Below are 57,671 nucleotides of genomic sequence, written 5' to 3' on the forward strand. Positions count from 1 at the left end.
TCAGGTGCGACAACAACACAAACGGCAGGATTGGCTTCTGGGGCAGCTTTCCCAGTTGGAATCACGACCAATACGTTTGAAGTAACGGCATCAAACGGCCAAAAGACAAGTTGTTCATTCACCGTAACGGTCACCGACGCAGAAGCACCTAAGATTACCTGTCCTGCCAACATCAGTGTCAGTAACGACGCGGGTCAATGCTCCGCGGTGGTAACCTACACGGCCCCCGTAGGCAGTGACAACTGTTCAGGTGCGACAACGGCACAAACGGCAGGCTTGGCTTCTGGGGTAGCTTTCCCAGTTGGAATCACGACCAATACGTTTGAAGTAACGGCAGCAAACGGCCAAAAGACAAGTTGTTCATTCACCGTAACGGTCACCGACGCAGAAGCACCTAAGATTACTTGTCCCGCCAACATCAGTGTCAGTAACGACGCGGGTCAATGCTCCGCGGTGGTAACCTACACTGCCCCCGTAGGCAGCGACAATTGTTCAGGTGCGACAACGGCACAAACGGGAGGATTGGCTTCTGGGGCAGCTTTCCCCGTAGGAATCACGACAAATACGTTTGAAGTAACGGCGGCAAATGGACAAAAGACAAGTTGTTCATTCACCGTAACGGTCACCGACGCGGAAGCACCTAAGATTACCTGTCCCGCCAACATCAGTGTCAGTAACGACGCGGGTCAATGTTCCGCGGTGGTAACCTACACGGCCCCCGTAGGCAGTGATAACTGTTCAGGTGCGACAACGGCACAAACGGCAGGCTTGGCTTCTGGTGTAGCTTTCCCAGTTGGAATCACGACCAATACGTTTGAAGTAACGGCAGTAAACGGCCAAAAGACAAGTTGTTCATTCACCGTAACGGTCACCGACGCAGAAGCACCTAAGATTACTTGTCCTGCGAATATTAGTGTCAGCAACGACGCGGGTCAATGCTCCGCGGTGGTAACCTACACCGCCCCCGTAGGCAGTGACAACTGTTCAGGTGCGACAACGGCACAAACGGCAGGCTTGGCTTCTGGGGCAGCTTTCCCCGTAGGAATCACGACCAATACGTTTGAAGTAACGGCGGCGAACGGCCAAAAGACAAGTTGTTCATTCACCGTAACGGTCACCGACGCAGAAGCACCTAAGATTACCTGTCCTGCCAACATCAGCGTTAGCAATGATGCAGGTCAATGCTCCGCGGTGGTAACATACACGGCCCCCGTAGGCAGCGACAACTGTTCAGGGGCGACAACAGCACAAACGGCAGGCTTGGCTTCAGGCGCAGCTTTCCCCGTAGGCACAACGACAAATACGTTTGAAGTAACGGCGGCGAATGGCCAAAAGACAAGTTGTTCATTCACCGTAACGGTCACTGATGCAGAAGCACCTAAGATTACTTGTCCTGCGAATATTAGTGTCAGCAACGACGCGGGTCAATGCTCCGCGGTGGTAACATATACCGCCCCCGTAGGCAGTGACAACTGTTTAGGTGCGACAACAGCACAAACGGCAGGCTTGGCTTCTGGCGCAGCTTTCCCAGTTGGAATCACGACCAATACGTTTGAAGTAACGGCGGCGAACGGCCAAAAGACAAGTTGTTCATTCACCGTAACGGTTACTGATGCAGAAGCACCTAAGATTACTTGTCCTGCGAATATTAGTGTCAGCAACGACGCGGGTCAATGCTCCGCGGTGGTAACATATACCGCCCCCGTAGGCAGTGACAACTGTTCAGGTGCGACAACAGCACAAACGGCAGGCTTGGCTTCTGGCGCAGCTTTCCCAGTTGGAATCACGACCAATACGTTTGAAGTAACGGCGGCGAACGGCCAAAAGACAAGTTGTTCATTCACCGTAACGGTTACCGATACGGAAGCCCCTAAAATTACTTGTCCCGCCAACATCAGCGTTAGCAACGACGCGGGTCAATGCTCCGCGGTGGTGACATACACCGCACCCGTAGGCAGCGATAACTGTTCAGGTGCGACAACAACACAAACGGCAGGCTTGGCTTCTGGCGCGGCTTTCCCCGTAGGAACAACGACAAATACGTTTGAAGTAACGGCGTCAAACGGCCAAAAGACAAGTTGTTCATTCACCGTAACGGTCACCGATGCAGAAGCGCCCAAGATTACTTGTCCCGCGAATAGTGTAGTCTATGAAGGTATGCTCGTGACGTACGTCGCACCCGTGGGCACCGACAATTGTGCAGGTGCCGTAACGACCCAGACGTCAGGTCTTGGAACGGGAGTGCTATATCCCGTAGGCGTGACGACCAATACCTTCAAAGTGACGGCGGCGAATGGCCAAACGACGGAGTGTTCGTTTACGGTAACGGTGATAAGCAAACCTACGATTACGTTGACGACATTACAACAAACCTTAAACGAAGGTAACGCTCAAACTTTCTGCGATACGGATGCGAATCCAGTTAATAGTTTGCAGTTTACGGTTTCGAGTGGATGCGTAGTAGGTACTCCTGTATGGCGCAGCCAAGTGGGAAGCAATGCGTGGAGTGCATGGTCACCCAATGCCCCAGTTTCCCAATTGTCCAATAACCAACCCCATCGCTATCAAGCGGCCTGTGATGCCAATCATTCAGTAACTTACACGAATCCGATTGAATTGACGATTAATTACCGTTCGACTGTCCCACAAAATGTGTCTCTGCTAGTGGACGGTGTGAGTGTAGCAGTGGGCGAGACCAAGGAAGTGTGCAGTTTGGTGAATATCCCACTTAGTTTTACTGCCAATTGTGGGGCAAATGAAGTGACAATTTATTCAGTAGATGGTGGCGAGTATAGCGCGGGTGTGCCCGTTGGCTTGGTGGATAATCAGTACCACAATTACCGCGTACGTTGTCGTCAATCAGGTGGAACGGCTTCTTGCGTGGAAAGTGAATCAGGCGTAATGCGGTTAAAATTGGTCGTAATTCCATCGGCACCAACGGTATCGTTATCATCGACGGGCAGTTGCAACAGTGGCTCAAGTTTCAGTGGCCAATCGTCCTGCGGAAGTCTGCGGACGGTTTGGTACAATGCCAGCACAAATGTAGCCTTGTCAAGTTTGCCTGCGAGCTTACCTCTGGAAACAATCTCCTACTACGCCCGTTGTCAGACCGAAAATGGTTGTGTGAGTGAGAAGAGCAATATAGTGACATTTACAGTGACGCCAATTCACGTCGCGCCAACGATTACGGTGAGTCAAGAAATAGTTTGCACGGGCACGACGGTGAAAATTTCGGCGAATTGCCCCGCAGGTAGCCAAACGTTTTGGAATACAGGTGTAACGTCCTCCAGTTTTGAAGTAGCTTTCAGCAATGTGACGAAGCAGACGTATTGGGCAAAGTGTCTTTTTGAAGGCGGTTGTCAGAGCGCCGAAAGTATTCGCAAAGATGTGTACTGGAATGCGTTTGTGGTGACGTTAATCAACATTGGTGAATCTAAATCGGCGATAAAAACCAACGACCGTTCGGCGTGGTCGAGTCAATTCATCACCCGTGATGGCGGCCCTGAATTGGAACAAAGCACGCAAGTAAATCCGACATTATATTATGTAGAAAATGCCAACAAACAAGCGCCTCGTTACTGGACCATCAACGTAGAAGCGTGTGGATTAAATACCGAAGGTTCGCTGACGTTTGATATGTTGGCGACGCCTGAAATGGGCATAATTCGTTCTTTCAACACGCATGAAAACAACGCGCCTTACTTCATGTACGCCAACCGAGAGGGCTGGACGGAATTGTATGCCCAAAATCATCCCGCCTACGGCTTTTACCAAGACAACGGTGCAGGTGGAAATTCCTACGATGCAGGTTTACCGAAAGGGTTGTACAAGTTAGGGATTCGTTACTGGGATCAAAAGGGCTGGGGTAGCATCTATCCATCAACTCGTAAACCGCAAGGCAACGTGTTAGCCTACCAAGAATATTGGTTCAGAATCCAGTCGAAAGACGGCGTAGGCGTGGGAGCAGCGAGAGAAGGGGCAACTGGCAGTGGGCAAGTTGCAAAGGGCAAGTGGCAATGGGCGGATAACGGAAAACAGATAACTGATAACGGAGCATTCGCCAATGTAATGCCCAACCCTGTCACCAATATCCTCCGCCTTCAAATCCAAAATAGCAAAGGGCAAGTGGTACAAGCGGCATTGAGCGATGCCGCAGGCCGTGAAGTTTTGAGCCGACAATTTGTACCCGAAACCAACACCCACCAAGAGGAATTTGGCGTAAATGCGTTACCGACGGGGATGTATTTCTTGAAGGTTTCGACGGCTAACCAGCAAGCAACGCTGAAGGTGGTGAAGGTGGAGTAAGAGAACGTAAGTAGATAATATACCAAAAGTCCTGTGAAAATATCGTCACAGGACTTTTTTATAGGTGTCTGTTCTTACATTTGCGTGTAGATAAATTGGAAGTTGTTAACAATGAAAAAACTCGTGTACCTGTTATTCGTTCTACTGTCGTTCAATGGCTTGGGACAACTGAATTATAACTACCTATTACACAAGACCTATGCCCAACGGTTTCCGACCATGTTTGACTTGGATAACGGAACCCCCAATAGCCTTTCAGTCGAAAAATACAAAGCCTACGTTGGAAACATCAAAAAAATAGCCGAAAAAGCAGGCGACGAGGAATTAACCGTAGAAACGGATATTTTAATCCATAGAGATTATTTCTATCATTCAGAATTTACTAAGGAATCGTTGGGTTTTATTGATAGTGTGTATCAGCTCAATACAGAAAAAAAGTGGCGATGGCTGGAAATCAAACTGGAATATTTATACGGGATTACTTATTTCAATGCTGTGCGTAATTACGAACAGGCGTTTATCCACTTTGAAAAACTAGCGGAGCTGTTGGCCAATACTCCCGACATCGAAATTCCCGATAAGTTGTTGTATTACTACAAAATCGGAGAAGCGTATTATTTTTTTTCGGACTATCTGACTACGATCAAGTACCTTGAGTTGGCCTTGACGGTGCCACCCTATACGCAGGATTGTAAAAGGCAATTAACGCACACGGCTAACACGCTTGGGTTGTGTTATCAAAAGTTGAAGCAATACGACAAAGCCAATTATTATTTTCAAAAAGCGTACGAGTTTTACGAGCCAAGTTGCTATGAAAAAGGGGTATGGAAGGCAATTGCGAGCGGAAATATTGGGTATAGTTATTACCTGACGAAGCAGTATCAAAAAGCGAAACCCTTGTTGGAGTTGGATGCGCAATCAGCGATTGAGGTTCTCAAAGACTACGGATTGGCGGTTGGGTCGCTTACTCCTTTGGGGGCGATTGCCTTGGATGAGGGGGATGTGGCTTTAGCTGAAAAATACTTGAGCAAGGCTAAAAAATGTGCCATTTTGTCGGGGCAATACAAGCGTTTTGAGCTGCTTTACCCGCAGCTGGCTCGTTTGGAATCGGCTAAGGGTAACAATAAATTAGCTTCGGTGTATCTGGACTCGGCCTTGATCATCAGAGATAGCCTTTCGCGTCAATTCAATGCGCTTCAAATCATGCGGGCCAAACAAAAGACGGACTTTGAAATCCACAAAGCAGAGGTTTTAAAACTCGAACATGAGAAAAGTGTGAGTCTTTTTATCCGCAATTCGCTGATTGTAATGGTGATTTTACTGATGATAGCGGCGGTGTGGGTGTATCGTTGGCAATCTCACAAAGCGAAGCAAAAAGAAGCAGCTTTGCAACAAGCGCAAAAAGAGCTGGACGAAGCCACTGTTGAACTAAACGGCTTTGCGAAGAAATTGATGGATAACAATCAACTGGTTGAAACCTTAGCCCAAAAGACGGGTGAAGAAAACGCGGAAATCATCAATCAATTGCAGAGAGTTACACTGCTCAGGGAAGAGGAATGGGATAGATTTCGGCGACTTTTTGATAAAGTGCATACCGATTATTTGCTTCGCTTAAAAACCAAATACCCAGAATTGAGTCCAGCCGAAATTCGATTTGTGGTGTTATCAAAACTGAAGTTTTCCAACAACGAGATGGCTACGGCTTTGGGCGTTGGGTCGGATACCATCCGTCAATACAAGAGTAGGTTGCGAAAAAAGCTCCAACTTTCTGAGCAAACGAGTTTGGAAGAGTTGATAGAAAGTATTTAGCCTTTTAAGGCGAAGGTGATTGAGTTGTTTTATAAACCCCTGCCACACAGGGGTTTATTTTTTGTAGCTATTTTGTCACAGGCTTGTCACGCTTTTGTCACGCCCCAAAATTGGGAAGATGAACAAATTCATGGAGCATTGCACTGCTTATTTCAGACGTCCATGAATAAACTGACTCCAACCAAATCAATTCTGTGGCTAATTGCCATTCTGTTGCTGCTTCTCCTGGGCTTGCTTTTTATATGGCTATGGTACGATGCCAAAATACAGGACATCAATCGCCAAACCCGACAACTGCAATCAAGCTATCAACAATACCCTACTCAATTTTTCAACCCATTTACCAAGTAAGTTATGAAACAAACTCTTCAACTTTTTTTATTGATGTTGTGCGGGGTGCTTTGCCTGCGCAGCCAAGCCCAAACCTGCCCAGGCGAAGTGCTGAATATTTCTGCGCCTGACCCTAGTACGAGTGGTACGAAACAATCGTGGCAAGTGCCAGCGGGGGGCATTTATAAGGTAAGAATCACGGCCCGGGGAGCGGCTGGGGGAAGTAAGCTCTTGTCCTTGGCCAAAGAGGCAGGTAAAGGTGCGTTGATGAGTGGTGATTTTTTTGTGGCCTCGGGGCAAGTTCTTGAGGCCATTGCAGGGGCACGCGGCCAATCAGCCAATCAGGCTGGCGGAGGTGGTGGTGGCTCGGGCGTACAAATCCAATCGTCGGGTTTGGTGTTGGTACTGGCAGGTGGCGGCGGCGGCGCAGGTGCTGATTTTAGCAGCGGTGCGGGGGGAGGTGCGCCCATTACCAACTCAGGTACCAACGGCGGCAGTGCCAGCAACGGCGGTGGTGGCGGTGGCGGTTTGGGCGGAAATGGCCAAAACGGCACCAGCAGTTTAGCGGGTGGCGGCGGCTACGATGGTATTGGCGGCTCTGCCCCAATGAACAGTAGTGATGTTGGATTTGGTGGCGGCGGATTTGGGGCTGGTGGTAGTGGTGGCAGCAGCGGCGGTGGCGGCGGTGGCGGCTACAGCGGTGGCAATGCGGGCACCAGCAGCGGCAGTGGTGGCAGCGGAGGCGGGTCTTATAATATTGGAACCAATCAAAGTAACTTTCTTAACACTAACGCCAATGCCTTAAATGGTCAAGTGATTATTCAGTGCCTCGGTACGGCGGCGTTTTCGGCCATCGTTACGCCGACGTTGCCCAATTGTGGTTCTAACCAAGGAAGCATAAACATTGATTTAACGGGCGACCTCAACGGTTTTTCCAACGACGTTGTGGAATACGCCATTGTTTCGGGAACCAGCTTTTCAGGGAATCCAACCTTTACGAGTATTGCCGCTGAACCCTTTGACGTGACGACTGGCACAGGTACGACACCAGGAACCTATACCGTGCGGATTCGACTCAAATATAACCCCGATCTTTTTACGGATCAAACTTATACCCTCGATGCTTCGGGACCGATGCTTTATGTCAAGGCCAATGCGACGGGCGCTAATAACGGTCGTTCTTGGGCCAATGCGTTTACGGATTTAGAAGCAGCACTTAATGCTGCTCGTGCCAATCCTTCGTGTGTATCTCAAATCTGGGTCGCGGCGGGGACGTATCAGCCCGCGGTTAATGCCAGTTTTAGTATGCTTCCTGGAGTAGCTATCTTGGGGGGCTTTCCCAATACGGGCAACCCGACGCTTGCGGAACGCAATTGGAGTGCGAATCCCACTATTTTGCGAGGGAATGGCAACCGAGTTATAAATAATTTTCAGAACGGCTTAACAAATACGGCGATATTAGATGGCTTTACGGTTACGGGGGGAGGAGTTCCCACAGGCGATAGTGGTGCTGGTATTTTCAATAGCGGTGTTTCACCTCAATACCGCAATTGTATCATTTCGGGGAATACTTCAGACGGGAATGGTGGTGGTATGAGCATTAATGGAAGTTCACCTACGTTGATTAATTGTGTTTTTATAGGTAACACCGCTCCGCAAGGAGGTGGGCTTCATATTGCTTTTAACGGTACTACTTCACCAACGATTACCAATTGTAGTTTTTCAGGTAATAAGGCCTCACTAAAGGGGGGAGGAGTATATTGTGGTGCTAGCCCTATTTTTAATAATTGCCTTGTTTGGGGAAATGAGGGTGAGTTTTATGATAACCCTGGTATTAGTCTTAGACCAACGATTACTAATACGGTCATCAAAGGCCAAAACTTAGGGGCGGGCATATTCAATGGCAGCATTGATCCTCTGTTTGTAAGCCAGCCGACGGTTGGCTTAGGTACGGCAGGAGATTTGAGGCTACAATCCTGTTCGCCCGCCATCAATGCAGGTGACCCTGCTACTACTTCGGCTACAGTGGGGAGTTTAGATTTGGGAGGAAATTCACGTTTTTATAACAATGGTAGAATTGATATAGGTGCCTACGAGTATCAATCTACCTATGATGTGTGCGCTTGTATCAGTAATAATGGCATTGTCTATGTCAATGCGTCGGCCTCTGGGGGCAACAGCGGCCGTTCGTGGGCAAATGCTTATACGGATTTAGAAGCAGCACTTAATGCCGCTCGTGCCAATCCTTCGTGTGTATCTCAGATTTGGGTAGCGGCGGGGACGTACAAGCCGACGGCTGATGCTTCGGGCAATACGTCTCCCGCCGATGCCCGTATGAAAAGCTTTGTGATGGTTAACGGAGTGGCGATTTACGGCGGCTTCAACGGTACGGAGACGCAGCTTACCGCCCGAAATTGGCGCAGTAATCCCACGATTTTGAGTGGGAATATTGGTGATACTGGAATAGACACCGACAACAGCTACCGAGTGATTAACAATAACTTTACCTCGGGTTCACCGTTGGGAAATACGGCCATTTTGGATGGAGTTATTGTTGAAAAAGGGTATGCTACTGGCGATTTTCCGTTCAATTTGGGGGGCGGCATGTGGAATGCGTATGCTTCACCAAAAGTACAAAACTGCGTGTTTCGTAACAATTATGCGGAATCTGGAGGTGCTATGTTCAACGATAACTCCTCATCAAACATTACGAACTGTTTGTTTTTCAACAACACGGCAACGACTGCAGGGTCAGCGTTGTCCAACGGCGGTGGAACTAACCAAGCAAAAGTGGTGAATTGTACGTTTTATGGCAATACAGGCTCGACAATCACAATTAATAACCAAAGCAGTGCTGCCATTACCAATTGTATCGTATGGGGAAACGGCGGCGGCATTTCTGGTGGTACGGTGACGTACTCGAACGTACAAGGAGGCGTGAGTGGAACGGGGAATGTCAATAGTGACCCGCGTTTTGAGAATGCGGTTGGAGGAGATTTTCGCTTGCAACAATGTTCGCCCGCGATAGATGCAGGCACTGCTACGAATGTTCCAATAACAGACTTTGAGGGTAACAATCGTGTGGACGCCGTTACTGTGGGTGGAGTGGTGGACATGGGGGCGTATGAGTACCAAGGTACATATGATATTTGCTCGGCTTGTGCCAATACCACTGGAGTTATTGTTTATGTGAATGCCTCGGCTTCGGGGAACAACAGTGGTCGTTCGTGGGCGGATGCTTTTACGGATTTACAATCGGCACTCACTTTGGCTCGGAATTATCCTTCGTGCGTAACTCAAATCTGGGTAGCGGCGGGGACGTATCAGCCCGCGGTTAATGCCAGTTTTAGTATGCTTCCAGGGGTAGCAATCTTAGGTGGCTTCCCCACTACTGGCAATCCGACTCTCACAGATCGTAATTGGAGTGCAAATCCCACTATTTTGCGAGGGAATGGCAGTCGAGTTATTAATAATAATGAAAACGGCTTAACTAATACGGCAATATTAGATGGCTTTACGGTTACGGGGGGAACTCTCACAGGCAGTGGTGCTGGTATTTACAATATCTTAGTTTCTCCTCAATACCGCAATTGTATCATTTCGGGGAATACTTCAGACGGGAATGGTGGTGGTATGAGCATTGTTGGAAGTTCACCTACGTTGATTAATTGTGTCTTTATAGGTAACACCGCTCAGAAAGGAGGTGGGCTTCATATTGTTTATATTGTTTATAACAGGTTTACTTCACCGATTATTACCAATTGTAGTTTTTCAGGTAATAAGGCCTTACAAAACGGCGGAGGAATATATTGTGCTGCTAGCCCTATTTTTAATAATTGCCTTGTTTGGGGAAATGAAGATGAGTTTTATGATAATTCTACTCCTTTGAGACCAACGATTACTAATACGGTCATCAAAGGCCAAAACTTAGGGGCGGGCATATTGAATGGCAGCATTGATCCTCTGTTTGTAAGCCAGCCGACGGTTGGCTTAGGTACGGCAGGAGATTTGAGGCTACAATCCTGTTCGCCCGCCATCAATGCAGGCGACCCTGCTACTACTTCAGCTACGGTGGGGAGTTTAGATTTGGGAGGAAATTCACGTTTTTATAACAATGGTAGAATTGATATAGGTGCCTACGAGTACCAATCTACCTATGATGTGTGCGCTTGTATCAGTAATAATGGCATTGTCTATGTCAATGCGTCGGCCTCTGGGGGCAACAACGGCCGTTCGTGGGCAAATGCTTATACGGATTTAGAAGCAGCACTTAATGCCGCTCGTGCCAATCCGTCGTGCGTATCTCAAATCTGGGTCGCGGCGGGGACGTATAAACCTACTTCAGGTACTGACCGTGGCATTTCTTTCTCGATGGTCAATGGCGTAGCTATTTATGGAGGCTTCCCTAATGATGGTTCTGGTACGATGGCCAACCGCAACTGGATTACCAATCAGACCATTTTGAGCGGAGATTTGAACGGCGATGATACCTTTACGGGGACGGGTACAAGCCTCGTTATTGGAAATACGTCCGATAACAGCTACTGTGTTATTCGCAACGGCAATACTACCGATAACACCGCCCGTTTAGACGGTTTCATCGTGTCTGGGGCCAATAATTCAAGTTTTCTTGGTGTTGGTAGTGGGGTGTATAACAACGGGATCGATGGCATTTGCAATCCCGTATTTGTGAACTGTGTGTTTCGACATAATCTCAGTAGACTTGGCGGAGCCATAGCTAACTACGGCAACAATGGCACCTGCAACCCCACCTTTACCCACTGCTTGTTTTACCAAAATCAGGCTATTTATAATGGTAACATCTCCGACGGTGGAGCTATGCGCTGCATAGGCAACGTAACAACCGTGCTGAGTCACTGCACCTTCAGCCAAAATAAAGCACTGGGACAAGGTGGTGCGATTTATGCAGCTTTTAATTCTGGAAGTCCCAACGTCACTTTGCGCAACTGTATTTTGTGGGATAATACTGCCGTTAACGGTGGCAATCAGATATTCCTTGGTAGTTCCACCCTCACCCTCAACCACACACTTTTGCAGGGGGGGACGGGGGCAATTGATAATACCAACGGTATTATAAACAACAACGGTAGGTTACTTGATACCAATCCCCTCTTTGTCGATGCCGCCAACGGCAATTTTCGCCTCCAACAATGTTCTCCTGCAATAGATGCGGGTACCTCTATGGATGCCCCAACGACTGACCTTGATGGTAACAATCGCGTGGATGCGATTGCAGGTGGCGGTGTGGTGGACATGGGGGCGTATGAGTATCAAACGACGTTTGATTTTTGTTCGGCTTGTGCCAATACCACGGGAGGTATTGTTTATGTGAATGCCTCGGCTTCGGGCGGCAGCAATAATGGGAGTTCGTGGGCCAATGCTTACACGGATTTACAATCGGCACTTACGTTAGCCCGTACCTATCCTTCGTGCGTATCTCAAATCTGGGTGGCCAAAGGTACCTATAAACCTACTTCTGGTTCTGAGCGTGGTATTTCTTTCTCAATGGTCAACGGCGTGGCGATGTATGGAGGGTTTCCTAATGATGGCACAGGCACAATGGCTAATCGAAATTGGAATACAAATCCTACGATTTTGAGTGGAGACATTGGAACGGCTGAGGATTCTGACAACAGCTATACTGTAGTAGTTGCTGGTTCTGGTTTAAATGCTACGGCCATTCTTGATGGTTTCTCGGTGACTGGTGCGGCTGGCGCAGCTTATGGGGCAGGTATATACGTGGATAACAGTTCTCCTATCATCACTAATTGTTTACTCACCAGAAATTCAAGCACCAATTTTGGTGGTGGTTTGGCTTGCTATAATGCGTCCCCTGTTGTTTCGAATTGCACCTTATCCTACAACACATCGTATTCTGGGGGAGGGATGGCAAATGGTTTTGGAGGCATGCCTATTGTAACCAATTGTCTTTTTATCCATAATAATTCTACTTATCACGCTGGTGGAGGGGGCTTATATAGCCAAACTACATCCATGACCCTGACCAACTGTACTTTTTCGGGTAATTCACCAGAAAGCATCCACTGCAATGCAGCCATTAACATTTCTAATTGTGTTATTTGGGGGAATTCGCTTAATTTTTACAATGCCAATGCCAGCATTAGCAATTGTATTGTAGAGGGTGGGTACAATCTATGCAACAACTGCCCTAATGGAAATGGCAATGCTAACCCTCTCTTCGTGAACGCAGCAGGCGGCAACTTTCAGCTTCAAGTTTGCTCACCCGCCATCAATGCGGGCGACCCTGCTACTACTTTGGCTACGGTAGGGAGTTTAGATTTGGGAGGAAATTCACGTTTTTATAACAATGGTAGAATTGATATAGGTGCCTACGAATATCAGGGTACGTTTGACGCAGTAGCACCAATAGCCCAAGTGACTAACAGTACTTGTACAACAGCAGGGGGCATACCCTCAGGTGGCGTTATCAGCGCACCAAGTGGCAGTTGTCCCGCAGGTTCGAGCTTATACTATTCGACCGATAACGGCGGTAACTGGAGCACGACCGTACCAACTTACGCTCAATCAGGCCCTGCGCAGACAATCTGGACTCGTTGTACTTGTGATACCAATCCCGCAAGTTTTGGCCCAACGAGCATGGTAACGACCGTCCCAGGCACGTGCCCAACTTGTCCCGATTTGACGGTAGCAGCCCCAGCGGTACAAGTGACGAACAGTGTTTGTACAACGTTTAATGGAACGGCATCGGGTGGTGTTATTAGCGCACCAAGTGGCAGTTGTCCCGCAGGTTCGATTTTACAATATTCGACCGATAACGGCGGAAATTGGAGCACGACTTTGCCAACTTACACCCAAACAGGCCCTGCGCAGACGATAGTGACGCGTTGTAATTGTACTGCCGACGTGACTAAATCAAGTCCAACGAGCACCGTGACAACCGTGCCAGGCACGTGCCCAACTTGTCCCGATTTGACAGCAGCAGCGCCCGCGGTACAAGTGACCAACAGTGTTTGTATGACTTATGGCGGAACGGCATCGGGTGGTAGTATCAGCGCGCCAAGTGGCAGTTGCCCCGTAGGTTCTACGTTACAATATTCAACCGATAACGGCGGAAATTGGAGTACTACTTTACCTACTTACGCGCAAACAGGCCCTGCGCAGACGATAGTAACGCGTTGCAACTGTACTGCCGACGTGACTAAATCAAGTCCAACAAGCACAGTAACGACCGTACCAGGCACGTGCCCAGCTTGTCCTGATTTGACGGCAACAGCGCCCGCGGTACAAGTGACGAACAGTGTTTGTATGACTTATGGCGGAACGGCATCGGGGGGCGTTATCAGCGTACCAAGTGGCAGTTGTCCCGCAGGTTCGACTCTACAATATTCGACCGACAACGGCGGAAATTGGAGCACGACTTTACCGACTTACGCCCAAACAGGCCCCGCGCAGACGATAGTAACGCGTTGTAATTGTACTGCCGACGTGACTAAATCAAGTCCAACGAGCACGGTAACGACCGTGCCAGGCACGTGCCCAGCTTGTCCCGATTTGACAGCAGCGGCCCCAGCGGTACAAGTGACGAACAGTGTTTGCACAACGTTTAATGGAACGGCATCGGGTGGTAGTATCAGCGCACCAAGTGGCAGCTGCCCCGCAGGTTCGACTCTACAATATTCGACCGACAACGGTGGAAATTGGAGCACAACTTTGCCGATTTACGCCCAAACAGGCCCCGCGCAGACGATAGTAACGCGTTGCAACTGTACTGCAGACGTGACTAAATCAAGTCCAATGAGCACCGTGACAACCGTTCCAGGCACGTGCCCAGTTTGTCCTGATTTGACGGCAGCAGCGCCAGTGGTGCAAGTGACCAACAGCGTTTGTACAACTTATGGGGGAATGGCTTCAGGAGGCGTTATCATTGCGCCAAGTGGCAGTTGTCCCGCAGGTTCGACTCTACAATATTCGACTGACAACGGTGGTAATTGGAGTACTACTTTACCCACTTACGCGCAAACAGGCCCTGCGCAAACGATAGTAACGCGTTGCAACTGTACTGCTGACGCAACTAAATCAAGTCCAATGAGCACCGTGACAACCGTCCCAGGCACGTGTCCAGCTTGTCCCGTGTTGACGGCAGCGGCCCCAGCGGTGCAAGTGACAAACAGTGTTTGCACGACTTATGGCGGAACGGCTTCAGGGGGCGTTATCAGCGCGCCAAGTGGCAGCTGCCCAGCAGGTTCAACCTTACAATATTCGACCGACAACGGTGGAAATTGGAGCACGACTTTGCCTACTTACGCGCAAACAGGCCCTGCGCAAACGATAGTAACGCGTTGCAACTGTACTGCTGACGTGACTAAATCAAGTCCAATGAGCACCGTGACAACCGTCCCAGGCACGTGTCCAGCTTGTCCCGTGTTGACAGCATCAGCCCCAGTGGTACAAGTGACCAACAGTGTTTGTCAGGCAGGTTGTATGATAGGTGGCGGCAGTATTTCCGCACCAAGTGGCAGTTGCCCTGTGGGCTCGACCTTACAATACCAGCTCAATGTCGGCGGTTGGAGTACGACGCTACCGACCTATGCACAGACGGGACCCGCCCAAACCATCAAAACGCGTTGTGTGTGCAATTCTGATGCGAATCAAATGAGTCCAGAGTCATCAGTGACGACGATTCCAGGGACGGTGCCAGCGTTGGTGGTTCCTGTCAATGGCTCGGCCGTGGTGTCTTGCCCTGCTTTGGCCATTGCCCCAACGCTTCCTGTGGTCAATGACTGCAACGGCAATCCGATTACACCATCCGCCCCTGTAATTACCAACAACCCCGACCCACTGACGTGCGAAGGGACGCGTACTTACACGTATAGCTACGTATGTGGAAGCGCTACGGCGACGTGGAGTTTTGTCTATACCATTGAACGGGAACCGTTTACGATTTCGGTAGCGAACGGTTCGGCAACGGTGTATGACCCCGCGTTGGCGGTAGCTCCAACGCCACCGACGGTGATGAGTGCTTGTGGGGAGGTGCTAACTCCGAGTGCGCCCGTGATAACCAACAGTCCAAATCCGCTGTTGTGCGAAGGTACTAGAACCTATACCTACACTTACACGGATTGTGAAGGGAATACGGCAGTCTGGAGCTTTGTCTATACGGTTCTAGACAACATAGCACCAACGATTTCTTGTCCAGCAGACGTGGTTGGATGTGCAGGTCAGTTGATTACGTTTACCCCTCCCGTGGGAATGGATAATTGTTTGGGAGCAGTGACGACGCAAATCGCGGGTTTACCCACGGGCAGTGTTTTTCCTGTTGGAATAACGACCAGTACGTTCAAAGTGACGGCGGTAAATGGTCAGACAGCGGAGTGTTCGTTTACGGCGACTATCCAAGGCAAACCCACGATTACGCTCAATACTTTACAACAAACGCTCAACGAAGGCAACGCTCAAACTTTGTGCGACACGGATTCGAATCCTGTTAATGGTTTGCAGTTTACGGTTTCGGGTTCTTGTGTTTCGGGCAATCCCGTTTGGCGGGTACAAGTGGGCAGTGGCGCGTGGAGCGCATGGTCATCCAATGCCCCAGTTTCCCAATTGTCCAATAACCAACCCCACCGCTACCAAGCGGCTTGTGATGCGAGTTGTGCTGTGACGTACACGAGTCCGATTGAGTTGACGATTAATTATCGTTCAACCGTACCACAAAATGTAACAATGCTAGTGGATGGTGTGAGTGTGGCCGTTGGGGAGACCAAGGAAGTGTGCAGTTTGGTGAATATACCACTTAGTTTTACGACCAATTGTGGGGCGAATGAAGTGACAATTTATTCGGTGGATGGCGGTGAATACAGCGCGGGTGTACCCGTTGGTTTGGTTGATAATCAGTACCACAATTACCGCGTACGTTGTCGCCAATTAGGTGGAACGGTTTCCTGTGTGGAATCAGAATCAGGAGTGATGCGGTTAAAATTGGTAGTAATTCCATCGGCACCGACGGTATCGTTGTCCTCGACGGGAAGCTGCAACAGTGGTTCAAGCTTTAGTGGCCAATCGTCATGCGGAAGTTTGCGGACGGTTTGGTACAATGCTAGCACAAATGTGGCCTTGCCAAGTTTGCCTGCGACCTTACCTTTGGAAACAATCTCATACTACGCTCGTTGTCAGACGGAAAATGGCTGTGTGAGTGAAAAGAGCAATGTGGTGACATTCACAGTGACGCCAATTCACGTCGCGCCAGCGATTACGGCAAGTCAAGACATCGTTTGCACGGGCACGACGGTGAAAGTTTCAGCCAACTGCCCCGCAGGCAGTCAAACGTTCTGGAACACGGGGGTAACGGCCTCAAGTTTTGAGGTAGCTTTCAGCAACGTGACGAAGCAGACGTATTGGGCGAAGTGTCTTTTTGACGGCGGTTGTCAGAGCGCGGAAAGTATTCGCAAAGATGTGTACTGGAATGCGTTTGTTGTGACGTTGATTAACATTGGTGAATCTAAATCGGCGATAAAAACCAACGACCGTTCGGCATGGACAAGCCAGTTTATCACCCGTGATGGCGGCCCTGAATTGGAACAAAGTACGCAAGTAAATCCGACTTTGTATTACGTAGAAAATGCCAACAAACAAGCGCCTCGTTACTGGACCATCAACGTAGAAGCGTGTGGATTAAGCACCGACGGCTCGTTGACGTTCGACATGTTGGCGACGCCAGAAATGGGCATAATTCGTTCTTTCAACACGCACGAAAATAATGCGCCTTACTTCATGTACGCCAACCGTGAAGGCTGGACGGAATTGTATGCCCAAAACCACCCCGCCTACGGTTTTTACCAAGACAACGGCGCAGGCGGTAACGTATATGACGCAGGTTTACCGAAGGGTTTGTATAAACTAGGGATTCGCTACTGGGATCAAAAAGGTTGGGGCAGCATTTATCCTTCGACGCGGAAAGCACAAGGCAACGTGTTGGCCTATCAAGAATATTGGTTCAGAATCCAGTCGAAAGACGGGGTAGGCGTAGGCGCAGCGAGAGAAGGGGCAAATGGCAAGGAGCAAGAGGCAAAAAGCAAAGGGCAAGGAGCAAGGGTCGGACCGTCGCACGGCAATGGGTCGGATAACGGAAAACAGATAACTGATAACGGAGCATTCGCCACCGTTCTGCCCAACCCCGTTACGCATACGCTTCGCTTGAAAGTGCAAGATAGCAAGGGGCAAGTGGTGCAAGCAGCATTAACCGATGCCGCAGGGCGTGAAGTTTTAAGCCGCCAATTTGTGCCCGAAACCAATACCCACCAAGAGGAATTTGGGGTGAGTGAATTGACGATGGGTATATATTTCTTGAAGGTGACAACGCCAGACAAACAAGTCACCTTGAAAGTGATAAAGGTGCATTAACCCTGCATCACTTGAGGTTATGCCTAAAAATCCTGTTATCAATATTGGTAACAGGATTTTTCAGTTATTTGCCCTAACTTGCAATCCGATTTGATAGGATTGAAAAATGTACCCGACGGATAAAAATAGTATAGAAAAACTCGACCAACTCATTGATAAAAATATTCTAAATGGTAGCTATTCCATTGATGATATATGCCTTGAATTAGGAATGAGTCGCTCTCAGTTGTTTCGACTTGTAAAAGAGGAAACGGACCTCTCTACCTCTCGTTATATCCGTCGTCGGCGTTTGTTGAAAGGGAAAGAATTAATTGAAACTACCGATCATAAAATAGCTGAAATATCGTACGAAATCGGCTTGGATAGTCCCCAAACTTTTACCAAATATTTTACTGAAGAATTTGGCGTTTCTCCCTCCGAATACCGTAAAAATAGAGGAAAAGAACCTCTTGAAGAACCGTCTTATGAGGAGTTAGAGGTTGTTCAGGTGCCTAAAATTCAGGTAGTTGAGGAGGTGCCTTTTGTTGCGAATAAGCAAGGTAAATACAAGTATGTGGCGTTGGCCCTGCTGGTGATTGTGCTGGCAGCAGCGGGGGTTTGGATAATCAAAGGGAGCGGAGCATTCAGCGAATCAGAAAATTCTATTGCGGTCTTGCCTTTCAAAAGCAACGGCAATCCTGAAGCGGTCTTGTTAGCTGAGGGCGTAACCGATCAAATCCATGGCTCTTTGACTACTCTTAGGCACCTAAAAGTCATTTCTAAAAATTCATCAGAACTCTTTAGAGAGTCAAAAAAAACAGTTCCTCAAATTGCCTCGGAACTGCACGTGGCCTATGTTTTGGGCGGTACAACCACCCACAATGGAGCGCGTGTACGGATAACGATGGAACTGGTAAAAGCATCGGAAGATCGGGTGGTATGGACAAGACAATACGAAGGTAAAGCGAGCGAAATTATTGGCTTGATTAACAAAATAGCCCAAGACATCACTAAACGATTTCAGTTAAAACCTTCGCAGTCGCTGGCTGCCAAGTCAAACCAAATGCCAACCGATAATCCAGAAGCCTACAATGAATATTTGCAGGGAAAACAATTGTTGGCGACTCGAACCAAAGAAAAACTGTTGGCAAGCATCACAAAATTTGACAAAGCAATTGCCTTGGATTCTAATTTTTCGGATGCCTATGCTTGTAAAGCGAGTGCATATTTTAGCCTGGGAAATTTGAGCCATATTGACCTCGACTCAAGTTTTAGAATGACCGAGCGAGAAGTGCTAAAATCCATTCGACTGGATGCCGATAACGCCCAAGCGTATGGATTATTAGCTGCCGTTTACCGAGATGAATACCGCTGGGAACAAGCCAACTCGACGTTTCAGATTGCTTTGCGGTGCAATCCAAACAACGCACAAGTCAATTATTGGTATAGCCTGATGTTGCGTTCGTTGGGGCTGCTGGAGGAAGCTTTGAAGTACAGCAGCCGAGCCGTGGCGTTGGATCCGCTCTCCCCCGTGATTTTGAGTGGACACATCCGCAACTGTTCTTACGCCCATAAGCAAGAAATGACCAAAGAAGGCATTGACAACGGAAAGTTGTTGTTCAATGATTCCTTTTTGTTTTATTGGTCAACGGGTTATCACTATTTGGAAATAAAAGACTATCCTGCGGCCCTACGGGATTTGACCAAAGCACAACAACTCAACCCCAGCGTTAAAGGGCTAGAGGCAGCTGTTGTCTATACCAAAGCCCGTTTAGGGCAGGTACCTGCGGCAAAAACGTATCTGGCCACTTTGCCCGAAACGCCCGACAATTATACTTTTATTGCGATGGTGTATGCAGGGTTAAATGACAAACAAAACTGCCTTCGTTATCTTGAAAAAATGGCCTCTTTGGGGAAAATTCCTACCGACATGAAGGTGTCTCCTTTCTTTCATTTCTTGCACGGTGAGGCGCGATTTAATGCCTTATTGCAACAATTTGGCTTAGTGAACTTCAAATTGTCGATTTAAGCTGGTTTTCTAAAATTAAAGAGCTGTTTTACTTCAAAAGGGTGATTTTTTAGCGTTTTTCTAAGTTTTTGACCGTATTGTCTAAGTTTTTGACCGTATTGTCTAACATGGTCAAGGGACTTTGCTTCTATTTTTGGGCCATCATTTTTCAATGGCAACCGAATCAGAATGAAAAACTCCCTACTTCTTTTACGTGATCAAAAAATATGTTTGTTTTTGATTAGAAATGCGTTTGCATTATGTCTATTATTTAGCAGTTGCTTCATTGCCAAATCTCAAACCCTGGGCACGTATCCAGCCACAACGGTGATAGCGGGTCAAAATGCCAGCATCGCGCCATCGACTGCTCCGACGAATGTTACGTCGGCTGTTGCATATAGCACTACTAATTTTACGGGCGTCTTGACGGTCAATCCAACGACGGGCGCAGTAACGGTGACGAAAGCGATGCAGGCGGGGACGTATGCGATTACGGTGAAAGCCTTTAACGGTTCGGCCTCCACGACTACTACGTTTACACTCACGGTGACCAACCCCGCTTGCAGCCAAGGTAATTTTAGTGTCAGTACCGACGTAGCGGTTGGGTCGAGTTCAAGAAGTGTAGCCGTTGGGGATTTCAATGGGGATGGCAAGCAGGATATTGCCGTGGCAAATTACCAAAGTAGCGGTACGGTTTCGATTCGCCTGGGCGATGGTGGGGGCGGTTTCAGTGTCAGTACCGACGTAGCGGTTGGGCCGGTTCCACAAAGTTTAGCGATTGGGGACTTCAACGGGGATGGCAAGCAAGATCTTGCCGTGGCAAATTCGACTAGTGGTACTGTTTCGATTCGTCTGGGGGATGGTTTGGGCGGTTTCAGCGGCAGTACCGACGTAGCGGTTGGGAATGGTCCATTCAGTGTAGCCGTAGGGGACTTCAATGGGGATGGCAATCAGGATATTGCCGCGGTAAATGCGTCTGGTATTAGTGTTTCGATCCGTTTGGGCGATGGTAAGGGCAGCTTCAGCGGCAGTACCATCGTAACGGTTGGGGTACGGCCATACAGTGTAGCCGTAGGGGACTTCAATGGGGATGGCAATCAGGATATTGCCGCGGCAAATTATGGTAGCACTACTGTTTCGATTCGCCTTGGCGATGGTCAGGGCGGCTTCAGCGGCAGTACCAACGTAGAGGTTGGGGATGCTCCATACAGTGTAGCCGTTGGGGACTTCAATGGGGATGGCAATCAGGATATTGCCGCGGCAAATGCGTTTAGTGGTACTGTTTCGATTCGTCTGGGGGATGGTTTGGGCGGTTTCAGCGGCAGTACCGACCTAACGGTTGGGGGACAGCCATTCAGTGTAGCCGTAGGGGACTTCAATGGTGATGGTAAGCAGGATATTGCCGCGGCAAATTCGAATAGTGGTACTGTTTCGATTCGTCTGGGGGATGGCGTTGGCGGTTTCAGTGGTAACACCAATATAATAGTTAATAATCGACCAATCGGTGTGTCGGTTGGGGATTTTAACAGCGATGGTAAGCAAGATTTTGCCGTGGCAGATATTAGCACTAGTTTTGTTTCGATTCGTCTGGGGGGCGAGGCAGAAATCAATCTTCAAGGCGGTTCTCCCCTTAGCGATATTCCTGACGGTGACAATACGCCCACGGTGGCCAAAGGGACTGATTTTGAGAATGTAAACGTGAATAGCAACACTGCAAAAACTTACACGATTCAAAACACAGGCACTACGCCGCTGAGCATTAGTAGTATTGTCTCCAATAATGGGCGGTTTGTGGTGAGTGGCTTAACGCTTCCTGCTAGTATCGCCGCGGGGGGGGCTGCGACTTTTACGGTCACTTTTTCTCCGACGGCATTAGGGGTACAGAATGCCACGATTACGGTCAACAACGATGATTGTAACGAGGCGGTGTATGATTTTGCGGTGAGGGGTACGGGCGTTGTTCCTACGCTGGGTACGTATTCAAACACCTCTATCATAGCGGGCCAAAATGCCAGCATCGCGCCATCGGCAGCACCGACGAATGTTACGTCGGCTGTTGCATATAGCACTACTAACTTTACGGGCGTCTTGACGGTCAATCCAACGACGGGCGTAGTAACGGTGACGAAAGCGATGCAGGCGGGGACGTATGCGATTACGGTGAAAGCCTTTAACGGCACAGCCTCTACTACTGCTACTTTCACACTTACGGTGACCAATCCCACGTGTAGTCAAGGGATGTTCAGGGGTACCACCAACATAGGAATTGGGAGTCTTCCATACTGTGTCGCGATTGGGGACTTCAACGGGGATGGCAAGCAGGATATTGCTGCTACAAACACCTCTAGTAATAATGTTTCAATTCTATTAGGTGATGGAGGGGGTGGCTTCAACAGCAGTACGGCAGTTGCGGTTGGGTTGGATTCAAGAAGCATAGTTGTTGGGGATTTCAACGGTGATGGCAATCAGGATATTGCTGTGGCAAATTTTGGAGGCACTACAGTTTCAATTCGATTAGGTAACGGTGTGGGTGGTTTTAGCGGGAATACCGAGGTGGGGGTTGAGAGCGCCCCATGGAGTATAGCGATTGGGGACTTCAACGGTGATGGTAAGCAGGACCTTGCTGTGTCAAACAATAGTAGCAAAAGTGTTTCAATTCGCTTAGGCGATGGTTTGGGCGGATTCAACGGTAGCACCAACATAGTAGTGGGGGAAACTCCAAGAGGCGTAGCGATTGGCGACTTCAACAGTGATGGCAAGCAGGATATTGCCGTGGCGAACTTTGTTGGGAATACGGTTTCGATTCTATTAGGTGATGGTGGGGGCGGTTTTAGCGTTAGTGCCGACTTAGTAGCTGGGGTTGACCCACTTAGTGTAGCGATAGGCGATTTTAACGGGGATGGTAAGCAGGATCTTGCCGTGGCAAATCATAGTGGCCGCTCGGTTTCGATTCGCTTAGGCGATGGTTTGGGTGGGTTCAGCGGCAGTACCAACTTGACGGTTGATACAAGTCTAACCAGTGTAGTGATTGGCGACTTCAATGGTGATGGTAAGCAGGATCTTGCCATCTCAAATTTTGGTGGTAAGGTTTCGATTCGATTAGGGGATGGACTGGGTGGGTTCAGTAGCAGTACCGACATAGTAGTTGGACAAAGACCAACCAGTGTCGAGATTGGAGACTTCAACGGGGATGGCAAGCAAGATCTTGCGGTGGTTAATGCTTTTAGCAATGAGGTTTCCATTCGATTAGGGGGCGAGGCAGACATCAATCTCCAAGGAGGTTCTCCCCTTAGTGATATTACCGATGGTGACATTACGCCCACAGTGGCCAAAGGGACTGATTTTGGGAATGTAAACGTGAATAGCACCACTGCAAAAACTTATACGATTCAAAACACGGGCACTACGCCGCTGAGAATTAGTAGTATTTTCTCCAATAATGGGCGGTTTGTGGTGAGCAGCTTAACGCTTCCCGCCACTATCGCTGCGGGTGGTTCTGCGACTTTTACGGTTACTTTTTCTCCGACGGCATTAGGGGTACAGAATGCCACGATTACGGTCAACAACGATGATTGTAACGAGGCGGTGTATGATTTTGCGGTGAGGGGTACGGGCGTTGTTCCTACGCTGGGTACGTATTCAAACACCTCCATCATAGCGGGCCAAAATGCCAGCATCACGCCATCGGCTGTTCCGACGAATGTTACGTCGGCCGTTGCTTATAGCAGTACTACTAATTTTACGGGAGTGTTGGCAGTTAACCCAACGACAGGGGTAGTAACGGTGACGAAAGCGATGCAGGCGGGGACGTATGCGATTACGGTGAAAGCCTTTAACGGCACAGCCTCCACTACTGCTACTTTCACACTTACGGTGACCAATCCCACGTGCAGCCAAGGGGCTTTCGGAGGCGTTACCGATGTCGCAGTTGGGCAGACTCCAGGCAGTGTCGTGGTTGGGGACTTCAACGGCGATGGCAAGCAGGATATTGCTGTCGCAAACTTTGTTAGCGGTACGGTTTCGATTCAATTAGGGGATGGCCTGGGCGGTTTCAGCGGTACTACTGAGGTAGCGGTTGGGTTACGGCCAGCTAGTATAGCGATTGGTGACTTCAACGGGGATGGCAAGCAAGATTTTGCCGTGGCTAATGCTTTTAGCAATGAGGTTTCGATTCGATTAGGCGATGGTTTAGGCGGTTTCAGCGGAAGTACCGAGGTAGCGGTGGGGATGGAACCAAATGGTGTAGCGATTGGCGACTTCAACGGGGATGGCAAGCAGGATATGGCCGTGGCGAACTTTGTTGGGAGTACGGTTTCGATTCGATTAGGCAATGGTTTGGGTGATTTCAGCGGCAGTACTGAGGTCGTGGTTGGAATGAATCCCAACAGGGTAGCGATTGAGGATTTCAACGGGGATGGCAGACAGGATATTGCCACGGCAAATTATAATAATAATACTGTCTCGATTCGATTAGGGGATGGCCTGGGTGGTTTCAGTGGCAGTACCGAGGTAGTGGTTGGAGCGAATCCAGCCAGTGTGGCGGTTGGAGATTTCAACGGGGATGGAAAGCCAGATATTGCCGCGACAAATGCTGGTGGTACGACAGTTTCCGTTCGATTAGGGAATGGTTTGGGTGATTTTAGCGGTACTAGCGAGGTGGTGGTCGGAATGGGTCCATTCAGTGTAGCGATTGGCGACTTCAACGGAGATGGAAAGCAAGACATTGCCGCGGTAAACAATGGTAGTACTACGATTTCGATTCGATTAGGTGATGGCTTAGGCGGTTTTAGCGGCGCAACGAATGTTACTGTTGGGGTAGAACCAATCAGTGTGTCGATTGGTGACTTCAACAGCGATGGCAAGCAAGATATGGCTGTGGCAAATTCTGTTAGCAATACAGTTTCGATTCGTTTAGGGGGAGAGGCAGATATCAATCTCCAAGGCGGTTCACCCCTTAGCGATATTCCTGACGGTGACAATACGCCCACGGTGGCCAAAGGAACTGATTTTGGAAATGTAAACGTGAGTAGCAACACTGCAAAAACCTATACGATTCAAAACACAGGCACTACGCTGCTGAGCATTAGTAGTATTGTCTCCAATAATGGGCGGTTTGTGGTGAGCGGCTTAACGCTTCCCGCGAGTATCGCTGCGGGTGGTTCTGCGACTTTTACGGTCACTTTTTCTCCGACGGCATTAGGGGTACAGAATGCCACGATTACGGTCAACAACGATGATTGTAACGAAGCAGTATATGATTTTGCGGTGACGGGTATGGGCAACTGCCCCGATTTGACAGCAGCAGCCCCAGCGGTACAAGTGACGAACAGTGTTTGTACAACGTTTAATGGAATGGCTTCAGGGGGCGTTATCAGCGCGCCAAGTGGCAGTTGCCCCGTAGGTTCAACCTTACAATATTCGACTGACAACGGTGGAAATTGGAGCACGACTTTGCCGATTTACGCCCAAACAGGCCCTGCGCAAACGATAGTAACGCGTTGTAACTGTACTGCCGACGCGACTAAATCAAGCCCGACGAGCACGGTAACGACTGTCCCAGGCACGTGTCCAGCTTGTCCCGTGTTGACAGCATCAGCCCCAGCGGTACAAGTGACCAACAGTGTTTGTCAGGCAGGTTGTACGATAGGTGGTGGCAGTATTTCCGCCCCAAGTGGCAGTTGCCCCGTCGGTTCGACCTTACAATACCAGCTCAATGTCGGCGGTTGGAGTACGACGCTACCGACCTATGCACAGACGGGCCCCGCCCAAACCATCAAAACGCGTTGTGTGTGCAATGCAGATGCGAATCAAATGAGTCCAGAGTCATCGGTGACGACGATTCCAGGGACGGTGCCTGCGTTGGTGGTTCCTGTCAATGGCTCGGCCGTGGTGTCTTGCCCTGCTTTGGCCATTGCCCCAACGCTTCCTGTGGTCAATGACTGCAACGGCAACCCGATTACGCCATCTGCCCCTGTAATTACCAACGATCCAACTTCGCTGACGTGCGAAGGGACGCGTACTTACACGTATAGCTACGTGTGTGGTAGCGCTACGGCGACGTGGAGCTTTGTTTATACCATTGAACGGGAGCCGTTTACGATTTCGACAGCGAATGGTTCGGCAACGGTGTATGACCCAGCGTTAGCGGTAGCTCCAACGCCACCGACGGTGATGAGTGCTTGCGGGGAGGTGCTAACTCCGAGTGCGCCCGAGATAACCAACAGTCCGAATCCGCTGTTATGCGAAGGAACACGAACCTATACCTACACCTATACGGATTGTGAAGGGAACACGGCGACTTGGAGCTTCGTCTATACAGTTCTTGATAATATTGCGCCAACGATTTCGTGTCCAGTGAACGTGGTTGGATGTGCAGGTCAGACGATTACGTTTGCTCCCCCCGTGGGAATGGATAATTGTTTGGGAGCAGTGACGACGCAAATCGCGGGCTTACCCACGGGCAGTGTCTTCCCCGTTGGAATAACGACCAATAGGTTCAAAGTGACGGCGGCGAATGGTCAGACAGCGGAGTGTTCGTTTACGGTAACAGTGATAAGCAAACCCACGATTACGTTAACGACCTTACAACAAACCCTCAACGAAGGCAACGCTCAAACTTTCTGCGACACGGATGCGAATCCTATTAACGGTTTACAGTTTACGGTTTCGGGTTCTTGTGTTACAGGTTCGCCCGTTTGGCGGGTACAAGTGGGCAGTGGAGCGTGGAGCGAGTGGATGACCAATGCCCCAGTTTCCCAATTGTCTAATAACCAATCCCACCGCTACCAAGCGGCTTGTGATGCGAGTTGTTCAAGCACTTATACCAGTCCGATTGAGTTGACGATTAATTATCGATCAACGGTACCACAAAATGTATCATTGGTTGCCGACGGGGTGAGTGTCAATGCGGGAGAGACGAAAGAGGTGTGTAATATCGAAGGCAATGCGCTAACGTTCAACGCGACTTGTGGAGCGGGAGAGATGCTACTTTATTCAGTCGATGGCGGCGAATATAGCAGTGCTGTACCGACGCAGTTGATGGATGGCCAGTACCATAATTACCGCGTGCGCTGCCGCAAGTCGGACGGGACGGTGTCGTGCGTGGAGACCGAATCAGGGGTGATGCGTTTGCGAATCGTGAGCAGTTTGTTGGTGGCACCCGTGGCGAGCCTGAACGTAACGAGTGGTTGCGGTAGCCCAGTGCCGTTTAGTGGCACGGCCAATTGCGGAGCGCTGACGACAATTTGGTACAATGCGTTGACAAACGTAGCGTTGTCGTCTTTGCCGAATCAAACGCCTACGGAAACGACTTCATATTATGCCCGATGCCAAGCGGGAGGGGGGTGTTTGAGTGAAAAGAGCAACGTGGTGACTTACACGGTGATACCCGTTGGGGTCGCCCCTGCGGTTACCGTTTCGCAAGACATCGTTTGTACGGGCACAACGGTGAGAATTTCAGCCAACTGTCCCGCAGGCAGTCAAACGTTTTGGAATACAGGCGTAACGGCCTCAAGTTTTGAGGTAGCATTCAGCAACGTGACGAAGCAGAGTTACTGGGCAAAGTGTCTTTTTGAAGGTGGTTGTCAAAGTGCGGAAAGTATTCGCAAAGATGTGTACTGGAATGCGTTTGTGGTGACGTTAATCAACATTGGTGAATCTAAATCGGCGATAAAAACCAACGACCGTTCGGCATGGACAAGTCAGTTCATCACCCGTGATGGCGGCCCCGAATTGGAACAAAGTACGCAAGTAAATCCGACTTTATATTATGTCGAAAACGCCAATAAACAAGCTCCACGCTATTGGACTATCAACGTAGAAGCGTGTGGATTAAGCACCGACGGCTCGTTGACGTTCGACATGTTGGCGACGCCAGAAATGGGCATAATTCGTTCTTTCAACACGCACGAAAATAATGCGCCTTACTTCATGTACGCCAATCGCGAAGGCTGGACGGAATTGTATGCCCAAAACCATCCCGCCTACGGTTTTTACCAAGACAACGGCGCAGGAGGAAATTCGTACGATGCAGGTTTACCGAAGGGCTTATACAAGTTGGGCATTCGTTATTGGGACATGAAAGGCTGGGGCAGCATTTACCCATCGACTCGTAAACCGCAAGGTAACGTGCTAGCTTATCAAGAGTATTGGTTTAGAATCCAGTCGAAAGACGGGGTAGGAGTAGGCGCAGCGAGAGAAGGGGCAAATGGCAAGGAGCAAGAGGCAAAAAGCAAAGGGCAAGGAGCAAGGGTCGGACCGTCGCACGGCAATGGGTCGGATAACAGACAACCGATAACTGATAACGGATCTTTCGCCACGGTTCTCCCCAATCCTGTTACGCATACGCTTCGCTTGAACGTACAAGATAGCAAGGGGCAAGTGGTGCAAGCGGCGTTGATGGATGCCGCAGGGCGTGACGTTTTAAGCCGTCAATTTGTGCCCGAGACGAACACGCACCAAGAAGAATTTGGCGTAAATGCGTTACCAGCGGGGATGTATTTCTTGAAGGTGACGACTTCGGAAAAACAAGCGACGTTGAAGGTGGTGAAGGTGCCTTGAGGGTGAAATTTATAATTTTGAATAAGATTTTCGTGTTTTTCTAAGTTTTTGACCGTATTGTCTAAGTTTTTGACCGTATTTTCTAACAGGGTCAAGGTAGTTTAGACCTACATTTGGGACATCATTTTTCAAATACTTCTCCATGAAAAAGGTGTTTTCCATAGCGCACATTACCCTACTTTGCATCGGACTTTGGCTCTGGTCGTTGGCATGTTCATCGACCGAGCAGAGTCCTTCAGCAAGTGAGCTTCCCTATACGATAGCGACCGAGAACTACGCGGTGCTGGCCGAAAAAGCATTGACCTACCAATCGGATTTTGATTGGGAAGGATGCGCCGATTTATTGTCCGACGACGTGCAGTATTTTTTACCCGAGAGCGCCCGCCCGTTGGTGGGCAAGGCGGCGGTGTTGGCTTATTGGCGCAATGAACCTCAGCGAGTACATCTTCAATCGTGGCAGTTCAGCCACTTCAATCACATTCCTGTGCATAGCCACCAAGCCTTACCCTTTTCGGGTGTGGCGGGGGTATATGTGATTTCGATGTTTCGGGGGGAGCTCCGTTACGTGGATGGCCACACGCGCACGCTGAACCTGAACTGCTGCCTGCATTTCAACGCCCAAAAGCGCATTGACCGATGGTACAGTTACTACGAGCACCATCCGATGATTCCTACTTTGGCAACACTTGAAACAATTACTCTTTAAACTTATGAATACTCGAACACTACCCTACTCACTATTTCGACTTGGACTTGTATGTTTTTGGTTGACTGTTTTGCTATTTCCGCAAACTACCTTTGCTAAAACGTACCCAGCACCTTGCAACAATATTTTCTACGTCAAGGCCAATGCTACGGGCGCCAACAATGGTAGCTCATGGGCGGATGCTTATACCTCGTTGCAAGATGCGTTGGCGGTGGCTTGCAGCGGAGCTCAAATTTGGGTAGCGGCGGGGACGTATAAACCTACCGCTGACCCTTCTGGTAATACATCGCCAGCCGACCCTCGTACCAAGACCTTTGTGATGAAAAATGGGGTGGCGATTTATGGAGGTTTTCCCAATTCGGGTACGCCTGTAATGGCAAATAGAAACGTACTGGCCAATCCTACGATTTTGAGTGGGGATATTGGCAATTCAGGCGTGGATACCGACAATAGCTACCGAGTAATCAATAATACGTTTACATCGGGTTCACCATTGGATAATACCGCCATTTTGGATGGAGTTATTGTTGAAAAAGGCTATGCCGATGGCAATTTTCCATTGGCGCTCGGTGGGGGAATGTGGAATTCTTATGCGTCACCCAAGGTTCAAAATTGCGTGTTTCGTAACAATTTTGCAGTAGCAGGTGGAGGAATGTTTAATGATAATTCGTCATCAACGGTAGCGGGTTGTTTATTTTTTAATAATACATGTACAGCGTCAGGAGCAGGCATTTCTAATGGCGGGGGGACAGCATTGGTTAAGATACTAAACTGCACTTTTTATGGTAATACAGGTTCGGTGACTATTGCCAACGAAAGGTCAGAGACTTCCATTATTAACAGTATTATTTGGGGGAATAGCGGAGGAATTTCTAATGGGTTAGTGAGCTACTCAATTGTGCAGGGTGGCTTCTTTGGTATGAATAATACCAATGTTGATCCGCGTTTTGTGAATGCAGCAGGAGGTGATTTTCGTTTGCAACAATACTCGCCAGCCATAGATGCTGGAATTGACACAGATGCCCCAACCACAGATTTGACGGGCAACGTTCGGCCCTTTAATGCAACTGGAATAAATAAGGCTGATATGGGGGCTTACGAATATCAATCAACGTATGATTTTTGTGCAACTTATGACAATACTACGGGTGAAGTATTAAATATTTCGACGTCTGTTCCTAATCGATTGGCTAATGTGTCTGTTTGGAGGGCATGTGGATTGTCTAAAGTGAGGATTACGGCAAAAGGAGCAGTAGGAGGACCTGGAGGAAACTCCGAGGAAGTGCCTGGAGGTGCTGGTGCTACCATGATTGGTGAATTTATTTTGCTTTCCGGACAAATATTGCAGGCAGTTGCTGGTGCTTCCGGGGCAAGAGAATGTGGCGGTGGCGGCTCAGGTGTTCAGATATCAGGAGGCAATTTGTTAATTCTTGCAGGTGCAGGTGGTGGGGGAACTTTTGGCGGTTCAGTGGGTAAACCTGGACAGATAACCACGGGGTCAGGAAACGGAGGGTCGGGCAATATAAATACTGGCGGAGGCGGAGGCGGCTTTTACAGTGGTGGTGGTGGTGCCTATCGAGATGGTAGTTTTAGTGGTGGTGGTGGCGGCTTTGCTGCTACAGGTGGCTTTTATTCTGTAAGTGGATTTTTTGGTGGTGGCGGATTTGGTGCAGGTGGTTCATTTTACAATGGAGCTGGTGGCGGTGGTGGGTACGATGGAGGCTCAGGTACGAGTTATGGCACCGGTGCTAATGGAGGTGGGTCCTACAACATCGGCTCTAACCAAAACAACACCGCAGGTGCCAATAACGCTGGTGGCCAAGTTATTATTGAGTACCTCGGAACAGCCACGTTATCAGCTACCGTTACGCCGACCGAACTCACGTGTACGTCGCCCTCGCAGGGTAGCATAAGCATAGACCTCACGGGGGATTTGAATGGTAATACCTCAGGTGGGGTAGAGTACGCCATCGTATCTGGCAATAGCTTTACTGGGACGCCCACCTTTGCCGATGTTACAGCCGACCCATTCAATGTGACTTCTGGGACGGGTACCATGACGGGTACATATACGGTACGGATTCGTTTGAAATACAATCCTGATATTTTTGTAGATAGAAATTATAGCATTGGTCCCCGCCCTTGCAATTGTACCTTCTATGTTAAAGAAAACGCATCGGGTGCCAACAATGGTAGCTCATGGGCGGATGCTTATACTTCGTTGCAAGATGCGTTGGCGGTGGCCTGTTCAGGTGCCCAAATTTGGGTCGCCAAAGGCACCTATAAGCCTGACCAAGGCGTGGGTTATACACCGGGCAACCGCAGTCACTCTTTCTCGATGAAAAACGGCGTAGCCATCTACGGAGGCTTTGCAGGAAACGAAGCGGCCAACTATGACCTTTCATTACGAAATTTCACAACGAACGAAACCCTCCTGAGCGGAGATATTGACGGCACCCCCGACGTAGTAACGGGCAGTGGCAGTACACTCAGTATTACAGGTAACGATGGCAATTCTTATCACGTAATAAGCAACGTAAATAATCAGTTGATAAATGGAGTTATACTTAGTGGATTTACGGTAACGGGAGGGAATGCAACCCAAACGGGGACACCAAACGGCCTTGGATTTTCCGGCGGAGGAATGCTCAACCGAGCCGACGGTGCTGGAAAAACCTGCAACATTACGATCAATAACTGTACCTTTCGGGGCAATAATGCCTTAGCGACAGGCGGAGGCATTTACTCCAAATTGGCTAATGGCGGTACCATGTATTTACAGCTTAATAAGTGCACAATCAAACAAAATACGGCCCAAAATAGTGGCGGAGGAATTGCCAATTCTTCAAATTTAGACATAAATCGGTGTACAATCAGCGAAAACAGAGTTTTTAGTTTCGGTGGAGGGATGGCTAATGACAACGGCGGAACTTTGAACATAGCCTATTCTGTAATTGACGGCAATTTTTCAGGCTCTCTGGGCGGCGGAATTAGCTTTCAATCATTGACTGCCGGAGTAATTCCCGCCTCAAACATTACTCATTCTACCATTTCAAATAACGTATCCAAATTTGGAGCGGGACTGCATAGTCAGGGAACAAACCTGAGCATGACAAATTGCCTTGTTATCGGCAATACTTCGTCCGGCTCTGACCCTACAGGAGGCGCAGGTGGGTTGGAAAACGTGGCATATATTAATAATGCCACAGCCACTTTAATCAACTGTTCCTTCCAAAACAATAAACATACTTCAGGCAGCGACCCTACTGGCGACGATATTTATTCAGGTAATTTCGGCGGGGTGCAATCCACCGTTAATTTAAAAAACACCATCATTAATGGCAGCACAACCACTTCAACGCCTAATGCCCGTGTTTACACTGATGGTGCTATTGCTGCGATGGGTAAAATTGTCTCACAGGGCAACAACCTTGACAGCGATGGCACGAGTGGATTTACCAACGGTGTCAATGGTGATTTGGTCAACGTCAATCCATTGTTTGTATCGGCTACGGATGCAAGGTTACAAGCCTGTTCACCCGCTATTAATGCTGGCGATCCTTCCACTACCTCGGCTACGGTGGGAAATGTGGATTTGGGAGGAAATTCACGATTTTATAACAACGAAAGGATAGACATGGGTGCGTACGAGTACCAATCTACCCCACCTGCGGCAATTACTCCGACAGTGAGCAGTTCTAATCCTACCACTTGCGGAGGTGTTGAAGGTAGCATTACGTTGAGCGGATTTTTGGCCAATACCATTTATTCGGTTACGTACAAAAAGAACAATGTGGCGATTTCGGCGGCTAATTTTACTTCAAATAGCAGCGGAGTTATTACCTTGACGGGCTTAGGGGTAGGAAGCTATACCGATATTGTGGCCACGTACGGAGTTTGCGTTAGCAATGCGGTGACGGCAACTCTTGAAGACCCAGCCAAGCCAAGCCTGACACTAGGAACCATTCCTGCTATCTGCGCTAGTTCCACGACTTTTTCGATTCCATACAACAATCCCACGGATTCACCCAATAAATATACCATTACGGGAATGGGCATCACCACGGTGAGCGACGGTGATTTGACCAGTCCTATCACGGTGCAGTTGAACGGCCCTTCTTCGGGGAGTTTGATTTCTTTTACGCTTACGGTGAAAAATTCAACGACTACGTGTGTTTCAAACAGTATTCAAGGCAGTGTGACAGTTGACCCCGTGAGCGCAGGCGGCAGCATTGCAGGTTCGGCCACGGTGTGTTCGGGGACAAATAGCACCACATTGACTTTATCGGGTCAGGTGGGTGCAATCCAAAAATGGCAATCGTCGTTGAGTTCAGATTTTAGCGGAGCGGTAGATATTGCTAATACGACGACGGAGTTGACAGCGAGCAACTTAACGCAAACGACCTATTACCGCGCTATTGTAAAAAACGGGGTTTGTTCGGAAGCGATTTCATCTTCGGCGACGGTAACGGTTGACCCTGTGAGCGCAGGCGGCAGCATTGCTGGCTCGGCCACGGTCTGTTCGGGGACAAATAGCACCACATTGACTTTATCGGGTCAGGTGGGTGCAATCCAAAAATGGCAATCGTCGTTGAGTTCAGATTTTAGCGGAGCGGTAGATATTGCTAATACGACAACGGAGTTGACAGCGAGCAACTTAACGCAAACGACCTATTACCGCGCTATTGTAAAAAGCGGGGTATGTTCGCAAGCGAATTCAACTTCGGTAACCGTGACAGTTGACCCCGTGAGCGTCGGCGGTAGCATTTCAGGTTCGGTGACGGTTTGTTCGGGGACGAACAGCACAGTATTGACTTTATCGGGTCAGGTGGGTGCAATCCAAAAATGGCAATCATCGTTGAGTTCAGATTTTAGCGGGGCGGTGGATATATCAAACACGACGACAGAGTTGACAGCGAGCAATTTAACACAGCCGACTTACTACCGCGCTATTGTAAAAAGTGGGGTATGTTCGGAAGCGTTTTCATCTTCGGCAATGGTGACAGTTGACCCTGTGAGCGTCGGCGGTAGCATTGCAGGTTTGGCCACGGTTTGTTCGGGGGCGAATAGCACCACATTGACTTTATCGGGTCACGTGGGTACAATCCAAAAATGGCAATCGTCGTTGAGTTCAGATTTTAGCGGGGCGTTGGATATTGCTAACACGACGACGGAATTGATAGCGAGCAATTTAACGCAAACGACCTATTACCGAGCTATTGTAAAAAGTGGGGTATGTTCGCAAGCCATTTCGATGACGGCGAGGATACAAGTCCAAATGAAACCAACCATCACGTTAACGACATTACAACAAACCCTAAACGAAGGCAACGCTCAAACTTTCTGTGATACAGATGCGAATCCTATTAACGGTTTACAGTTTACGGTTTCGGGTTTGTGTGTGGTGGGCAATCCCGTTTGGCGGGTACAAGTGGGAAGCAATGGGTGGAGCGCATGGTCACCCAATGCTCCAGTTTCCCAATTGTCTAATAACCAATCCCACCGCTACCAAGCAGCTTGTGATGCGAGTTGCCCCGTGACGTACACGAGTCCGATTGAGTTGACGATAAATTACCGTGCATCGACGCCACAAAATGTGTCGCTAGTTGCTGATGGGGTGGGTGTAGCAGTAGGTGAGACGAAAGAAGTATGTAATATTGAAGGCAATGCGATAACTTTTAATGCGACCTGTGGATTGGGAGAAATCCTGCTTTATTCGGTGGATGGAGCCGAGTACAGCAGCACGCTTCCAGTACAGTTGGTGGATGGTCAGTACCACAATTACCGCGTACGTTGCCGCAAGTCGGATGGGACGGTTTCCTGTGTGGAGACCGAATCTGGGGTGATGCGTTTGCGAATCGTGAGCAGTTCGTTGGTGGCTCCCGTGGCGAGCCTGAACGTAACAAGCGGCTGCGGCAGCCCCGTGTCGTTTAGTGGCACGGCCAACTGCGGAGCGCTGACGACAATTTGGTACAATGCGTTGACAAACGTAGCGTTGTCGTCTTTGCCCAATCAAACACCTACGGAGACGAGTTCATATTACGCCCGATGCCAAGCGGGAGGGGGTTGTTTGAGTGAAAAGAGCAACGTGGTGACTTATACAGTGATACCTCTTGGGGTCGCGCCTGCGGTGACCGTTTCGCAAGAGATAGTATGTACGGGCACGACGGTGAGAATCTCGGCCAACTGCCCCGCAGGCAGTCAAACGTTCTGGAACACTGGGGTAACGGCCTCAAGTTTTGAGGTATCGTTCAGCAACGTGACCAAGCAGAGTTACTGGGCAAAGTGTCTTTTTGAAGGCGGTTGTCAAAGTGCGGAAAGCGTTCGCAAAGATGTTTACTGGAACGCGTTTGTGGTGACGTTAATCAACATTGGTGAATCTAAATCGGCAGTGAAGGTAAACAACCGTTCGGCATGGACAAGCCAATTCATCACCCGTGATGGCGGCCCCGAATTGGAACAAAGTACGCAAATAAACCCAACTTTGTATTACGTAGAAAATACCAACAAAATGGCACCTCGTTACTGGACCATCAACGTGGATGCCTGTGCGTTGGGGACAAACGGCTCATTGACGTTTGACATGTTGGCGACGCCCGAAATGGGTGTGCTTCGTTCGTTCAACACGCACGAGAACAACGCGCCTTACTTTATGTACGCCAACCGCGAAGGCTGGACAGAATTGTACGCGCAAAACCACCCCGCCTACGGTTTTTACCAAGACAACGGCGCAGGCGCTAACGTATATGACGCAGGTTTACCGAAGGGTTTGTATAAACTAGGGATTCGTTACTGGGATCAAAAAGGTTGGGGCAGCATTTATCCTTCGACGCGGAAAGCACAAGGCAACGTGTTGGCCTATCAAGAGTATTGGTTCAGAATCCAGTCGAAAGACGGGGTAGGTGTGGGAGCAGCGAGAGAAGGGGCAAATGGCAAGGAGCAAGAGGCAAAAAGCAAGTGGCAAGGAGCAAATGGGCAAGGGTCGGATAACGGAAAACAGATAACTGATAACGGAGCCTTCGCCACGGTTCTCCCCAATCCTGTTACGCATACGCTCCGCTTGAACGTGCAAGATAGCAAGGGGCAAGTGGTGCAAACTACATTAACCGATGCCGCAGGGCGTGACGTTTTAAGCCGCCAGTTTGTGCCCGAAACCAACACCCACCAAGAGGAGTTTGGGGTGAGTGCGTTACCGACGGGGATGTATTTCTTGAAGGTCAGTACGGCCGAGAAACAAGCGACGTTGAAGGTGGTGAAGGTAGAGTAGAAGTCAAAAAGAGCTAAAAAAGGTAGTGAACAACAATTTGTGGTATGAAAAACATCGTCTTGATTTTTGTAATTTGGGTTAGTATAATAAATGTTTGCCGTGCGACTACTTTTACGGTAAGCAATACCAACGACACTGGAGTAGGCTCTTTGCGGCAGGCCATCTTTGATGCCAATGCGGACGGAAGCGCAACGGCGGCGAGCCCCCACCAGATTAATTTTACCGTGCCTAATGGCTCAACCATTACGGTAATTAGCCCATTTTTGGTGATTACCAACCATGTTAGTATCAATGGTTTAGGGGTGAATAATCTGACAATTAGTGGCGGGGGTATTTCTCGCATTTTTTGGATACAAAATGGAACGATAACGATTCAAAATCTGACGCTGGCGAACGGCTATGCCAAAGGTGGCAATGGTGATGGAGGTGGAATGGGGGCAGGTGGAGCCATTTTTATGCACGAGGGAAGAGAAGGAGGGAGTGGAAGTATTAATTTGAGGTTGATCAATGTTAACCTTATCAACAATAAGGCTCAGGGGGGGGATTACGCAGATCTGCTTGGTGGCGGCGGTATGGGAGGGAATGGTGGAAGAAACATGACCAATATTAATGGTGGTGGCGGTGGTGTACTTGGTAATGGTAGTATAGCGGGTGGCAGTGTAACAGACGCGAGTGGGAGTACGCCTGGTTCGAACGGGGGAGTGCCTATTTTTGGCAATGGTGGTCGGGTTATTACATTAGGTATTGCTGGTTTTGGTGGCGGAGGAGGTAGTGGTGTTGACAATGTTGCTGGTTTTGGTGGCGGAGGGGGTAGTGGTGTTGACAATGTTGCTGGTTTTGGTGGTGGTGGTGGTAATGGTGTTAACAATGTTGCTGGTTTTGGTGGTGGTGGTGGTGCTCTGGCTCTTGCTGGCTTTGGTGGTGGTAATAATAACGGAGGTGGAATGGGGGCAGGTGGAGCTATTTTTGTAACCAGTGGTCGGTTGAATCTAATGAGCGTTAGTTTTAATAATAATGCCGCTACCCGAGGTAACAATGGTGCTAAGGGGTATGGCGGAGCACTTTTTGTTTTCAACAAAGCAGATAACGGGGGGAATGCTGCTCCAGGTTCAACCAATGATCCATTCGTTAGTATGTGCAATGTGACTTTTAGTGGCAACTCTGCGGATGATGATAATGGGAGCAGGAACATAAACGATGACAACATTTACGCAAGTAATATGGCCAGTTTGAGCCTAGGACTTAACGGAACTGGAACTATTACCAGTAACGTAACGACCGTCTGTGCAGGAGAAAGCATTCAGCTTAGTTTTACGTCTTCTTCGGGTATTGCTCCTTTTGATATTGTGGTCAATGGCGTCACATACAATGGTGTCACAAGTGGTAGTGTATTTGCTACCTTGACCGAAGGTACTGATTTTACGGGCACGACTAGCTTTAACCTCACCCAAATCACGGATGCTACTGGTTGTGCCATTAGCGGTTTGGCTCAAACTACCACAGTGAATGTCAATACGGTAGATGCAGGTAGTGTCGGAGGAAGTCAAGAGGTTTGTGTTGGAGTAGATCCACAAGCGTTTACCTCCGTAACCGCAGGAACTGGAACGGGCACCATTACCTACCGTTGGGAGCAAAGCACCACTAATTGTAACGGTGTTTTTACTCCAATACCGAACACCAATAGCGCAACGTACGATCCTGCTAGTCCCACCCAAACGACTCACTACCGTCGGGTGACAATTTCCACCTTAAATGGGGTTGTGTGTGAAAAGAGTAGCAATTGTGTGGATGTTACACCCGACATCGTGCCGCCGAGCGTCACCTGTCCTGCTACTCAAACGCTGGCACTAGGGACGAACTGCTCAGCCATTTTACCAGCCTACACAAGTTTGGCAGTTGCTTCGGACAATTGTGGGATAAAAAGTGTGATACAATCACCACAAGTAGGAACTGTTATCTCGGGGGCTAGTACTGTGATAATTAGGGTAACAGACAATAGGAACAATAGTGCTTCTTGTTCTTTTACAGTGGTGGTAGTGGACAATACGCCTCCCAACGTTACTTGTCCAAATACGCAAACATTGTCATTGGATGCCAACTGCTCCGCTACTTTACCTGATTATAGTAGTTTGGTAACTCGCTCTGACAATTGTGGGATAAAAAGTGTGACACAATCGCCAGCAGCAGGAACAATAGTATCTGGTGCGGGCAACATGACTGTTACCATCACAGTAACAGATAACAGCGATAATGTGAGTACCTGTACTTTTACGGTAAATACAACGGATGTTACCCCGCCAAGTCTTAGCTGTCCAGCTACCCAAACGCTAGAGTTGGGGGCAAACTGTTCAGCTATTCTGCCAGACTACAGGAATTTGGCGACAGCCTCCGACTTTTGTGGGATGCAAGGGGTGGTTCAAAGCCCGTCGGCGGGGACAAATGTTTCGGGTGTTGGCACAATGACCGTCACAATCAGGGCCACTGATATTAATGGTAACTTTACTGACTGTACTTTTACGGTGAATGTAGTAGATAATACCGCCCCAACGATTACGTGCCCCGCCAATATATCGGTGAATAGCACCGCAGGTCAGTGCGGAGCGGTAGTAACGTACATGGCTCCTGTAGGCAGTGACAATTGTTCAGGCGTCGTGACGACTCAAATTGCAGGCTTGGCCTCGGGGGCTACCTTCCCCGTGGGAGTAACGACAAACACGTTTCGAGTAACGGATGGGAATAACCAAACGGCGGAGTGTTCGTTTACGGTGACGGTGGTCGATGCCGAAGCGCCTAAGATTACGTGTCCCGCCAATATTACGATGAATAACACAACAGGTCAGTGCGGGGCGGTAGTGACGTACACGGCTCCTGTAGGCAGTGACAATTGTTCAGGCGCTGTCACGACGCAGATAGCAGGCTTGGCTTCGGGTGCGACCTTCCCCGTGGGAGTGACGACAAACACGTTTCGAGTGACGGATGGGAATGGCCAAACGGCGGAGTGCTCGTTTACAGTGACGGTAGTTGACAATGAGCCACCAACTGTCACTTGCCCAGCTACCCAAACCTTAGCGCTAGGGTTGAATTGCTCGGCTCTTATGCCAGACTATAAAAATTTGGTTACCCAGTCTGATAATTGTGGGATAAAAAGTGTGACCCAATCGCCAGTAGCGGGAACAGTAGTATCAGGGAATAGTACGGTGACCATCACTGTAACGGACAACAGCGATAATACAAGTAGTTGCACTTTTACGGTGAATGTAGTAGATAATACCGCCCCAACGATTACGTGTCCCGCCAATATTACGGTGAACAACACGACAGGTCAGTGCGGGGCAGTAGTGACCTATACGGCTCCTGTAGGCAGTGACAATTGTTCAGGCGCTGTCACAACGCAGATAGCAGGCTTGGCTTCAGGTGCTACCTTCCCCGTGGGAGTGACGACAAACACGTTTCGAGTAACGGATGCCAATAACCAAACGGCGGAGTGCTCGTTTACGGTGACGGTGGTCGATGCCGAAGCGCCTAAAATTACGTGTCCCGCCAATATTGTAGTTTATGAGGGTACGCTTGTGACGTACGTTGCCCCCGTTGGCACAGATAATTGTGCAGGTGCTGTAACGACCCAGACGTCAGGTTTGGGAACTGGTGTGCAGTATCCCGTAGGAGTGACGACGAATACCTTCAAAGTGACAGCGGCGAATGGTCAGACGACGGAGTGTTCGTTTACAGTGACGGTGATAAGCAAGCCGACGATTACGCTCAGCACTTTGCAACAAACCTTAAACGAAGGCAATTCTCAAGTTTTGTGCGATACGGATGCCAATACAGTTAATGGTTTGCAATTCAACATTACGAGCGGATGCGTAGTAAGTACGCCCGTATGGCGGGTACAAGTGGGCAGTGGTTTGTGGAGTGACTGGTCATCCAATGCTCCCGTTTCCCAGTTATCCAACAACCAACCCCACCGCTACCAAGCGGCTTGTGATGCGAACCGTCCTGTGACGTACACGAGTCCGATTGAGTTGACGATTAATTACCGCGCCTCGACGCCACAAAACGTATCGTTGGTTGCCGATGGGGTGAGTGTCAATGCGGGAGAAACCAAAGAAGTATGTAATATCGAAGGCAATGCGCTAATGTTCAACGCGACCTGTGGAGCGGGAGAAATGCTACTTTATTCAGTCGATGGCGGCGAATATAGCAGTGCTGTACCGACGCAGTTGATGGATGGCCAGTACCATAATTACCGCGTGCGCTGCCGCAAGTCGGATGGTACGGTTTCGTGTGTAGAGACAGAATCGGGGGTGATGCGTTTGCGAATCGTGAGCAGTTCGTTGGCGGCACCCGTGGCGAGTTTGAACGTGACAAGCGGTTGCGGCAGCCCCGTGTCGTTTAGTGGCACGGCCAATTGCGGAACGCTGACGACAATTTGGTACAATGCGTTGACAAACGTAGCGTTGTCGTCTTTGCCCAATCAAACACCTACGGAGACGAGTTCATATTATGCCCGATGCCAAGCGGGAGGGGGTTGTTTGAGTGAAAAGAGTAATGTGGTGACTTATACAGTGATACCCGTTGGGGTAGCTCCTGCGGTGACCGTTTCGCAAGACATTGTCTGTACAGGCACAACGGTGAGAATTTCGGCGAATTGCCCTGCAGGCAGTCAAACGTTTTGGAACACTGGGGTAACTGCGTCAAGTTTTGAAGTATCGTTCAGCAACGTGACGAAGCAGAGTTATTGGGCAAAGTGTCTTTTTGAGGGCGGTTGTCAGAGCGCCGAAAGTATTCGCAAAGATGTTTACTGGAATGCGTTTGTGGTGACGTTGATAAACATTGGCGAGAGCAAATCAGCGATAAAAACCAACGACCGTTCGGCATGGACAAGCCAATTCATCACGCGCGATGGCGGTCCTGAATTGGAACAAAGCACGCAAGTAAACCCAACCCTATATTTTGTAGAAAACGCTAACAAAACGGCCCCTCGTTATTGGACGATCAACGTGGATGCCTGTGCGTTGGGCACAAACGGCTCGTTGACGTTCGATATGTTAGCGACTCCCGAAATGGGCGTGCTTCGTTCGTTCAACACGCACGAGAACAACGCGCCTTACTTTATGTACGCCAACCGCGAAGGCTGGACGGAATTGTACGCGCAAAACCATCCCGCCTACGGTTTTTACCAAGACAACGGCGCAGGCGGTAACGTATATGACGCAGGTTTACCGAAGGGTTTGTATAAACTAGGGATTCGCTACTGGGATCAAAAAGGTTGGGGCAGCATTTATCCTTCAACGCGGAAAGCACAAGGAAATGTGTTGGCCTATCAAGAATATTGGTTCAGAATCCAGTCGAAAGACGGGGTAGGCGTGGGAGCAGCGAGAGAAGTGGCAAATGGCAAGGAGCAAGAGGCAAATGGCAGTGGTGAAGGGTCGGTTCGTCGTATAGAAAGTGTTTCGGATAACGGAAAACAGATAACTGATAACGTGTCTTTCGCCACGGTTCTCCCCAACCCCGTTACGCATACGCTTCGCTTGAAAGTGCAAGAGAGCAAGGGGCAAGTGGTGCAAACTACCTTGAGCGATGCCGCAGGGCGTGACGTTTTAAGCCGTCAATTTGTGCCCGAGACCAACACGCACCAAGAAGAATTTGGCGTAAATGCGTTACCAGCGGGGCTGTATTTCTTGAAGGTGACGACTTCGGAAAAACAAGCGACGCTGAAGGTGGTGAAGGTGCCTTGAGGGTGAAATTTATAATTTTGAATAAGATTTTCGTGTTTTTCTAAGTTTTTGACCGTATTGTCTAAGTTTTTGACCGTATTTTCTAACAGGGTCAAGGTGGTTTAGACCTACTTTTGGGACATCATTTTTCAAATACTTCTCCATGAAAAAGGTGTTTTCCATAGCGCACATTACCCTACTTTGCATCGGACTTTGGCTCTGGTCGTTGGCATGTTCATCGACCGAGCAAAGTCCTTCAGCAAGTGAGCTTCCCTATACGATAGCGACCGAGAACTACGCGGTGTTGGCCGAAAAAGCGTTGACCTACCAATCGGATTTTGATTGGGAAGGATGTGCCGATTTATTGTCCGACGACGTGCAGTATTTTCTACCCGAGAGCTCCCGCCCGTTGGTGGGCAAGGCGGCGGTGTTGGCTTATTGGCGCAATGAGCCTCAGCGAGTGCATCTTCAATCGTGGCAGTTTAGCCACTTCAATCACATTCCTGTGCATAGCCACCAAGCCTTACCCTTTTCGGGTGTGGCGGGGGTATATGTGATTTCGATGTTTCGGGGCGAGCTCCGTTACGTGGATGGCCACACGCGCACGCTGAACCTGAACTGCTGCCTGCATTTCAACGCCCAAAAACGCATTGACCGATGGTATTGTTACTACGAGCACCATCTGATGACTCCTACTTTGATAACCTTTAAAACAATTACTCTTTAAACTTATGAATACTCGAACATTACCCTACTCACTATTTCGCCTTGGACTTGTATGTTTTTGGTTGACTGTTTTGCTATTTCGGCAAACTACCTTTGCTAAAACGTATACAGTACCTTGCAACAGTATTTTCTACGTCAAGGCCAATGCTACGGGCGCCAACAATGGTAGCTCATGGGCGGATGCTTATACCTCGTTGCAAGATGCGTTGGCGGTGACCTGTTCAGGCGCCCAAATTTGGGTAGCGGCGGGGACGTATAAACCCGACCAAGGCATAGGCTATACACTGGGTAACCGCAGCCATTCTTTTTCGATGAAGAGTGGAGTGGCCATATACGGAGGTTTCAGTGGCACAGAGACACAGCATGCGCAACGAAACTGGCGGACGAATGTAACAACGCTGAGCGGTGATATTGGAATGTCGGGGAATAATGGAGACAACAGCCATAGTGTAATCACTAATTATGGAACCAATTCTGTCATAGTTGATGGGTTTACGGTAACGCAGGCAAATGCTACTCCTCCAGCGGGAAATCTCATCGGCGGAGGAATTTACAATGTAGGGTCATCTCCTACTATTAGAAATTGTATTTTTTCTAATAATACTGGGAATTATGCAAATGCAGGGATATTTAATGAGAATACTGGGACTCCAACGATTATCAATTGCCTTTTTATCAACAATGTCGGGACTTTATATTCCTCTGGCGTGTTTAACTTTAATGGCGGTGTGGACATAACAAATTGTACGTTTTATGGCAATCATACTGCTATTATAAATCAAGGAGGAAATTTACTGTCAGTTAGAAATTGTATTCTCTGGGGGAATAATAACTCATTTAACATCCTAGCTGCTGCTGCTACCTCAACTGTTGCTAATTCTATTATTCGGGGCGACTGGAGTGATACGGGTAATCTCAACACGGACCCCCTCTTCGTCAACGCCGCGAGCGGCGACTTCCGTCTCCAGCCTTGCTCACCCGCCATCAATGCGGGAGACCTCGCCACTACTTCGGCTACAGTGGGTAATTTGGACTTGGGAGGAAATCCACGGTTTTACAACAATGGAAGGATAGATATGGGGGCGTACGAATACCAATCTCCTCCACCTGCTGCCATTACTCCGACGGTGGCAACATCAAATCCCACGACCTGTGGAGGTTCAGGGGGTAGCATTATGTTGAGTGGGTTTTTGAACAATACGAACTATTCGGTTACGTACAAAAAGAACAATGTGGCGATTCCGGCGGCTAATTTTACTTCCAACGGCAGCGGAGTGATTACCTTGACGGGCTTAGGGGCAGGAAGCTATACCGATATTGTGGCCACGTACGGAGTTTGCGTTAGCAATGCGGTGACGGCAACCCTTGAAGACCCTGCCAAACCAAGCCTGACGTTAGGAACCATTCCTGCTATCTGCGCTAGTGCCATGACTTTTTCGATTCCATACAACAATCCCACGGGCTCACCCAATAAATATACCATTACGGGAACGGGCATCACCACGGTGACCGACGGTGATTTGATGAATCCTATCACGGTGGAGTTAAGCGGGTCTGTCTCGGGGAGTTTGATTTCTTTTACGCTTACGGTGAAAAATTCAACGACCAATTGTGCGTCAGATATTATTCAGGGCAGTGTGACAGTCGACCCTGTGAGCGTGGGCGGTAGCATTGCAGGTTCGGCAACGGTTTGTTCGGGGACAAATAGCACCACATTGACTTTATCGGGTCAGGTGGGTGCAATCCAAAAATGGCAATCGTCGTTGAGTTCAGATTTTAGCGGAGCGGTGGATATATCAAACACGACGACGGAATTAACAGCAAGCAATTTAACGCAAACGACCTATTACCGCGCGGTGGTAAAAAATGGGGTATGTTCGCAAACGAATTCAACTTCGGCAACGGTAACGGTTGACCCTGTGAGCGTGGGTGGCAGCATTTCAGGTTCGGCGACGGTATGTTCGGGCATAAATAGCACGGTGTTGACTTTATCGGGCCAAGTAGGTACAATCCAAAAATGGCAGTCGTCGTTGAGTTCAGATTTTAGCGGCGCGGTGGATATTACCAATACAACGACGGAATTGATAGCGAGCAATTTAACGCAAACAACCTATTACCGAGCTATTGTAAAAAATGGGGTATGTTCGCAAGCGAATTCAACTTCGGCAACGGTAACGGTTGACCCCGTGAGCGTGGGCGGTAGCATTGCAGGTTCGGCGACGGTTTGTTCGGGGACGAATAGCACGGTGTTGACATTATCAGGCCAAGTAGGTACCATCCAAAAATGGCAATCATCTTTGAGTTCAGACTTTAGCGGCGCGGTGGATATTTCCAATACAACGGCACAGTTGACCGCGAGCAACTTAACGCAAACGACCTACTACCGCGCCATTGTAAAAAGTGGGGTATGTTCGCAAACAAATTCAACTTCGGCAACGGTAACGGTTGACCCCGTGAGCGTGGGCGGTAGCATTGCAGGTTCGGCAACGGTATGTTCGGGGGTAAATAGCACAGTGTTGACTTTATCGGGCCAGGTAGGTACAATCCAAAAATGGCAATCGTCGTTGAGTTCAGATTTTAGTGGGGCGGTGGATATTGCTAACACGACGACGGAATTGACCGCGAGCAATTTAACGCAAACGACGTACTACCGCGCGGTGGTAAAAAGCGGGGTATGTTCGCAAGCAAATTCAGCTTCGGCGACGGTGACGGTTGACCCCGTGAGCGTGGGTGGCAGCATTTCAGGTTCAGCGACGGTGTGTTCGGGGGTGAATAGCACCACATTGACTTTATCGGGCCAGGTAGGCACAATCCAAAAATGGCAGTCGTCGTTGCGTTCAGACTTTAGCGGGGCGGTGGATATTTCCAATACGACGACGGAATTGATAGCGAGCAATTTAACGCAAACGACTTACTACCGAGCGGTGGTCAAGAGCGGCGTATGTTCGCAAGCGATTTCATCTTCGGTAACCGTAACAGTTGACCCTGTGAGCGTGGGTGGCAGCATTGCTGGTTCGGCGACGGTTTGTTCGGGGGTAAATAGCACAGTGTTGACTTTATCGGGCCAGGTAGGTACAATCCAAAAATGGCAATCGTCGTTGAGTTCAGATTTTAGTGGGGCGGTGGATATTGCTAACACGACGACGGAATTGACCGCGAGCAACTTAACGCAAACGACCTATTACCGCGCGGTGGTAAAAAGCGGGGTATGTTCCCAAGCCATTTCGATGACGGCGAGGATACAAGTCCAAATGAAACCAACCATCACGTTGACGATCTTGCAACAAACGCTCAACGAAGGCAACGCTCAAACTTTCTGTGATACAGATGCGAATCCAGTTAATAGTTTGCAGTTTACGGTTTCGGGTTCTTGCGTAGTGGGCAATCCCGTTTGGCGGGTACAAGTGGGCAGTGGTTCGTGGAGCGAGTGGATGACCAATGCCCCAGTTTCCCAATTGTCTAATAACCAATCCCACCGCTACCAAGCGGCTTGTGATGCGAGTTGTGCTGTGACCTACACGAGTCCGATTGAGTTGACGATAAATTATCGCGCATCGACGCCACAAAATGTGTCGCTAGTTGCTGACGGGGTGACGGTAAATGCGGGAGAAACCAAAGAAGTATGTAATATCGAAGGCAATGCGCTAACGTTCAACGCGACTTGTGGAGCGGGAGAAATGCTACTTTATTCAGTCGATGGGGGTGAATATAGCAGCACCCTTCCAACGCAGTTGGTGGATGGTCAGTACCATAATTACCGCGTACGCTGCCGCAAGTCGGACGGTACGGTTTCGTGCGTGGAAACGGAATCAGGGGTGATGCGTTTGCGAATCGTGAGCAGTTCGTTGGCGGCACCCGTGGCGAGCCTGAACGTAACGAGTGGTTGCGGTAGCCCCGTGCCGTTTAGTGGCACGGCCAACTGCGGAACGCTGACGACAATTTGGTACAATGCGTTGACAAACGTAGCGTTGTCGTCTTTGCCCAATCAAACACCTACGGAGACGAATTCATATTATGCCCGATGCCAAGCGGGAGGGGGTTGTTTGAGTGAAAAGAGTAACGTGGTGACTTACACGGTGATACCCGTTGGGGTAGCTCCTGCAATTACGGTGAGTCAAGAAATAGTCTGTACAGGCACAACGGTGAGAATTTCGGCGAATTGCCCTGCAGGCAGTCAAACGTTTTGGAACACGGGTGTAACTGCGTCAAGTTTTGAGGTAGCTTTCAGCAACGTGACGAAGCAGAGTTATTGGGCAAAGTGTCTTTTTGAAGGCGGTTGCCAGAGTGCGGAAAGCGTTCGCAAAGATGTTTACTGGAACGCGTTTGTGGTGACGTTGATAAACATTGGCGAGAGCAAATCAGCGATAAAAACCAACGACCCAAGTGTTTGGTCAAGTCAATTCATCACGCGCGACGGCGGTCCTGAATTGGAACAAAGCACGCAAGTAAACCCAACCCTATATTTTGTAGAAAACGCTAACAAAACGGCCCCTCGTTATTGGACGATTAACGTGGATGCCTGTGCTTGGGGCACAAACGGTTCATTGACGTTCGACATGTTAGCGACGCCCGAAATGGGCGTGCTTCGTTCCTTCAACACGCACGAAAACAACGCGCCTTACTTTATGTACGCCAACCGCGAAGGCTGGACAGAATTGTACGCCCAAAACCATCCCGCTTACGGCTTTTACCAAGACAACGGCGCAGGCGCTAACGTATATGACGCAGGTTTACCGAAGGGTTTGTATAAACTAGGGATTCGTTACTGGGATCAAAAAGGTTGGGGCAGCATTTATCCTTCGACGCGGAAAGCACAAGGCAACGTGTTGGCCTATCAAGAATATTGGTTCAGAATCCAGTCGAAAGACGGGGTAGGCGTGGGAGCAGCGAGGACAGCGGAGAGCGGGGGGCAAGTGGCAAATGGCGAAGGAGCAAATGGCAAAGGTTCGGATAACGGACAACCGATAACTGAGAACGGCGCCTTCGCCACGGTTCTCCCCAACCCTGTTACGCATACGCTTCGCTTGAACGTGCAAGATAGCAAGGGGCAAGTGGTGCAAGCGGCATTAACCGATGCCGCAGGGCGTGACGTTTTGAGCCGTCAATTTGTGCCTGAGACTAACACGCACCAAGAGGAGTTTGGGGTGAGTGAACTACCGACGGGGATGTACTTCTTACGGGTTCAAACTGAAAGTAATAGAGCATTTCTTAAAGTGCTTAAAGTGAAATAAGGTTATATTGGGAGGGGGCGTGTCCTCCTTCTAATATTCCATAGTAGAACATATTAATCAGTAATAAGTTTGGCCTTATTTTCGAGTAGAGCCTAATAATTCCTCTTTTACATTTGATATGGACTCCTTTTTAATTGAAGTAATGATTTGAAACAGAGGGGATACGTAGTATTGCTTAACTACTACTGAATCCGATATGAACGTCAATTGTAACTATTTTGTCAATCTATTCTAATACATATGAATACTATTTTACTTCCATTTTTCTCATCCCGATTATGGCTTATGCCTGTTGGAATAGTCTTATTATTGTTGGGACAAAATACGTTTGCGCAATCGACCTGGAATGGTATTTCCTGGAGCAATGGCGCGCCTACTGCTACCGTCGATGCCATCATCGCATCCAGTGTTGCACCTGGGAGTTTTACAGCCAAGACGCTCACCATCTCCAGCGGCGTAGAGCTGACGATTAATACCGACGATACAGTCATACTCAATGGTAGCCTTACCAACTATGGTAACGGCGTGAGTGGTGTGGGGCACCTTCGCTTTGTAGCCAACGGCTCGTTGCTGGGAAATACGCTAAACTTCAACGGCGTGCTCAGCACAGCTGCCGGGGCTACACTGACTACTGGTGGCCGGCTGCGCCTTACTTCAAATGCTACCAACACAGGTAGCATCGGTAACAGCCAAGGCGCAATCATTGGTGATATAACCATAGAACGTTACATACCCGGCGGCAGAAGGGCTTTCCGTTTCTTTGCCCATCCATTCGCTGGCAGTCTGCCCCTCACCCAACTTACTGATGACATTGACATCACTGGTAACGGCGGGACAGTTAATGGTTTCTCCACTTCTGATACAAATAACCCTTCGGCTTTCTGGTTTAATACAACTACGGGCGACAATTCTACTTCAGGAAACAACCCTGGCTGGAGTGCATTTACCAGTACTAATGGCACGGGAGTCAATGCTTGGGGTACTTATGGTGTCGTACGAGTATTAGTACGTGGCGCTGTAGGTGAAGGGCTTAGCCAGAATTCGTACACACCCAGTCCAGTGACTATAGATTTAACAGGCTCTCAGATTAAACAGGGAAGTGGAAGCATACCTTTTACTAGGGGTACCAATACTAATTTTGTAATAGTAGGCAACCCGTACGCTGCATCTGTAAATGTTGATGCAATCATCCGAACTAACATAGGCAGTGCTTTCTTTGTGTGGGATGCCTATCAGGGAACCAAAGGTGGCTATACCAGCTATACCTTTGGCTCTTCCAATTTTGTCATGCCAATCTTTGGTTCATTTATCACCACACTTACTGCCAGTTCTGGCAGCTGCGCGTTAACAGAAGCCATGAAACGTACCAGCACACCTACAATTATTTTAAATAACAGGGGCGATAATACCTACGGGCTGCAACTACGTCTAGAAGACAGCACGACGTTCTGGGATCGAATGGTTATAAATTTTGATAATAATTCGCAATCTGGTGATGACTATTTCGATGCACAAAAACTCGAAAACCCAGAAGTGAATTTTTATTGTAGAAGTAGTAATGGCAAAAACCTGAGCATTGACTCAAGGCCGTTTGTTGATGCGGAGGTGCTGAGTTTGGGTTTAGTAACACCCGTAAAACAGGGTTTTAAGATCAAGGCTGAAAATTTCAATCTGCCAGCAGGCACCCGGCTTTTTCTCAACGACAGGTACCTAGATAAGAAGATGGAAATTACTGGGAATGGTTTTGAATATTGGTTTAATGTAAATGAGGATGCAACCTCTTCAGGGAATGGTCGTTTTGAACTAATCACACAAGGCCAACTCTTACCTTCAGCCAGTTCGCTGACAATTACTAGTGATTTTAATATTACTAGTGATTCGACTAAGGATAACTCAAAAGTCAACCTTAGAGGTGTCCATTCAATCAAAAACTAAGCCAATATCATGAACGATTTAAAAAAGATAATCACAGGATTGGCACTAGCTCTGTCGTGCTTATTCGCTACCAGTGTTCGAGCACAGGGTCCAGGATTTGACGACGATGTCGTGGATTTTAATTGTACTGTACCTGTCATCACCTGCCCCAACAATATTATGGTGAATAATACACTGGGTCAATGTAGTGCAATTGTGACTTATACAGCACCTATAGGTGCCGATAATTGCGGAGGCGCAACGACAACGCAAATAGCAGGTTTAGCATCAGGTTCCACCTTTCCTGTGGGAGTGACGACAAACACGTTTCGAGTAACTTCAATAAATAACCAAACGGCGGAGTGTTCGTTTACGGTGACTGTGGTCGATGCGGAAGCGCCTAAAATTACGTGTCCCGCCAATATTACGGTGAATAGTACCGCAGGCCAGTGCGGGGCAGTAGTGACGTACACGGCTCCAGTAGGCAGTGACAATTGTTCAGGCGCTGTGACGACTCAGATTGCAGGTTTAGCTTCGGGGGCGACGTTCCCCGTGGGAGTAACGACAAACACGTTTCGAGTGACGGATGCCAATAACCAAACGGCGGAGTGTTCGTTTACGGTGACTGTGGTCGATGCGGAAGCGCCTAAAATTACATGTCCCGCCAATATTACGGTGAATAACACAACGGGTCAGTGCGGGGCGGTAGTGACGTACACGGCTCCAGTAGGCAGTGACAACTGTTCAGGCGCTGTGACGATTCAGATCGCTGGTTTAGCTTCGGGGGCGACGTTCCCCGTTGGTGTCACCACAAACACGTTTCGAGTAACGGATGCCAATAACCAAACGGCGGAGTGTTCGTTTACGGTGACGGTGGTCGATGCCGAAGCGCCTAAGATTACGTGTCCCGCCAATATTACGATGAATAACACAACAGGACAGTGCGGGGCAGTAGTGACCTATACGGCTCCTGTAGGCAGTGACAACTGTTCAGGCGCTGTGACGACTCAGATAGCAGGCTTAGCTTCGGGGGCTACCTTCCCTGTGGGAGTAACGACAAACACGTTTCGAGTAACGGATGCCAATAACCAAACGGCGGAGTGCTCGTTTACGGTGACGGTGGTCGATGCCGAAGCGCCTAAGATTACGTGTCCCGCCAATATTACGGTGAACAACACAACAGGTCAGTGCGGGGCAGTAGTAACTTATACCGCACCCGTTGGGACTGATAACTGCTCAGGCGCTGTGACGACTCAGATTGCAGGCTTAGCTTCGGGGGCTACCTTCCCTGTGGGAGTAACGACAAACACGTTTCGAGTAACGGATGCCAATAACCAAACGGCGGAGTGTTCGTTTACGGTGACGGTGGTTGACAATGAGCCACCAACTGTCACTTGCCCAGCTACCCAAACCTTAGCGCTAGGGTTGAATTGCTCGGCTCTTATGCCAGACTATAAAAATTTGGTTACCCAGTCTGATAATTGTGGGATAAAAAGTGTGACCCAATCGCCAGTAGCGGGAACAATAGTATCAGGGAATAGTACTGTGACCATCACTGTAACGGACAACAGCGATAATACAAGTAGTTGCACTTTTACGGTGAATGTAGTAGATAATACCGCCCCAACGATTACGTGTCCAGCCAATATTACGGTGAATAACACAACGGGTCAGTGCGGGGCGGCAGTAACGTACATGGCTCCAGTAGGCAGTGACAATTGTTCAGGAGCGGTGACTACGCAAATCGCAGGTTTAGCTTCGGGGGCGACGTTCCCCGTGGGAGTAACGACAAATACGTTTCGAGTAACGGATGCCAATAACCAAATGGCGGAGTGCTCGTTTACGGTGACAGTGGTTGATGCCGAAGCGCCCAAGATTACGTGTCCCGCCAATATTGTAGTTTATGAGGGTACGCTTGTGACGTACGTTGCCCCCGTTGGCACAGATAATTGTGCAGGTGCTGTAACGACCCAGACGTCAGGTTTGGGAACTGGTGTGCAGTATCCCGTAGGAGTGACGACGAATACCTTCAAAGTGACAGCGGCGAATGGTCAGACGACGGAGTGTTCGTTTACGGTGACAGTGATAAGCAAACCCACGATTACGTTGACGACGTTGCAACAAACGTTTTCCGAAGGCAACTCTCAAGTTTTATGCGATACGGATGCAAATCCAGTGAACAGTTTACAATTCAACATTACGAGCGGATGCGTAGTAAGTACGCCCGTATGGCGGGTACAAGTGGGCAGTGGTTTGTGGAGTGACTGGTCATCCAATGCCCCAGTTTCCCAATCATCCACTAACCAAGCCCATCGCTACCAAGCGGCTTGCGACGCGAGTTGTGCTGTGACATACACGAATCCGATTGAGTTGACGATTAATTATCGTTCGACCGTTCCACAAAATGTGTCGTTGCTCGTGGATGGAGTAACAGTAGCCGTAGGAGAGACGAAAGAAGTGTGTAGTTTGGTGAACATGCCTCTTACATTTACTACCAATTGTGGGGCAAATGAAGTGGTTGTTTATTCAGTAGATGGTGGCGAATACAGCGCAGGCGTACCTGTTGGTTTGGTGGATAATCAGTATCATAATTATCGCGTACGTTGTCGTCAATCGGGAGGGATGGTTTCTTGTGTAGAGTCAGAATCAGGTGTGATGCGGTTAAAATTGGTGGTCATCCCATCAGCACCGACAGTGTCATTGTCCTCGACAAGCAGTTGTAATCCATCGGCTAGTTTCAGTGGACAATCGTCATGCGGGAGTTTGCGGACGGTTTGGTACAATTCCAGCACAAATGTGGCTTTGCCAAGTCTTCCCGCCATCGTTCCTAGCCAAACGACATCTTACTACGCTCGTTGCCAAACGGAAAATGGCTGTGTGAGTGAAAAGAGCAATGTGGTGACGTTTACCCTGACGCCAACCCAAGTTGCGCCCGTGATTAAGGTGAGTCAAGCGATAGTCTGCACAGGCACAACGGTGAGAATCTCAGCCAACTGCCCCGCAGGCAGTCAAACGTTTTGGAACACGGGCGTAACTACTTCAAGTTTTGAAGTGTCGTTCAGCAACGTGACGAAGCAGAGTTACTGGGCAAAGTGTCTTTTTGAAGGCGGTTGCCAGAGTGCGGAAAGCGTTCGCAAAGATGTTTACTGGAACGCGTTTGTGGTGACGTTGATAAACATTGGCGAGAGCAAATCAGCGATAAAAACCAACGACCCAAGTGCTTGGAGCAGTCAGTTCATCACGCGAGATGGCGGTCCTGAATTGGAACAAAGTACGCAAGTGAATCCAACCCTATATTTTGTAGAAAATGCCAATAAACAAGCGCCCCGCTACTGGACGATTAACGTGGATGCCTGTGCGTTGGGGACAAACGGTTCATTGACGTTCGACATGTTAGCGACGCCCGAAATGGGTGTGCTTCGTTCGTTCAACACGCACGAAAACAACGCGCCTTACTTCATGTACGCCAACCGCGAAGGCTGGACAGAATTGTACGCCCAAAACCATCCCGCTTACGGCTTTTACCAAGATAATGGCGTAGGCGGTAACGTTTACGATGCAGGTTTACCGAAGGGGTTGTACAAGTTGGGCATTCGCTACTGGGATCAAAAAGGCTGGGGCAGTATTTATCCTTCGACGCGGAAAGCACAAGGAAATGTGTTGGCCTATCAAGAATATTGGTTCAGAATCCAGTCGAAAGACGGGGTAGGGGTTGGAGCAGCGAGGCAAGTGGCAAAGGGCAAGTGGCAAGGGTCGGATAACGGACAACCGATAACTGAGAACGGCGCCTTCGCCATGGTTCTCCCCAACCCCGTCACGCATACGCTTCGCTTGAAAGTGCAAGATAGCAAGGGGCAACTAGTGCAGACTACCTTGAGCGATGCCGCAGGGCGTGACGTTTTAAGTCGCCAATTTGTGCCCGAGACCAACACCCACCAAGAAGAGTTTGGGGTGAGTGCGTTACCGACGGGGATGTATTTTTTAAAGGTTTCGACGGCTAACCAGCAAGCGACGCTGAAGGTGGTGAAAGTAGAGTAGAATTAGAGAATTATATACCAAAAGTCCTGCGAGCGTAAAGCTTCAGGACTTTTTTTGTTTGTTTTTTGTCTCTAAATTTACCCTCTCAATGAAACTGACTAAACTCCTACTCTAACTTCAAGTACAAACCACGTTGGTAAATGTACCTAATAAAATGTATGATTTGGTGTAAACACAAACAGTACTTTTTTGCCGCTTTTTTGCTGCTTTTTTTACTCATTAATGAGTGCATTGGGCAAGATTTACATCATCCCGAAGCGTACAGTTCTAGCTACGACATCGCCTATCAATACCCTTATCCTAAGCGTTGGACGATGATTGATTCCATTCGTTCAAATTTGTTTACCCACTTAAAAAGCAAAGAAGGGTATTTGTTTAGGGTGGCTGTAGCGGAGTTAGCGGCCAAACGGCACAAGGATGACAAAGCGCTGCTGATTGCGGAGTTGGCCAAAATGGATTACCTCCAACGAAGTAGCAAAGTGGATTTACGAACGTTTGAAGACTGGTACAAAAGTAGCCTAGAAGAGGCGGATAAATTGGATTTTTCGGAAATCAAATCAGCCTTTACTTTTTTGTACGCAGTTAATTTGAGTCTTAATTACCAACAAGATGTGCAATCATTGTATTTTCTCAACAAGGCGATTGACTACAGCAGTGCATTGGGAGAAGGGATGTCCACCCAAAAAGGACTGTTATTGAGTGGAGTAACGCGGATATTTTATCAATTTGATGATTTTGCCAGTGCTGTTAAGTATGGTAAAGAAGTAGAAAAATACGACATCAACCAAGTGGAGAAGTTTTTGACCTTGGACATTGTGGGAGTGTCGTACTTAAAACTTAAAAACTATGACTCTGCGCAGATTTACGTGGATAAATCGCTGCAAATGTTCCATCGGGACTTTGCCAACAAAGACGATAAAAAAGTGTGGTATGGAATATTGATGGGGAATAAGGCGCATGTGCTGAAAGGGCTAGGAAATTTGACAAGTGCCATCCAACATTATAAAATTGGAATCGAAGAAACTAGTAAGCACAACTTGTTGGACAATACCTGTCGGTTTGCGATTGGCTTGGCGGACTTGTATCTATCCCAAAACAACATGGCAGAGGCTGGTAAACTCCTTCCACTAGCCCAAAAAGCTACCTACAGCCAAGGCAACGAGTCGGATCATCTGCAATTACACCAGTTACTAAGCAAGTATTACAAGGTGGTTGGGGATATGTCGTTGGTAGTGCTTCACAAAGACTCAATTAACTATTGGACGGAGGTGTTGGAAAAACGCAGGGGGAAAAATGTGCAAATTCAGGCCGATTTGAAGCTAGAAACGGAGCGCAGACAGCATGCCGAAATGACGCTTGATGAAAATATCCGCCAGCAAAAACTCAACCGAATCATTACGATTGTGATTATTCTGTTGGTAACGGGCATAGCTTTTGTCGGGATACATCGACAACGCTTGTTGATGAAGGTGAGGGAAAAAGAGTTAAAAATTCAGCAACAAGAGGCAGAAAAACAACTGATGCTTGAACAAGAAAAAGCCAAACGCGAGCAGATGTTGGCGCAGCTAAAGCTGGAAGAGTTTACGAACATCATCGTGGCGAAAAACAAGCAAATCGAAATGTTGGAGGCCGAAAACGAACGGGGAAGTAATGACGCAAGTATTCGGCAATTGCAAAGTAATTCGCTACTTACCGATGAACAATGGAGTAGTTTTAAGTTGCTTTTTGAAGAAGTGCACACGGGTTATTTGTCACGTTTGAAAGAAAAAGTCCCGAGCATATCACCTGCCGAAATTCGCTTTATGGCCTTGGCCAAACTAAAACTGGATTCCAAGGAAATGGCCTCATCGCTGGGAGTTTCTCCGAATGCGGTTCGTAACGTGTGGTTTAGGCTTAGGAAGAAAATAGACCTGCCTGAAGAGGTGACGTGGAATGATTTTTCGGATACTATTTAGGGTTAAAATGAGCTTGCTCTATCGTTGAAAGTACCTCCTTATTTCTACAAGCAAAAATGCCTTCAAGTCACTTGAAGGCATTTTTGCTTGTAGAAATAGTCTGATTATTAGGGGGTTGTGATTTGTGATGTTTTTGTGATGCGACAATTTTTGTAAACAGGGTAGTGTTCGCTAATCTTACCAATAAAAAATACCCTACTCATTTTTCAACCCATTCACAAAGTAAGTTATGAAACAAACTCTTCAACTTTTTTTATTGATTCTGTGCAGTGTACTTTGCCTGGGAAGCCATGCCCAAACCTGCTCAGGCGAAGTGCTGAATATTTCTGCGCCTGATCCCAATACAAAAGGTACCAAACAATCGTGGCAAGTGCCATCGGGTGGCATTTATAAGGTAAGAATCACGGCCCGGGGAGCGGCTGGGGGAAGTAAGCTCGTTTTCCCCTCCAACACTGGAGGCAGCGGGGCATCAATGAGTGGTGATTTTTTTGTGGCTTCGGGCCAAGTTCTTCAGGCCATTGCAGGGACCCGCGGCCAAACAGCTAATCAGGCTGGCGGAGGTGGTGGTGGCTCGGGCGTACAAATCCAATCGTCGGGTTTGGTGTTGGTACTGGCAGGTGGCGGCGGCGGCGCAGGTGCTGATTTTAGCAGCGGTGCGGGGGGAGGTGCGCCCATTACCAACTCGGGCTCCAACGGCGGCAGTGCCAGCAACGGCGGTGGTGGCGGTGGTGGTTTGAGCGGAAATGGCCAAAACGGCACTAGCAGTTTAGCGGGTGGTGGCGGCTACGATGGTACTGGCGGCTCTGCCCCAATGAATAGCAGTGATGTTGGATTTGGTGGCGGTGGATTTGGGGCTGGTGGTAGTGGTGGCAGCAGCGGCGGTGGCGGCGGTGGCGGCTACAGCGGTGGCAATGCGGGCACCAGCAGCGGCAGTGGTGGCAGCGGAGGCGGCTCTTATAATATTGGAACCAATCAAAGTAATTTTCCGAACGCCAACTCCTCAGGTGGTCAAGTGATTATTCAGTGCCTCGGTACGGCGGCTTTTTCGGCCATCGTTACGCCGACGTTGCCCAATTGTGGTTCTAACCAAGGCAGCATAAACATTGACTTAACGGGCGACCTCAACGGTTTTCCCAACGACGTTGTGGAATACGCCATTGTTTCGGGAACCAGCTTTTCGGGGAATCCAACCTTTACGAGTATCGCCGCCGAACCGTTTGACGTGACAACTGGCACTGGCACGACGCCAGGTACCTACACCGTACGGATTCGCCTCAAATACAATCCCGATCTTTTTACGGATCAAACTTATACGATTGGGGCTAGGGGCACGACGGTTTACGTCAATGTCAACGCTACAGGCGGGGCTAACAATGGTAGTTCGTGGGCAGATGCGTTTGTTTCGTTACAGCAGGCGTTGGTGTCGTCTTGCCCCGGTTCGCAAATTTGGGTAGCAGCAGGGACGTATAAACCCCACGCATCTGACCGTAATGCCTCGTTTGTCATGGTCAGAGATGTGGCTATTTACGGTGGTTTTAATGGTACGGAGACACAGTTAGCAGCACGCAATTGGACAACGAATGAAACCATTCTCAGTGGGGATTTAGGCGCTACAGGTAACGAAGATAATAGCTATATAGTTATTAAGAACGTCAACAATGACTTGACTCCTTCCAATTCGTTATTAGATGGCTTTACCATTACGGGTGGCAATAATATAAGTGGTA

At 48.8% G+C, this 57,671-nt stretch carries 14 protein-coding genes (2 of these 14 running past the window's edge); all 14 read left to right on the forward strand.

What is annotated here, in order from left to right:
• Positions 1-4,305: the 3' portion of an HYR domain-containing protein gene (locus FHS57_RS11620; protein WP_183973723.1), read on the forward strand. It extends 4,140 nt beyond the left edge of the window; only the last 4,305 of its 8,445 coding nucleotides appear in the window; its start codon lies off the left edge, out of view; it ends in the stop codon at positions 4,303-4,305.
• A 111-nt stretch (positions 4,306-4,416) separates the two neighbouring features.
• Positions 4,417-6,114: a tetratricopeptide repeat protein gene (locus FHS57_RS11625; protein ID WP_183973724.1), complete on the forward strand. Its 1,698-nt coding sequence runs from the start codon at positions 4,417-4,419 to the stop codon at positions 6,112-6,114.
• Between the two features lie 354 nt (positions 6,115-6,468).
• Positions 6,469-17,844 (forward strand): choice-of-anchor Q domain-containing protein, encoded by an 11,376-nt coding sequence (locus FHS57_RS11635; RefSeq protein WP_183973734.1) that lies wholly within the window; start codon positions 6,469-6,471, stop codon positions 17,842-17,844.
• A gap of 106 nt (positions 17,845-17,950) precedes the next feature.
• Complete coding sequence (locus FHS57_RS11640) at positions 17,951-19,852, forward strand: helix-turn-helix domain-containing protein (protein ID WP_183973736.1); 1,902 nt, start codon at positions 17,951-17,953, stop codon at positions 19,850-19,852.
• Between the two features lie 168 nt (positions 19,853-20,020).
• Positions 20,021-28,390, forward strand: a complete 8,370-nt coding sequence (locus tag FHS57_RS11645) for an FG-GAP-like repeat-containing protein (protein ID WP_183973738.1) — start codon at positions 20,021-20,023, stop codon at positions 28,388-28,390.
• 142 nt (positions 28,391-28,532) lie between these two features.
• Positions 28,533-29,096, forward strand: coding sequence for a nuclear transport factor 2-like protein (locus FHS57_RS11650; protein ID WP_183973740.1), 564 nt, complete (start codon positions 28,533-28,535; stop codon positions 29,094-29,096).
• A 4-nt stretch (positions 29,097-29,100) separates the two neighbouring features.
• Positions 29,101-36,363 carry a DUF8696 domain-containing protein gene (locus tag FHS57_RS11655; RefSeq protein ID WP_183973747.1) on the forward strand — a complete coding sequence of 2,421 codons (7,263 nt, stop codon included), beginning with the start codon at positions 29,101-29,103 and terminating at the stop codon, positions 36,361-36,363.
• Positions 36,364-36,407: 44 nt separating this feature from the next.
• Positions 36,408-42,101, forward strand: coding sequence for an HYR domain-containing protein (locus FHS57_RS11660; protein WP_183973749.1), 5,694 nt, complete (start codon positions 36,408-36,410; stop codon positions 42,099-42,101).
• A gap of 142 nt (positions 42,102-42,243) precedes the next feature.
• Positions 42,244-42,807 carry a nuclear transport factor 2 family protein gene (locus tag FHS57_RS11665; protein WP_183973751.1) on the forward strand — a complete coding sequence of 188 codons (564 nt, stop codon included), beginning with the start codon at positions 42,244-42,246 and terminating at the stop codon, positions 42,805-42,807.
• A 4-nt stretch (positions 42,808-42,811) separates the two neighbouring features.
• A complete protein-coding gene (locus tag FHS57_RS11670; protein WP_183973753.1) occupies positions 42,812-48,037 on the forward strand; it encodes a DUF8696 domain-containing protein in 5,226 nt (1,741 codons plus the stop codon).
• Positions 48,038-48,277: 240 nt separating this feature from the next.
• Positions 48,278-49,972: a hypothetical protein gene (locus FHS57_RS11675; protein WP_183973756.1), complete on the forward strand. Its 1,695-nt coding sequence runs from the start codon at positions 48,278-48,280 to the stop codon at positions 49,970-49,972.
• A gap of 9 nt (positions 49,973-49,981) precedes the next feature.
• Positions 49,982-53,989 carry an HYR domain-containing protein gene (locus FHS57_RS11680; RefSeq protein ID WP_183973758.1) on the forward strand — a complete coding sequence of 1,336 codons (4,008 nt, stop codon included), beginning with the start codon at positions 49,982-49,984 and terminating at the stop codon, positions 53,987-53,989.
• Between the two features lie 158 nt (positions 53,990-54,147).
• Entirely contained in the window at positions 54,148-55,944 is a 1,797-nt protein-coding gene (locus FHS57_RS11685) for a helix-turn-helix transcriptional regulator (protein WP_183973760.1), read from the forward strand.
• A 229-nt stretch (positions 55,945-56,173) separates the two neighbouring features.
• A protein-coding gene (locus tag FHS57_RS11690; protein WP_183973768.1) for an HYR-like domain-containing protein crosses the window boundary here: on the forward strand, positions 56,174-57,671 show its 5' end (the start). 8,585 nt of this gene lie beyond the right edge of the window; the window shows 1,498 of its 10,083 coding nt (coding positions 1-1,498); it begins with the start codon at positions 56,174-56,176; its stop codon lies beyond the right edge, outside the window.

The organism is Runella defluvii, assembly GCF_014195535.1.
GTDB lineage: Bacteria > Bacteroidota > Bacteroidia > Cytophagales > Spirosomataceae > Runella > Runella defluvii.

Bases quoted from the DNA above. Each gene is read 5' to 3' on its own strand.
- FHS57_RS11660 (WP_183973749.1), top strand. From the start codon at position 36,408: ATGAAAAACATCGTCTTGATTTTTGTAATTTGGGTTAGTATAATAAAT.
- FHS57_RS11685 (WP_183973760.1), top strand. From the start codon at position 54,148: ATGATTTGGTGTAAACACAAACAGTACTTTTTTGCCGCTTTTTTGCTG.
- FHS57_RS11650 (WP_183973740.1), top strand. From the start codon at position 28,533: ATGAAAAAGGTGTTTTCCATAGCGCACATTACCCTACTTTGCATCGGA.
- FHS57_RS11645 (WP_183973738.1), top strand. From the start codon at position 20,021: ATGAAAAACTCCCTACTTCTTTTACGTGATCAAAAAATATGTTTGTTT.
- FHS57_RS11665 (WP_183973751.1), top strand. From the start codon at position 42,244: ATGAAAAAGGTGTTTTCCATAGCGCACATTACCCTACTTTGCATCGGA.
- FHS57_RS11625 (WP_183973724.1), top strand. From the start codon at position 4,417: ATGAAAAAACTCGTGTACCTGTTATTCGTTCTACTGTCGTTCAATGGC.
- FHS57_RS11640 (WP_183973736.1), top strand. From the start codon at position 17,951: ATGTACCCGACGGATAAAAATAGTATAGAAAAACTCGACCAACTCATT.
- FHS57_RS11655 (WP_183973747.1), top strand. From the start codon at position 29,101: ATGAATACTCGAACACTACCCTACTCACTATTTCGACTTGGACTTGTA.
- FHS57_RS11635 (WP_183973734.1), top strand. From the start codon at position 6,469: ATGAAACAAACTCTTCAACTTTTTTTATTGATGTTGTGCGGGGTGCTT.
- FHS57_RS11680 (WP_183973758.1), top strand. From the start codon at position 49,982: ATGAACGATTTAAAAAAGATAATCACAGGATTGGCACTAGCTCTGTCG.
- FHS57_RS11670 (WP_183973753.1), top strand. From the start codon at position 42,812: ATGAATACTCGAACATTACCCTACTCACTATTTCGCCTTGGACTTGTA.
- FHS57_RS11675 (WP_183973756.1), top strand. From the start codon at position 48,278: ATGAATACTATTTTACTTCCATTTTTCTCATCCCGATTATGGCTTATG.